The following is a 45,761-nucleotide window of genomic DNA, read 5'->3' on the forward strand; positions in this document are numbered from 1 at the left end:
ATGGGCGCATACGTGGAAGGGATCAACGCCACCGCGGCGGGCGAAGCGACCAACGCGATTGGCGACGGTGCGTCGGCGTACGGCAGCGGCGCGAACGCGGTGGCCGACAACGCCACGGCCGTCGGCTTCAATGCGCTTTCCGTCGGTGCCAACAGCGTGGCGTTCGGCGCCAGCGCCCAGGCGATCGGCGAATACTCGACCGCCGTGGGCGCGGAGAGCGAAGCCAGCGGCGAGCAGAGCACGGCGACGGGCGCTGCCGCGATTGCGTCCGGCGATGGCAGCGTGGCGAACGGCACGCTGAGCGAGGCCAGCGGCATCGAGTCGACGGCGGTCGGCTACTACAGCACCGCGAGCGCGGACGGGGCGACTGCCCTGGGCGCGGAGTCCGCCGCCAGCGGCGAGGATTCGACTGCGGTCGGTTTCGCATCGTCGGCGAGCGAGATCGGATCCAGCGCATTCGGCGACAGCGCTTCGGCCTCGGGTGCGTACAGCACGGCCACCGGTGCCGAGTCGGTGGCCTCGGACACCCAGGCGACGGCGAACGGCTTCCGCAGCGAAGCCTCGGGCACCGGCGCCACCGCGATGGGCAGCTACAGCGCGGCTAGCGGCTACCTGGGTTCGGCGATCGGCTACGGCGCCGACGCCGCCGGCGACTACGCTACCGCGGTGGGCGTGGCGGCGACCGCAAGCGGCACCAGCGGCACGGCCGTGGGCGAATACAGCCAGGCCACGGGCGAGGAGTCGACCGCGGTCGGCGGGACGTCGTTCTTCGGTTTGATTTCCGCCGAAGCATCAGGCGCCAATTCATCGGCGTTCGGCGCGGGTGCAGGCGCGACTGGCGATTACAGCACCGCGATCGGCAGCCTTTCGTGGGCAAGCGCGGGGGATTCCTCGGCAATCGGCTACGGCGCGTATGCGTCGGGCATCAACAGCGTGGCGCTGGGCGCAGGCTCGGAAGCCGACCGTGACAACAGCGTGTCGGTGGGCAGTGCCGGCAACGAGCGCCAGATCACCAACGTCGCGGCGGGCACCGAGGACACCGATGCGGTGAACAAGGCGCAGCTGGACGAAGTGGGCAAGACGGCGAGCAACACCGACCATTTCTTCCAGGCGAGCGACGATCCGGATAACCCGGGCGTGGGCGCATACGTTGACGGGATCAATGCCACCGCGGCAGGCGAGGCGGCCAATGCCCTCGCCGACGGTGCGTCGGCGTTCGGCAGCGGCGCCAATGCGATCGGGCAGAACTCGACGGCGGTGGGCTTCAACGCCCTGGCGACCGGCCAGAACAGCGCGGCCTTCGGGCAGAACGCACAGGCGACCGGCCCGGCCGCGGTGGCGGTGGGTGGCAACGCGGTGGACGAGAACGGCGATCCGCTGATCACCAGTGGCGGCGTGCCGGTGGACACCGGCGCGACCAGCGCGGGCGTGGGCGGCACGGCGCTGGGTGCGAGCGCGAACGCGGATGGTTTCGCAGCGACGGCAGCGGGCGTCGGCGCGTATGCGTCGGGCGCGCAGGCGTCGGCGTTCGGCGCGGTGGCCAATGCGACCGGCGACTACAGCACGGCGGTCGGCACGCAGAGCGCGGCGACCGGCACCAGCACCGTGGCGGTGGGCGATTCGGCAACCGCGAGCGGCCTGTACGGCGTGGGCGTTGGCGCCAACTCGCGCGCAACCGGAGAAGACAGTGTCGCCGTCGGCGGCACCTCATGGGCGACCGGTGCGCAAAGCACTGCGCTGGGCCAGTTCGCCTGGGCGACCAGCGAAGGCGCGACTGCGCTCGGGCAGGATACGTTCGCCTATGCGGAGGGCGCCACGGCGATCGGTGCCAGCGCCTGGGCCAACGGCGACAACAGCGTGGCGCTGGGCGCGGGTTCGCGCGCAAGTGACGACAACGTGGTGTCAGTGGGCAACGGCACCGGCAATGGCGGCTATCCGGCCACGCGCCGCATCACCAACGTCAGCGAAGGTATCGAAGACACCGATGCGGTGAACGTGTCGCAGCTGCAGGAAGTGGCGAAGACGGCAGACAACACCGATCACTTCTTCCAGGCCAGCGACGACCCGGACCAGGAGGGCGTGGGCGCATACGTGGACGGGATCAATGCCACCGCGGCAGGCGAGGCGGCCAATGCCCTCGCGGACGGCGCGTCGGCGTTCGGCAGCGGCGCCAACGCGCTGGCCGATGGCGCGACAGCGGTCGGTTTCAACGCCCTCGCGACGGGCCAGAACAGCGCGGCGTTCGGGCAGAACGCACAGGCGACCGGCCCGGCTGCGGTCGCGGTAGGCGGTAACGCGGTGGACGAGAACGGCGATCCGCTGATCACCAGTGGTGGGGTGCCGGTGGACACCGGCGCAACCAGCGCGGGCGTGGGTGGCACGGCGCTGGGTGCGAGCGCGAATGCGGAAGGCTTTGCGGCGACCGCGGCGGGCGTGGGTGCCTACGCTTCGGGCGCGCAGTCGTCGTCGTTCGGCGCGGTGGCCAACGCGATGGGTGACTACAGCACGGCGGTCGGCACGATGAGCCTGGCCGCAGGCACGAGCAGCACGGCGGTCGGTGAGTCGTCGCAGGCGACGGGCGAAGAGAGCACGGCCGTGGGCGGTGCGACGTTCTTCGGACTGATTCCGACCGAAGCCAGTGGGACCGGTTCGTCCGCGTTCGGCAACGGGGCTTGGGCAACCGGCGAATACGCCACGGCGATCGGCTGGAACAGCTGGTCGAGCGGCGAGAGCAGCACGTCGCTGGGCGAGAGCGCGTTCGCGACCGCGGATGGGGCGACTGCGCTGGGCGCGGGCGCGAATGCCGACGCCCTCAACAGCGTGGCGCTGGGTGCCGGTTCGGTGGCCGACCGCGATTCGTCGGTCTCGGTGGGCAGCGCGGGCAACGAGCGCCAGATCACCAACGTGGCGGCAGGCGCCGAGGACACCGATGCGGTGAACAAGGCGCAGCTCGATGAAGTCGCTGGAAGCGTGGGCGAGCTTGCCGACGGCGCCGTGCAGTACGACGACGACAGCAAGGGCACGATCACGCTGGGTGGCGAGGAAGGCACCACGATTGGCAACGTGGCCGCCGGCTCGGTCAGCGCCAGCAGCATGGACGCAGTCAATGGCAGTCAGATGTACGACGCGCTCGACAGCACCGCGGCGATGCTCGGTGGCGGGGCCGCGGTGACGGCGTTCGGAACGATCTCCGCGCCGACCTATGTCATCCAGGGCGGCAGCTACTTCAATGTCGGCGATGCGCTGGGCGCGCTCGACGGCGCGATCAGTGGCCTGGACAGCCGCGTGAGCCAGCTCGAGTCCTTCCCCGGCAATGGCAACAGCAGCGGCAATGGCAAGGACCAGCCGAACGGGAGTGGCAGCAAGAGCAGCGTCGTCACCGGTCCGACCGGCAATGATGGTGGCATCGGGGGCGGCAATGCCGGCACCGTGACCGCGGACACCAGCAACACCGTGGTCGGCCAGGATGCCTCGGCCACCGGCAGCAACAGCGTCGCGCTGGGCCAGGGTTCGGTGGCCGACCGGGACAACACCGTTTCGGTGGGCAGTGTCGGCAATGAGCGCCAGGTCACCAACGTCGCCGACGGCACCGCGGCCACCGATGCGGTGAACAAGGGCCAGCTCGACAGTGGCGTCGCCGAGGCCAAGACCTACACCGACACCACCGCGACCAAGACCCTGACGTCGGCCAATGCCTATACCGATGCCAAGTTCGCCGCGTGGGACGACACGTTCACCGCGTTCCAGGGCGAGATCGACCACCGCTTCCGCGATCAGGACCGCCGCATCGACCGCCAGGGCGCGATGGGTGCGGCCATGCTCAACATGGCCACGAGTGCCGCCGGCATCCGCACGCAGAACCGGGTCGGCGTCGGTGTCGGTTTCCAGAACGGCGAGAGCGCGCTTTCGGTCGGTTACCAGCGTGCGATCAGCGATCGCGCGGTTATCACGCTCGGTGGCGCGTTCAGCGGTGACGAGACCTCGGTTGGTCTCGGTGCCGGCTTCGGGTGGTAGCAGGGGGACCCGGGTGCCGCTTCTCCGGCGGCGTCACCCGGCATCGCATCACGTTCGACCAGCGGCAAAGGCGTGCAGCAGCACCAGTCACAACAACCAGATGAGGAAGTATTTCCAATGACGAAGATGAGTATTCGCACCAGCGTACTGGCCACGGTGATCGTGGGCCTGCTGTCCGGTTCCGCGATCGCGGCGGACAAGGCGCCCCGCCAGGCCGAGCCGCCGAAGGTCAACGCCGCCGTCATGGGCGACCAGCAGTCCTTCAGCCGTTTCATCGTGACGTATCGCGATGGCGCGACTGCCAGGAACAACCGCAGCGCGATCACGCGCAACATGGCGACCGCGCTGTCGCGCGCAGGCTTGTCGAGCCAGGCCAGGCCGGCCAACGCCAGCTACCTGCGCAAGCTCGCCATCGGTTCCGATCTGGTGAAGACCTCGCGCAAGCTCGATCGCGTCGAAGCCGAGGCATTCATGCGGCAGGTCGCGGCGGACCCCGCGGTCGTGCGTGTCGAAGTCGACCGCATGCGCCGTCCGGTGCGCGACGTGCGCGCCCCGGCCAAGGTGCAGCCGCAGGCGTTCACGCCGGATGACACCTACTACGGCAACTACCAGTGGCACCTGAAGGCGCCTGATGGCACCGCGACCGCCAACGGCGTCGCCAATCTCGGCGGCAGCAACGTCAACAACGCCTGGGACCTGGCCGATGGCAACGGCGTCGTGATCGCCGTGCTCGACACCGGCATCACCCAGCACCCGGACATCGACACCACGCTGGCGGATGCGGGCTACGACTTCATCACCGACTCCTTCGTCTCGGGCCGCGATACGGACGGCCGCGTCGCCGGCGGTTGGGACCTCGGCGACTGGACCACGGAAGAGCCGTGGCTGAGCGAGTGCACCAACGCGCTGAACCCGCCGGATGACAGCTCCTGGCACGGTACCCACGTGGCCGGTACCGCGGGCGCGGAACTGACCAACAACACCAGCGGCATGGCCGGTGTCGCCTACAACGCGAAGATCCTGCCCGTGCGCGTGCTCGGCCACTGCGGCGGCTACACCAGCGACATCACCGACGCCATCATCTGGGCATCGGGTGGCCATGTCGACGGCGTGCCGGACAACACCAACGTCGCGCAGGTCATCAACCTGAGCCTCGGCGGCACGGGTGCCTGCAGCCAAGCCGAAGCGGATGCGATCGCAGGCGCGAACTCGCGCGGCTCGACCGTCGTCATCGCGGCGGGCAACGACGGCGACGATGCCAGCGGCTATTCGCCGGGCAACTGCCCCGGCGTGGTTACGGTGGCGTCGAACGGCATCTATAGCAAGCGCGCGTTCTATTCCAACTACGGCGACAGCGTCGAGATCTCCGCGCCCGGCGGCGGCGTCTATGCGAACGACGGCAGCTCGGGCACGCCGATCAACGATGGCTTCGTCTGGCAGGCGGTCAACGATGGCCTCAAGGCGCCGGAAGCGGCCTATGCCTATCTCGGCATGGCGGGGACCTCGCAGGCCAGCCCGCACGTGGCAGGCGTGGTCGCCCTGATGCAGGGTGCGCGGGCCGATGCCGGCCTGCCCGCACTGACGCCCGACGAGGTGCTGTCGATCCTGCAGTCCACGGCCCACGCACCGAGCGTGCCGCCGACCCAGCCGATCGGCGCGGGCATCGTCGACGCCGCCGCCGCGGTGGCAGCGGCGATCGAGCCGCCGTGCACGGAGGATTGCGGCCCGGTGGCGATCGAGCTCACCAACAAGGTGCCGGTCCCGGGCCTGAGCGGAGCGGCCGGCAGCGAGAAGCTGTACAGCTTCACGGCGCAGGCCGGGGCGACGCTGAGCTTCATGACCTACGGTGGCAGCGGCAATGTCTCCGTGTACGTCAGCTTCGAGGCCGAGCCGAGCACAACGGATTACGACTCGAAATCCACGCGCAGTGGCAACAGCGAGACCGTGCGCTTCAACAAGAACCAGGCCCAGGCCGGCGTCTACTACGTCAAGCTGGTGGGGGCGGGTGCGTACAGCGGCGTGACCCTCGTCGCACGCCAGTAAGCGACCGGTTTTCCGGTCGGCACGACCCTGGACCCCGGCTCCGGCCGGGGTCTTTTTTGCGCGTGAACCGCGACTGGGGCACGGCGCCGCGGATGGCGGCCGGCACGTTTCCCAAGCTGTTAAAGTCGAGCCCCCATGCCGGAGTGGAACGTGAACGCGGCAGCCGACACCATTGCAAACCACCGCGGCCTCGACGCCGGGATGGACGAGCGCATCGTCGCCGCCCTGCTCGCGAAGGGCCGCCTGAAGGAATCCGACCTGGTGCGCGCCAGGCGCCTGCAGGAAGAGACCGGCAGCGACCTGTTGTCCTTGCTGGGTCGTCTGGGCCTGGTCTCCGAGCGCGACCACGCCGAAACCTGCGCCGAGGCCATGCAGCTGCCGTTGCTGGCCGGCAGGGAGGCGCCGGAAACGCCACCCGAGCTGATCTCCGACGCGCAGCCGCTGTCGCTGCGCTTCCTCAAACAATTCCACCTGTGTCCGCTGGGCGAGCACGACGGCCGGCTGCTGCTGTGGATGGCTGATCCCTACGACCGCTATGCCATCGATGCCGTCCGCCTGGCGACAGGGCGCGACCTCGCGCTGTGCGTCGGCCTGCGTTCGGAGATCGACGACCTGGTCGAACGCTGGCACGGTCAGGGCCGCAGCGCGATGGGCACCATCGTCGAGACTGCCGACGGCGAGACTTCGGGCGACATGGACGATGTCGAACACCTGCGCGACCTCGCCTCCGAGGCACCGGTCATCCGCCTGGTGAACCTGGTCATCCAGCGCGCAGTCGAGATGCGCGCATCCGACATCCACATCGAGCCGTTCGAGAACCGCCTGAAGGTGCGCTATCGCATCGACGGCGTGCTCGAGGAAGGCGAAAGCCCGCCGACCAACCTCACCGCCGCGGTGATCAGCCGCATCAAGATCATGGCGCGGCTCAACATCGCCGAGCGCCGGCTGCCGCAGGACGGCCGCATCATGCTGCGCGTGCAGGGCAAGGAACTCGACCTGCGCGTGAGCACGGTGCCGACCGCGCATGGCGAGAGCGTGGTGATGCGCCTGCTCGACCGCGAGACCGTGGTGTTCGATTTCCACCGGCTGGGATTCACCGACCACTTCCTGCCGCAGTTCGAGCACGTGCTGCAGCAGCCGCACGGCATCCTGCTGGTCACCGGCCCCACCGGTTCGGGCAAGACCACCACGCTGTACACCGCACTGAGCAAGCTCAACACCAGCGACGTCAAGATCATCACCGTCGAGGATCCGGTCGAATACCAGATCGAGGGCATCAACCAGATCCAGGCCAAGCCGCAGATCGGGCTGGACTTCGCCAACGCGCTGCGCTCGATCGTGCGCCAGGACCCGGACATCATCATGATCGGCGAAATGCGCGACCTGGAAACCGCGCGCATCGCGATCCAGTCCGCGCTCACCGGCCACCTGGTACTGAGCACGCTGCACACCAACAACGCCGCCGGCGGCATCACCCGCATGCTCGACATGGGCGTCGAGGATTACCTGCTGACCTCAACGATCAACGGCATCCTCGCCCAGCGCCTGGTGCGCCGCCTGGAGCCGACCCATGCCGAGCGCTACCCGGCCTCGCCGGAGGAAATCGACAAGTTCAGCCTGCGTCGCTACCAGCCGGAAGGCGAAATCTTCCTGTACCGCGCCGGCGGCTCGGCGATCGCGCCCACCGGTTATCTCGGTCGCACCACGATCATGGAATTCCTGGTGATGAACGACGAACTGCGCCGCGCGGTGATGCGCCACGCCGGCATGGGCGAACTCGAGCAGATCGCCCGCCAGGCCGGCATGCGCACGATGTACGAGGACGGCATCGCCAAGGCGCTGGCGGGCGAGACGACGATCGAGGAGGTGTTGCGGGTGACGGAGGATGCGTGATGCGTGCTCAATCGCGAGTGCGTTTTGGATCGTCATCCCCACGTAGGCGGGACGAGCGAAGCGAGCAATCCAGAGGATTTGCCTTTCCGTCGTCATTCCCGCGGAGGCGGGAATCCAGTGGCCTTGCCCTTCATGGAAGAAACGGCCTTTGGAAAAGCAGCCAGCGGTCTACATCCTCGCCAGTGATCGGGTTGGAACCCTCTACATTGGCGTCACCAGCGATCTGGCCACAAGATCTGGCAGCACCGCGAACATGTCGTGGAGGGTTTCACGAAGAAGCACGACATTACCAAGCTGGTCTGGTACGAACTCCACGGCGACATGCATTCGGCGATTACAGGAGAGAAGCGGATCAAGAAGTGGAACAGGGCATGGAAGATCCAGCTGATCGAAGAGGGTAATTTGTCATGGAGGGACTTGTGGCTGGAGATCGGCGGCTGACATGACAGCCAAGGTCACTCGATCCCCGCCTTCGCGGGGATGACGATCAAGAGCGATAACCTTCCCGACTCCCGACTCCCGACTCCCGACTCCCGACTCCCGACTCCTGCACTCCCGCACTCAAGAACAACCGATACCCCACACCCGACACTCCGATGCCCCTCTACCACTACAAAGCCCTCAACACCCGCGGCGAGACGCTCGATGGCCAGATGGAGGCCGCGAGCGATGCCGAGGTGGCGTTGCGGCTGCAGGAACAGGGGCACCTGCCGATCGAGGCCAGGCTGGCCAGCGAGGGCGGGGGCGAGCCGGCGTGGCGTGCGCTGTTCAAACCCAAGCCGTTTGCCGGCGAGCGGCTGGTGCAGTTCACCCAGCAGCTGGCGACGCTGCTCGGCGCGGGGCAGCCGCTGGACCGTGCGCTGACGATCCTGCTCGAACTGCCGGAAGACGAAGCCGCGCGGCGCACCGTGACCGACATCCGCGACGCGGTGCGCGGCGGCGCTTCGCTGTCGACGGCGCTGGAGCGCCAGCACGGCGCGTTCTCGCGCCTGTACATCAACATGGTACGCGCGGGCGAGGCGGGGGGCAGCCTGCACGACACGCTGCAACGGCTGGCCGACTACTACGAGCGCAGCAATGCGCTGCGCGGGCGCGTGGTCAATGCGCTGATCTATCCGGCGATCCTGCTGGTGATGGTGGGTGGGTCGCTGCTGTTCCTGCTCGGCTACGTGGTGCCGCAGTTCGCCGGCATGTACGAGAGCCTGGATGCGCAGATGCCATGGTTCACCAAGCTCGTGCTTGGCCTGGGCCTGTTCGTGCGCGACTGGTGGATCGTGGTGCTGGCGGTGCCTGCATTGTTGCTTTGGTGGCTCGACCGCAAGCGTCGCGATCCGGCCTTCCGCGCGCGCCTGGACGAATGGATCCTGGGCCGCAAGCTGGCCGGTTCGCTGGTCGCCAAGCTCGACACCGCGCGGTTGATGCGCACCCTGGGTACGCTGCTGAAGAACGGCGTGCCGCTGCTGACCGCGATCGGCATCGGCAGGAACGTGCTGCTCAATCGTTCCTTGGCCAGCGACATTGCGGCGGCCGCCGAGGACGTGAAGAACGGTGTCGGCCTGTCCGCCGCGCTGGCCAAGGGCAAGCGCTTCCCGCGGCTGGCGCTGCAGATGATCCAGGTGGGCGAGGAGTCGGGCGCGCTCGACACCATGCTGCTCAAGACCGCCGACACCTTCGAGCAGGAAACCGGGCAGGCGCTGGACCGCATGCTCGCCGCGCTGGTGCCGGTGATCACGCTTCTACTCGCGGGGATCGTGGGCGCGGTGATCCTGGCGGTGCTGATCCCGATCTACGACCTGACCAGTTCGATTTCCTAGTGGATGCGAGCGCTGCCCTGCACCGGGACGTGGGGCCGCAGACCTTCCATCCGATCATCCGAATGACTTGAGACGCACTTGAAAAGAGGACTTCCCATCATGCGCAACAACCGTTCCATTACCCGCTCCCCGCGCCCCTCCGCGCAGGCGGGCTTCAGCCTGATCGAGATCATCATCGTCACCGTGCTGATTGGCGGCATCGTGGCGTTCGCGGCCAGCCGGATCCTCGGCGGCGGCGACAAGGCACGCTACAAGCTGGCGCAGTCGACGGTGCAGACCATGGCCGAGAAAATCCAGTCCTACCAGATGGACACCGGCAGCCTGCCCGGTTCGCTGGAGGACCTGGTGCGGCAGCCCGGCAGTGCCAGCGGTTGGCTCGGCCCGTACGCGAAGGAAGGCGATCTGAAGGATCCGTGGGGCACACCGTATGTGTACCGCGTGCCGGGCGAGAACGGCGGCTTCGACCTGGTCAGCCTCGGCGCCGACCGCAAGGATGGCGGCACCAGCGTCGACGCCGATATCAAGTACGAGTGACGGGCAGGCGCTGTGCGAAGACGGAGCATTCACCGCCGCGAGACTGGTCTTCCGAACTCGCGCGACGTTGAAACCGCGATGACGCTTCCGTTTCGCGCTGAGGCATCGTCTGCGGGCCTGCCCGCCGGGGGCCGGCGATTCTTCTGCGCAAGCCGTGGCGACGACATCATTGCCGCCGCACCGGTGCGTTCAGCGCAGCGCGGCTTCACCCTGCTGGAGATGGTGGTGGTGATGGTCATCATCGCCGCCGCGGTGCTGCTCGGCGCGATGGCAACCACCGGCGGCACGCAGCGCATGCAGTTGCAGTCGAGCACCAAGCAGATCGCCGCCAACCTGCGCTACACCCGCGCGCAGGCGATCGCCACCGGCGTGCCGCAGCGCTTCACGATCGACCCGCGCGGGCACGCATGGCAGGCGCCGAACGGACGCCACGGCAAGATCCCCGCCGCGCTGGACGTCAACTTCACCGGCGCGCGCCAGGTGCAGCCGGAAGCGGGGGTGGGCGCGATCCTGTTCTTCGACGACGGCGCGTCCACCGGCGGCCGCGTGCAGTTGGCCAGCGGTCGCGCGGCGTGGAATGTCGACGTGGCCTGGCTGACCGGCGAAGTGACGCTGAAGCGCGCGGAGGCGGGGCAGTGACCGGTTCAAGGATGCCCCGCCCGGTGGCGACGGGGCGCAGTTCTTTCACCAGCCGGCAGCGCGGCTTCACCCTGCTCGAAGTCATCATCGCGTTCGCGGTGCTGGCGCTGGCGCTGACCCTGCTGCTGGGCACGCTGTCGGGTTCGGCGCGCGAGGTGCGCGCGTCCGCCGACGCCGGGCGCGCGGCGATGCATGCGCAATCGCTGCTCGACCAGGTCGGCGTCGGCGAAGCGCTGCGACCGGGCAGCCGCGATGGCGAGTTCGAGGACGGCCGCTATCGCTGGAACCTGAGCATCGATCGCTATGTCGATCCCGCGCGGCGCGCGCGCGACACCATCGAACCGGGCGCGCCGCAGCTGATGCTGCTGGCGTTGCACGTGGAGTGGGGCGAGGGCGGCCCGCGCGAGCGCCTGGACCTGCAGTCGCTGCGGCTGGCGCAGCCGGAGGCGCTGTGAAGACGGCGGGCAGGAGCCGGATGCGGCAGGCCTTGCAGGGGCCATCCTCGCGGGGGGGCGCGCGATCCCATGTCGGAATCCGGCAACAAGCTGAAAAGCCCCGGCGATTCATTGATGCAAGCCGTTCCGACGGCATCGTTGGCGCCGTGCCGGCAAGTTTTCGGGTGCGGGGCTTCACCCTGATCGAGGTGCTGCTGGCCACCGCGCTGCTCGCCGCCGGCCTCGCGCTCGCCTTCGCCACCGTGCGTGCGGCCACCGCCACCGCGCAGCGCGGCGAGCAACTGTCGCAGCGCAGCGAACGCATGCGCGCGGTCGAGGGATTCCTGCGCCGGCGCATCGCCTCGGCGCTGCCGATCGGGTTCGAGACCCTGCCGGATACCGGCGAGCAGATCCGCTTCACCGGCGAATCCACGCGCATGCGCTTCGTCGCCGACCTGCCCGACTACCTCGGCCGCGGCGGCCCGCACCTGCACGACGTGGAATTGTTCGACGATGGCGATGCCAGCCGGCTGGCGGTGTCGTTCACCATGGTCGCCGGCGCGCGGACGTTGCCCGAACGAACGCCGCGGCCGCCGGAGACGCTGGCCTCCGACCTGTCCGAGGTGCGCTTCCGCTATCGCGGGCTCGACCCGGAGAACGCGCTGGGCGAATGGCAGGACGAGTGGGCGTCGCCCGGCCAGCTGCCGCTGCAGGTGTCGATCGACATCGTCGATGCCGATGGCCGCAAGTGGCCGTCGCTGGTGGTGGCGCTGCCGCAGGCCGGCGCCGGCAGCGGGGGGTTGTTCCAGTGAGGCGCGAACGCGGCGTCGCGTTGCTGCTGGTGATGTGGCTGACCATGCTGCTGGCCGGGGTGGTGGGTGCGTTCGCGTTGACTGCGCAGATGGAGAAGCTGCAGGGCCGCACGCTCAGCCGCGGCGTGGTCGCCGACCAGGCCGCGCGCGCCGGCGTCGAGTACGCACTGACCCGGCTCACCGAATCCGATCCGAAGCTGCGCTGGCAACCGGACGGCCGCGGCTACGACTGGGCCTTCGGCGGCGCGCGCGTGCGCATCGAGATCGTCGACGAATCCGGCAAGGTCGACCTGAACGCCGCCGACGTCGACCTGCTGGCGCGGCTGTTCACCGTGGTCGGCGTCGACCAGGCCAATGCGGGTTCGATCGCCGCCGCGATCGCCGACTGGCGCGATGGCGACGACCTCACCCAGCCCCAGGGCGGCGCCGAGGACCCGGCCTACGCCAGCGCCGGCCTGCCGTGGGGCGCCAAGGACGCGCCGTTCGAGACCGTGGCCGAAGTCGAGCAGGTGCTGGGCATGACGCCGGCGATCTACGCCAAGGTGGCGCCGTTGCTGACCGTCTACAGCGGCCAGGGCCGCCCGGATCCGCAGTTCGCCGCGGCCGAGGTGCTGCAGGCGCTGGGCGAGGACCCGGAACCGATCCTCGCCCGGCGCAACGCCCGCACGCCGTCGCCGGAGGACGCGTTCTTGGGTGGTGGCAGCGGCACGTATAGTATCGACAGCCGCGCGCGGCTCCCGAACGGCCGTCAGGCAATCTTGAGGGTCGTCGTGCGCGCGGGGGTCGGAACCGTACCCGGTTCGGCCTACACCGCATTGCGATGGGAACAGGGAGCCACGGCACCACGATGACGGCGGCAGTCGACAACCAGTCTGCGACTCCTTCGCTCCGGCAGCGCCTCGGGCGCGCGGGCGGCCGCCTGCGCCCGGGCATCGGCGGATTCTGGGCCTGGTGGACCCAGGCACTGGCCAGCTGGCTGCCGCCGCGCCTGCGGACCCTACTCGGGCTCGCCCACGAGCGCGTGCTGCTGCAGCTCGCCGGCAGCGAGCTGCGGCTGGCGCTGGAGCGCGGCGACGGCGTGCAGGAGATCGCGCTGCTGCCATGGAGCGCACAGGAAGCCGGGCAGGGCGACGAACTGCTGGCGTCGCTGCTGGCGCCGCGCGTGGCCGACATGCCGCGCTGGCTGCTGCTGCCCGCCGGTGCCGGGCTGCGCCGCCGGCTCGCGTTTCCCGCGGCCGCGGCCGAACGACTGCGTGACGTGGTCGCGTTCGAGATCGACCGCCAGACGCCGTTCGCCGTTGCCGACGTGCACTTTGATGCGCGCGTGGTCGCGCGCAACGGCGACCAGATCGAGGCCGAACTCGTCGCGGTGCCGCGGGCCACGCTCGATGCCGCGCTGGCATCGCTCGGGACGCTGGGCGGCACCGTGGCCGGCGTCGACATGGCGGGCGACGACGGCGCGCCGCTGGGCATCAACCTGCTCGCCGATGCCCGGCGCCATCGCCGCGCGGACCCGTGGCGCGCGTGGAACTGGGCGTTCGCCGCGCTGGCGGTGGTCGCCATCGCGCTGGCGATGTGGCAACTGCTCGCCAATCGCCGCGCCGCCGCCGACGCCTTCGCCGAAAAAGCCGACGCGCGCGCCCGGCAGGCGCGCCAGGTGGCCACCGAGAAGCGCCAGCTGGTCGACCTGGTCGAAGGCATGGCATTCCTGCAGCGCACCCGCGCGGCGCGGCCGACGACGGTGGAGGTGCTCGACGAACTCGGCCGGCGCCTACCCGACTCGACCTATCTCGAAAAACTCTCGATCGAGGGCGACCAGATCCTGCTGATCGGCCAGAGCAGCGAGGCCTCGGCCCTGGTCGGCCAGCTCGAGGGCTCGAAGCTGTGGCGCTCGCCGGCGCTGACCGGCGCGCTGCAGCCCGACCCGCGCACGCACCGCGACCGCTTCACGATGACTGCCCAGCTCGCCGTCGATGCGGCGCCCGCCAACGACAACGGAGGGAAGGCCGATGCGCGCAGCCAGCCCTGACCGCGACCGCTGGCTGGCGCTGGGCATCCTCGCCTTGCTGCTGGGCCTGGCCTACCTGGTGCTGGTGCACCCGTGGTGGACCGCGCCGATGCTGGAAGTCGATGGCCGCATCGGCGACCTCCAGCAGCGCGACCTGCGCGCACGGATGGAACTGCGCCAGGCGCCGGAAGTCGGCAAGCGCCTGCAGGCATTGCGCGCGCAGGCGGCAAGCGTGCCCGGCTTCATGCCCCAGCGCAGTCCCGAACTGGCGACCTCGGCTCTGGTGCAACGGCTGGAAACCGCGGTGCTCGAAGCCAGCCCCGGCAACCGCAGCTGCGCGATCATCAACCGTTCGCCGCTGACCGAAGCGCGCCAGCAGCGCTTCCCGCGCGTCGCGGTGCAGGTGCGGCTGCGCTGCGGCAATCCCGAGCTGGCCGCGGTGCTGCATTCGCTCGAGGGCGGTTCACCGCGCCTGTTCGTCGACAATCTCAACGTGCTGACCCTGGGCAGTTTCCGTTCGCGTGGCGACGGGGATGCGCAGGGCAGCGGCGGGCTCGACGTCAGCTTCGACCTGTACGGCTACTTGCAGCCGCCGCCGGGAGCGCCCGCCGATGCGCGCTGACACCGCCGGCGCGAAAACCTGGCTGCTCGGCGCGGTGGCGGCCTGGGCGCTGTGCGCCTGGCTGCTGGCGCTGCTGGGCATGGGTGGCAGCGTGACGTCGCTGCCCGAGGATCCGGCCTTGCTGCAGCCGCTGCCGCAGGCCGCCAAGCCGCTGCCCGAACGCCTCGGCCCGCTGCCGCAGTACGCCGAGATCGGGCGCCGGCCGCTGTTCTCCGAGAACCGCCGGCCGCAGCCGTTCGTGATCAATCCCGGCGGCGAGGACGACGGCAAGCGCGGCTTCGACTACGTGCTCACCAGCGTGCTGATCGCGCCCGATTTCCGCATGGCCATCCTGCAGCCCAGCGAGGGTGGAGATTCGGTGCGGGTCCGGGTGGGCACGGCGCCGGAATCCGCGCCCGGTTGGCGCCTGGTCACGCTCGAACCGCGCAAGGCCGTGTTCGAAGGCCCCGAGGGCGAACGCAAGCTCGACCTGCGGGTCTTCAACGGCGAGGGCGGCGCGCCGCCGACGCCGGTATCGACACCGGCATCGGCGACCGATGCCGATGCGCCGGCGCCCACGGTCGTCGTGCCGCCGACGCCGGATGACATGGGAACCGCGCCCCCCCAGCCTGCTCCGGGCGCGAACAACACGGCCGGCACCGGCGCGCAGCGGCCCGGAACGCCCGGCACCAGGGGCGAACAGCCGGACAACCGGGCTTCGGCCGAGCAGATCGAAGCCATCCGCAAGCGCATCGAAGCCCGGCGCGCCAAGCTGCGGCAGGACGAGATGAAATCGTCCCCGCCCGGCAACAAACCGTAGAGTGCACGCATGAATCAACGCTCCCTGATCAAGGCGTTCGCCGCCGCCCTCGCCGCCACGTTGGTGGCGGCGTGCTCCACGATGCCTGCCCCGCAGGTGAGTCGCGAGGGCGCGCGCACCGAGGTCCCCAACGCAGGCCAGGCTGGCACCGCTGGCTCCGGGCCGGTGACCGCACAGACACTGCCTGACGCCGAGGCCGGCCTGCCGCAGGCGCAGATCCGCCGCGGTACCGGGCAGACGATCAACAGCGCCGTCGCCGCCTCGGCGCCGCCCAACCTCGTCGGCACCACCGGCGAAACCACGTTCAATTTCGAAGGCGAGTCGCTGCAGGCTGTGGTCAAGGCGATCCTCGGCGACATGCTCGGCCAGAACTACGTCATCGCGCCGGGCGTGCAGGGCACCGTGACGCTGGCGACGCCCAAGTCGGTGAGTCCCGCGCAGGCGCTGAGTCTGCTGGAAATGGTGCTGGGCTGGAACAACGCCCGCATGATCTACAGCGACGGCCGCTACAACATCGTCCCGGCCGACACCGCGATGGCCACCGGCGCGGTGGCGCCGCGCACCGGGTCGCCGGTCAACGCGCGTGGCTTCGAATCGCGGGTCGTGCAGCTCAACTACATCTCCGCCACCGAGATGGAGAAGATCCTCAAGCCGTACGCGCGCCCGAATTCCATCGTCAACGTCGATTCCGGCCGCAACGTCATCACCATCGCCGGCAGCCGTACCGAGCTGGAAAACTACCTGCGCACCATCCGGATCTTCGACGTCGACTGGATGTCGAGCATGTCGGTGGGCGTGTTCCCGCTGCAGAACGGCAAGGCCAGCAAGGTGGTGCAGGACCTGGAGAAGGTGTTCGGCGAGCAGAGCAAGACGCCGGTGGCCGGCATGTTCCGCTTCATGCCGCTGGAGGGCGCCAACGCGGTCCTGGTGATCACGCCGCAGCCGTCGTATCTCGACCAGATCCAGCAGTGGCTCGAACGCATCGACGGCGCCGGCGCCGGCGTGCAGCTGTTCTCGTACGAGCTCAAGTACATCAAGGCCAAGGACCTGGCCGACCGGCTGGCCGAGGTGTTCGGCGGCAGCAGCGGTGGCGGCGGCCGCGCGAACGGCGGCGACGGCAACATGTCGCTGGTGCCGGGCGCGGACCCGTTCTCGATCAGCGGCAGCGGCAGCAAGGGCGACGACGGCTACAGCGACACCGGCGGCGGGCTCGGCAGCGGCATGGACGGCGGGACCGGCAGCGGCGGCGGGATCGGCGATGGCTCGTTGCGACTGAATCCGCGCGAGAACGGCAACGCCAGCGTCACCCTTGAAGTCGAGGGCGACCGCGTCGGCGTGTCGGCCGTCGACGAGACCAATACCCTGCTGGTGCGCACCACCTCGCGCGCGTGGAAGTCGATTCGCGATGTCGTCGAGCGGCTGGATGTGATGCCGATGCAGGTGCACATCGAGGCGCAGATCGCCGAAGTCACCCTCACCGGCGACCTGAAGTACGGCGTCAACTGGTACTTCGAGCGCGCCGTCACCGATGCCGGCCTGCCCAGTGCGGTGGGCCGAACCACCTGGAGCACATTGGCCGGCAGCGTGCTTCCGGGTGCGAGCGATGGCAGCGGCGGCCTGGCCTGGACATTCCTAGGCCGCAATGCGGCGGCGGTCATCAGTGCGCTCGACCAGGTGACCGACGTGCAGGTCCTGCAGTCGCCTTCGGTGCTGGTGCGCAACAACGCCGAGGCGACGTTCAACGTCGGCAGCCGCATTCCGATTTCGTCGGTCTCGTTCGACCCGGGCACCGGCGGTACCGGCACCTACAACAACGTGCAGTACATCGAGACCGGCACCATCCTCAACGTGCGCCCGCGCGTGACCAAGGACGGCATGGTATTCCTCGACATCGTGCAGGAAGTCAGCACGCCCGGACCCGAAGCCACCGCCGACGAGAACGGCAACGTCCGCATCGACACGCGCAAGCTCAAGACCGAAGCGGCGGTCAGCAGCGGCGACACGGTGATGCTGGCCGGTCTGATCAAGGATGAGGTAGGGCGCGGTTCGACCGGCTTCCCGGGCCTGAGCCGGATCCCGATCATCGGCGGCCTGTTCGGCCAGCAGAAATCCAGTACCGGCCGCAGCGAGGTGATCATCCTGCTGACGCCAGTGATCATCCGCAATCCGCAGGAAGCGCGCGACCTGACCGACGAGTACAGCCGTCGCTTCCGCGCCATGGAACCGTTGAACCCGAAACGGAAGAAGTGATGCAAGCGCGGGGCGCCGCATGACGGAATTGCCGGTCGTCCTGCTGCCGGTCGGCGTCGACGACGACGCGCTCGACGCCTGCCTGGCCGCGCTCGACGCCGGCACGCCCGCCGGCACGCGGGTGTGGCTGGCCGACGATGCGCAATCCGGACCGCGCGGCTACGCAATCATCGAGCGCTGGATCGCGCGCACCCCGCTGCGCGCCGACTACACCCGACGCCCGCGTGCGATCGGGCAGGTCGCGCACCTGGACGAAATGCTCAAGGCCTGCGGCGACGCCGACGTGATCGTGCTGGCGCCGGACGCGATCCCGGCGCCGGGTTGGGCGGCGCAGCTGTCCGCCTGCTTCGCCCGCGACGCCTCCATCGCCACTGCCACCCCCTGGTGCAACGCCGGCGAGGCCGCCGCCTGGCCGCGCTGCGGTGAAGTCGCGATGATTCCGGCCGACCTGGAGCGCGTGGCCCAGGCCGCGGCGTCGATGCCGCCGCGACACCCGGAACTCCCGGCCGCGGTCGACCATGCGGTGATGCTGCGCGGCAGCGCCCGTCGCAAGGCCGGCGGCCTTGACGCCGCCAGCTACGCGTCGTGGTACGCGGCACTGATCGACCTGTCGCTGCGGCTCTCCGGACTGGGCTGGCGCAACGCGCTGTGCGAAACCGCATTCGTCGCCCGCCTTGGTGAGGGCGGCCCCGCCGACGGCGACCTCGACGCGCTGGCCGCGCGCTGGCCGGCGTGGCACGCGCGGCTGGCGAATTTCCTGATGCAAGATCCGCTCGCCGAGACGCGTGAAGCGCTGTCGCGGCTCGAGCGAGACGTCGGGGCGCCGCAGGCGCAGCGTGACCTGTTTCAGGCGCATGGCTTGGAGGCGGCGGCCACGGACGAAGAAGACGCCCCGCCACACGCAATCGGAGCGGATTCAGCGGCGGCGGTCCCGACCGGAAGCCCGGCGGGGCAGGACTCGGCCGGCGCGGACATCGCGTCGCTTGCGGGCGAAGGCCAGGTGGAGACGCGTTCGTGACCACGGCATCGGCAGGCGACGGCATTGTCGCGATCGTCGTGACCCATCAGAGCGCCGAAACGATCGACGATTGCCTGTCGCGGCTGCGCGCCGCGGCCGGCGTGTCGCAGGTCCGCGTGGTTGACAACGATTCGCGCGACGACACGCTGGCGATCGTCCAGCGCCACGCCGCGGCCGATTCGCGCGTGCGTTTCATCGGCAACCCCGACAACCCGGGGTTTGCGGTCGCGTGCAACCAGGGCGCGCGCGACAGCGATGCGCCGTGGCTGGCCTTCGTCAATCCCGACTGCCTGGTGGAGCCGGACACGCTGGCACGGCTGCTCGCGCATGCCCGGGCATGCGATGGGCAGGTGCTGCTCGGCGCCGACCTGGTCGATCCGTCAGGCGTGCGCGACGGCGCCGCGCGGCGCAACGACCCCGACTTCGGCGCGATGCTGCGCGGGCCGCTGCGCACTGGCGCCGGCCGGCCGCTGGACGTGCCGGTGGACGAGGTGCGCGTGTTGCAGGAGGTCGACGCGATTTCAGGCGCGCTGATGCTGCTGCCGCGCGCGCTGTTCGTGCGGATCAATGGCTTCGATGAAGGCTACCGCCTGCACGTCGAGGACCTCGACCTGTGCCGGCGCGCGCGGATCGCGGGCGCGACCGTCGCCGTGGCCAACGACGTGCGCGTGGTGCACGTGCGCGGCGTGTCCAGCCGTTCGCGACCCGGTTTTTCGGAGTGGCACAAGCATCGCGGCCTGTGGCGCTATTTCCGAAAGTTCGAGGCGCCGCGCAGGAACATCATCGTTCGTGCCGGCGCCTGGCTGGCGATCTGGCTGCATTGGGCCTTGCGACTCCCGGCCATCGTGTTTGCGCAACGTCCCCGGCATGCGGACTGATCCAGTGGCCGCTCCTGCAGGGGCTTCTGCGCAAGGGGCATGCCATTGATGCTCCAGGCATGGCGCCCTGGGCGAGCGAGCCGGTTTGAATCTGGTCCCGAATCGCTCGCGGTGGCTTGCCTCGGGCGTCAGCCCGACCAGATGCACGGCAACATCTTGCCGAGCAATCCACCCTTGTTCCAGAAGCCGGAATTGCGCAACGGCACGGTTATGGTCTGGCCGTCACGTTTGACCTCAACCAGTCGCTCCAACAGGTCGTTCCTGCCAACCGTGTAGTCCTGGCGGTCGAAATAGGCGGTGGTGCCACCCATGGAGTTGTAGCCGCTGCCGGCATAGACGTCCCGCGACTTGGCCTGGTTGAAGGACATCAGCGCCATCAGGTAATAGCGCCCGGGCTTCATGTTCGGAAACTGGAAATGGCCTCTTTCATCCGTGCTGGTTTCGACCCGTACCTCGAAGGCCTCCTTGAGCAGGCCGGCGACGGGCTTGTTTCGCGACGTCTTGCGCAACTGCAGCCATTCGTCGAGATAGGAAGTGACCGGAAGCAGGTAGACGTGCTTGTTGGCCATCGGGAACTTGTAGTTGTCGTGGTAGGAGCACGCAATTCCGCGAATGGTGGAATTGCCGCGCTCAATCGCCTGCAGGGCGGCAGTTCGATCGAAGGGCGTGGCGGGGGTGGCCGGCTCCGGAGCCGTCGGACGCTGCACTGGCTCGACCCTGACCTGGCCGAAGGTGGCGTGGGGGAACAGGCCGCCGATGGACAAACACACAGCGACAGCCGAAACCGCAGCAAGATTCTTGCGCATGATCTTCATCCTTGAATTGAGAAAGTCCGTGTTACTGACCGGGTTCCAACCCGGTCGACCGCATCCTATCGTGCCACTCTGATGCGTGCAATACGAAGCCAGGATCACCGGTGCCGGTTGATCTCGTCGCGCAGCGACTTCGCGGCTGACATCGCGGCCTCGGCGTAATCGTCGCCACTGGACGCGTATAGGATCGCCCGCGAGGAGCTGACCAGCAGGCCGGCGCCATCGGCGGCGAGGCCGTTGTTCACCACGGCCGCGACGTCACCGCCCTGCGCGCCGACGCCGGGGATCAGCAGCGGCATGTCGCCGACGATCGCGCGTACTTCGCGCAACTGCTCTGGCCAGGTCGCGCCGACGACCAACGCGCAGTTGCCATGGCCGTTCCAGTCGCGGGCGATGCGTTCGGCGACGTGCTGGTAGAGCGGGCGGCCGTCGACCAGCAGGTCCTGGAAATCGCCTGCGCCGGGATTGGAGGTGTGGCACAGGATCACCACGCCCTTGTCGGCGCGGTCGAGGAAGGGCTGCACCGAGTCGCGGCCCAGGTACGGGTTGGCGGTGACCGCGTCGGCGCGATAGCGGTCGAACGCCTCGGCCGCGTAGTGCTGCGCGGTGCTGCCGATGTCGCCGCGCTTGGCGTCGAGGATCACCGGGACGCCGGGGTGTGCGGCATGGATGTGTGCGACGAGCCGTGCGAGCGCGTCTTCCGCGCCGCGCGCGGCGAAGTGCGCGATCTGCGGCTTGAACGCGCAGGCGAACTCCGCGGTGGCGTCGACGATGTCGCGGCAGAAGGCGAATACCGCGTCGGGGTTGTCGGCGAACTTCGCCGGGAACTTTGCCGGCTCGGGATCAAGACCGACGCAGACGAGGGAGTTGGCGGTGGACCAGCGCTGGCTAAGGGCTTGCATGAAGCTCATCGTCACTCCTCGTCGATCAGTTGGCCTTTCCGCAGCCGACGATATTTCCGCTGGAACATCGCCATTCCCACGCAGGCACGGGTTTTCAACAGACAACTGTCTGCTCATCCAGGGGTGTTGGCTTCCTTGTCCGAATGTAATGTCAAAAAGCAACGTCCCTGGATCCCCGACGAGAGCACTCGGGGATGACGATTTGGCAAAGCCGTTGCCGCGATGCGGCCACGGGCCACATCGTCACTTCAGCGCCTTGAACCGCAGCCGGTGCGGACCGGCGTCGTCGCCCAGGCGGCGCTTCTTGTCTTCCTCGTATTCGCGGTAGTTGCCCTGGAAGAACTCCACGTGCGAGTTGCCCTCGAAGGCAAGGATGTGGGTGGCGATGCGATCGAGGAACCAGCGGTCATGCGAGATGACGAACGTGTTGCCGGGGAATTCCAGCAGCGCGTCTTCCAGCGCGCGCAGGGTTTCGATGTCGAGGTCGTTGGACGGTTCGTCGAGCAATAGCACGTTGCCGCCCTGCAGCAGGGTCTTGGCCAGGTGCAGGCGGCCGCGTTCGCCGCCCGACAGCGTGCCCACCATCTTCTGCTGGTCCTGGCCCTTGAAGTTGAAGCGGCCGATGTAGGCGCGCGACTGGATCTCGATGCCGTTGATGTTGAGGATGTCGGCGCCGCCGGAGACTTCCTGGAAGACGTTGTGGTTGCCCTCCAGCTTGTCGCGGCTCTGGTCGACGTAGGCGATGTTGACCGTCGGGCCCATGTCGATGCTGCCCGAGTCCGGCTTTTCCTGCCCGGTGATCATCTTGAACAGGGTCGACTTGCCGGCGCCGTTGGGGCCGATGATGCCCACGATCGCACCCGGCGGCGCGATGAAGCTCAGGTTGTCGATCAGCAGGCGGTCGCCGAAGCTCTTGGAGACGTTCTTGAACTCCATCACCTTGCTGCCCAGGCGCTCACCCGGCGGGATGAAGATCTCGTTGGTCTCGGCGCGGCGCTGGTAGTCGACGGACTGCAATTCCTCGATCCGCGCCAGGCGCGCCTTGCCCTTGCTGCGGCCGCCCTTGGCGTTGCTGCGCGCCCACTCGAGTTCCTTCTGGATCGCCTTCTGGCGCGCCTTCTCGCCGGACTCCTCCTGCTTGAGCCGTGCGTCCTTCTGTACCAGCCACTCGGTGTAGTTGCCCTTCCACGGGATGCCGCGGCCGCGGTCGAGTTCGAGGATCCACTCGGCGGCGTTGTCGAGGAAGTAGCGGTCATGGGTGACGGCCACCACGGTGCCGGTGTAGCGGGCGAGGAACTGTTCCAGCCATTCGACCGATTCGGCGTCGAGGTGGTTGGTCGGTTCGTCGAGCAGCAGCATGTCCGGCTTCTGCAGCAGCAGCCGGCATAGCGCGACGCGGCGCTTCTCGCCACCGGACAGCTTGCCGATCACCGCATCCCACGGCGGCAGGCGCAGCGCGTCGGCGGCCACTTCCAGCTGGTTTTCCAGGGTGTGCGCGTCGCCGGCGGCGAGGATCGCCTCCAGCCGTTCCTGTTCCTTGGCCAGCTTGTCGAAATCGGCGCCTTCCTCGGCGTAGGCGGCGTAGACCTGTTCCAGCGCGGCCTGGGCCTGCAGGACCTCGCCCACGCCTTCCTCGACCGATTCGCGCACGGTCTTTTCCGGATCCAGTTGCGGCTCCTGCGCCAGGTAGCCGACCTTGATCCCCGCCTGCGGCCGCGCCTCGCCCGAGAAATCGGTGTCCACGCCGGCCATGATCTTCAGCACCGTTGACTTGCCCGCGCCGTTCAGGCCCAGCAGGCCGATCTTGGCGCCGGGGAAGAACGACAGCGAGATGTCCTTGATGATCTGGCGCTTCGGCGGCACGGTCTTGCTGACGCCGTTCATGGTGTAGATGTATTGCGACATGGGGACTCCGGGTGAGACAGGCCGCGCCCGCGCGGTTCGCGCTGGCGGGAAGGAAATCGGGGAACCCCGAATTATACCGACTGGCGCCCCTGTCGGGCCGCTTGCCGGTTGCTGAACACGGCTCTGGGGCCATCGCTGCAGGCGGACGGGATTCAGCCTCGATCGTCCATGCTCACACCACGCAAACACGTGGAGATCGCCCGCATGCACGCACCCCTGAAATTCGCAGCCCTGCTGCTCGCCCTGGCCGCCGTTGCGATGCCCGTGTCCGCCGCCGGCCGCGACCATGATCGCGGCCACCGCGACCGCGACAACCACGGCCAGTACGACCGCCATCATGGCGACCGTTACGACCGCGACCGTTACGACCGCCGCGACCATGACCGCCGCGCCGATCGCCGCGGCTACCGGAATGATCGCCGCCACGATCGCCGGGTGGTCTATCGCCCCGCGCCGCGCGTGATCTATCGCGACCGCTACTACGCCCCGCGCCCGGTCGTCGTCCACCGCGGGCCGCCGCGCTGGAGCCGCGGCCATCGCTACTACGACCCCGGCTATGGCCGGACCTACGTGGTCAACGACTACTACGGCTATGGTCTGCGCCAGCCGCCGCGGGGCCATTACTGGCGCCGCAGCGACGCCGGCGACTTCCTGCTGGTGGCCGTGGCGACCGGCATCATCGCCGACCTGATCCTGCAGCACTAAGCCGGGCAGGGCGGATCGAACCGAGGGCGCGCCAGCTGGCGCGCCCTTTTTTTTGGAAGCCTTTTCCGGCGGGGCTTTCGTGGGAGGCCTTTGTGGGGGCGGCCATGGCTGCGATCGGGCGCCGGGCACGCCGTCGCGGCCATGGCCGCTCCCACAGGGGCGCGGGCTACAATTGGCCCATTCCCGCCCTGCCCCGGAGTGACGATGTTTCCGCGCGACGCCCGTATCGAAGGTTACGATCCCGAACTGGCCGCGGCGATCGCGTCCGAAAACCGCCGCCAGGAAGACCACGTCGAGCTGATCGCGAGCGAAAACTACGCCAGCCCGCGGGTGATGGAGGCCCAGGGCAGCCAGCTGACCAACAAGTACGCCGAAGGCTATCCGGGCAAGCGCTACTACGGCGGCTGCGAATACGTGGACATCGCCGAGCAGCTGGCCATCGACCGGATCAAGCAGTTGTTCGGGGCGGACTATGCCAACGTGCAGCCGCACTCCGGCTCGCAGGCCAACCAGGCCGTGTACCTCGCGCTGCTGCAGCCGGGCGACACCATCCTCGGCATGTCGCTGGCCCACGGCGGCCACCTGACCCACGGCGCGAAGCCCAACGTCAGCGGCAAGCTGTTCAACGCCGTGCAGTACGGCGTGAACAACGAAGGCCTGATCGACTACGACGAAGTCGAGCGCCTGGCACTCGAGCACAAGCCGAAGATGGTCGTGGCCGGCTTCTCGGCCTATTCGCAGGTGGTCGACTGGGCGCGCTTCCGCGCCATCGCCGACAAGATCGGCGCGTACCTGTTCGTCGACATGGCCCACGTCGCCGGCCTGATTGCCGCCGGCGTGTATCCGAACCCGGTGCCGCACGCCCACGTCGTCACCTCCACCACCCACAAGACCCTGCGCGGTCCGCGCGGCGGCATCATCGTCGCCAGCCGCGCCGCAATGGGCGATGCGGCCGACGAGATCGAAAAGAAGCTGCAGTCCATCGTGTTCCCCGGTATCCAGGGTGGCCCGCTGATGCACGTGATCGCGGCCAAGGCGGTTGCGTTCAAGGAGGCGCTGGAGCCGGAGTTCAAGGCATACCAGGCGCAGGTGGTGAAGAACGCCCAGGCGATGGCCAAGGTGATCATCGATCGCGGCTACCGGATCGTCTCCGGCGGCACCGAGAACCACCTGATGCTGGTCGACATGATCGGCAAGGGCATCACCGGCAAGGACGCGGAGGCCGCGCTCGGCAAGGCGCACATCACCGTGAACAAGAACGCGGTGCCGAACGACCCGCAGAAGCCGTTCGTGACCTCGGGCCTGCGCATCGGCACCCCGGCCGTGACCACGCGTGGCTACAAGGAACCCGACTGCGTCGCGCTGGCCAACTGGATCTGCGACGTGCTGGACAATCCGAAGGACGAGAAGGTCATCGCCGGGGTGCGCGAGAACGTGACGAAGCAGTGTGCGCAGTTCCCCGTCTACGGATAGAAGGAGACAGCGTCGAATGATCAGGCCATCCATGACCGTCCTGCTTGCCCTGGCGGTGGGTGCATGCGCTAGTCCGCAAGCCCGGGACGGGGACCATGCGTTTGCGAAAGCCGATCTTGAAAGCAGCTCGCATGTCCCTCCTGGAAGCGCGCATTACGATCCAACCACCGGCGAGTGTTCGGGGGATTCGGTGCAGTTGATGAGTCGCGAGGAGTACGAGTCGCTTGTCGCCGGGTGGAAGACGCCAGCGGATTGCGATGACGTTGCGAGGTCGCGCGTTCCGGACAGTACGGGATACCCGGCGTTGTTTGCCAGACTGGGGAAGTCCGGTAGCGCACAGGTGCTCGTTCGGCTCGAAGGAGACGGCACGGTGGAGTCCGCGCGCACCATTTGTGCCAGCGATTCGGGATTCGCCGACGCGGCCGAGGAGACCGCGAAGTCGATCCGCTACCAGCCCGCGATGTGCGATAGAAAGGCTGTGCGAAGCGCATTCCTGCTGCCGCTCTCATACGCCCCCTGAGTCGGTCGACGCATGCATTGCCCCTTCTGCCAGCACGTCGACACCCGCGTCATTGATTCGCGCGTCAGCGACGATGGCGCGACGATCCGGCGCCGGCGCGAGTGCGAAGCCTGCGGCGAACGCTTCAGCACGCTGGAAACGATCGAGCTCAAGCTGCCGGCGATCATCAAGTCCGACGGGCGTCGCGACAGTTTCGACGCGCGCAAGCTGCGCCAGAGCTTCGATCGCGCGCTGCACAAGCGGCCGGTGTCGGAAGAGCAGATCGAGGCCGCGGTGCGCGCGGTGATCCACCAGCTGCGCATGACCACCGAGCGCGAGCTCGCATCGCGCCGGGTGGGTGAATTCGTGATGGCCGAGCTGCGCAAGCTCGACCACGTCGGCTATGTGCGCTTCGCCTCGGTGTATCGCTCGTTCGAGGACGTGGCCGACTTCCGCGAGGAACTCGACCGGCTCGAGCGCGACCTGCCGGGCGAAGGCCAACTGCCGCTGCTCGGCGCCGAGATCGTGCCGTTCGACAGGCAGGCCGACAAGGGCAAGAAGCGCTAGAAGATCCGAACAGTGCCGTCATCCCCGCGCAGGCGGGTTTTCAACAGACGAACGTCTGGTCACCCATGGACGTGAAGTCCTGAACAGCAAGGCCCCTGGAGTCCCGCCTTCGCGGAAACGAGAGCAGGGTGTCCCGAGGTCCCCGCAAAGCATGGCTGCTATCGATCCCCAATCCCCGATCCGGAATCACGGCTTCTCTGCCACCGACCACGCCATGATGGCGCGCGCGCTGCGGCTGGCCGAGCGCGGGGCCTACACCACCCGGCCCAACCCGATGGTCGGTTGCGTGCTGGTGCAGGGCGACGATGTGGTGGGCGAGGGCTGGCACCAGCGCAAGGGCGGGCCGCACGCGGAAGTGTTGGCGCTGCAGCAGGCCGGCGAGCGCGCGAAAGGGGCCACCGCCTACATCACTCTCGAGCCCTGCGCGCACACCGGCAGCACCGGGCCATGCGCCGATGCGCTGGTCGCCGCGGGCGTCGCGCGCGTGGTCGCGGCGATGCGCGACCCGTTCGAGGCGGTCGACGGCAAGGGGTTCGAGCGCCTGCGCGCGGCCGGCGTCGCGGTCGAATCCGGGCTGATGGAAGCGCAGGCCAGGGCGCTCAACCGCGGCTTCCTGTCGCGCCTCCAGCGCGGCCGGCCGTGGCTGCGGATCAAGTTCGGCAGCAGCCTCGATGGGCGCACCGCGATGGCCAATGGCGACTCGAAATGGATCACCGGCCCGGCCGCGCGCGCCGACGTGATGCACTGGCGTGCGCGCAGTGGGGCGGTCCTGACCGGATCGGGCACCGTGCTCGCGGATGACCCGCAGCTCACCGTGCGCTTCCACGACGACACCGAGTTCGTGCCACCGCTGCGCGTGGTGCTCGACACCGGGCTGGCCACCATCGCGCGCGGCAAGGTCCGCGAAGGCGATGCGCCGACGCTGTACCTGCACGCACCCGACGCCAAGCCGCCGCGCGAGTTTTCCGCCGAGCGAGTGGCGGTGCCGCTGCGCGATGGCGAGCTGGACCTGGAGGCGGTGCTGGCATTGCTCGCGGCGCGCGACATCAACGAGGTCCAGGTCGAGACCGGTGCCACCCTGGCCGGGGCGTTCCTGAAGGCCGGGCTGGTCGACGAGCTGCTGGTCTACATGGCGCCGGTGCTGCTGGGCGAACGCGCGCGTCCGCTGTTCGACGGCCTGCGCATCGACCAGATGGCGCAGCGGCTGCAGCTGCAGCTGGTCGAAACCCGGCACGTCGGCGATGACCTGCGCCTGCTGCTGCGCCCGCGCGCCGCGGTTGAATCCGCGTAGCTGGCGGCATCGGGCAGGTTTGTAGGAGCGGCTTCAGCCGCGAGCTTTTGAATTGATGATGCAAAGCCCGCGGCTGAAACCGCTCCTGCAAGAGCTGCAAGCCGCGGGGCACGTAGCCCCGACCTACGGAGAACGCCATGAGTAGTGAAACCTTTGCGTCGTTCAAGGATCACTTCTCCGCCAGCGCGCAGGACTACGCACTGGCGCGCCCCTCGTACCCGCAGGCGCTGTTCGACTGGATCGCATCGATCGCGCCCGCGCGCAACGCCGTGTGGGAAGCCGGTTGCGGCAGCGGCCAGGCCAGTCGCGACCTGGCCACCCGCTTCGCCCGCGTGCACGCCACCGACCCGAGCGCCGCGCAGGTCGCCCAGGCGCCGGTGATCGCGAATGTCACGTTCGCCGTCGAGCCGGGCGAGCGCTGCAGCCTGGGCGACGACAGCGTCGACGCGGTCTGCGTGGCGCAGGCCCTGCACTGGTTCGACCGCGATGCCTTCTTCGCCGAATGCGAGCGCGTGCTGCGACCAGGTGGGGTGCTGGTGGCCTGGGGTTACCAGGACATCGAGGTGCCGGCAGCGATCGCCGCGCAGAACGCGGCCCTGCAGCGCGAGATCGCGCCTTACTGGCCGCCGGAACGCGCGGACGTCGATGCCGCCTACGCCGGCTATGCCTGGCCGTTCGCGCTGCTGGCCGCGCCCGCATTCGAACTGGCCGCCGATTGGCCGCTGCCCCGGCTGCTGGCCTATTTCGCCAGCTATTCGGCGACCAGGCGCTGCCGCGAAGCCACCGGCATCGATCCGGTCGCGGCCGACGAAGCAGATCTAGCAGCGGCCTGGGGCGACCCGGCAGCGACACGCACGGTGCGCTGGCCGCTGTTCGTCCACGCCCGCCGCAAGCCGTAGGTCGGGGCTGCGCCCCCGACGGCGTTGCGGGGGGCGGCTGCGAAGCCTGCGGGATCGCTGGCGGAATACTGTGTCGCGCCGGGTCGTCGCGCCCCGGATGATAGAATCGCCCCGCCGGATTTCCCGGCAAATGCACCAGAACCAGACGTCTTCAGGGCGGGGCGAAATTCCCCACCGGCGGTAGGCGCGGCGCTTCCGAAGGAAGCCACGCGCGAGCCCGCGAGCGCTTCGGCGGCATGCGAGTTGCACCTCACGGTGCAGGCTTCCAGTGCCGCGGAAGGCCAGCAGATCCGGTCCGATGCCGGAGCCGACGGTTGGAAGCCGCAAGCTTCCTCACAGTCCGGATGGAAGAAGACAGCAGCGCGCGGCCCCCCGGGTCGCGTGCCGCCGCATGCCCCGGGACGTTTTTCATTGCCCAGCGCGAGGAAAACGTTTCATGTTCACAGGACTCATCGAAGGTGTCGGCCGGCTGGCCTCGCGCGAACTGCGCGGCGGCGATGCGCGGCTGCGGATCGACGTGGGCACGCTGCCATGGGAAGGACACGCAGCGGGCGTCGCGCTTGGCGAAAGCATCAGCGTCAACGGCGCCTGCCTGACCGTGGTGGCGTTCGACGACGCCCATTTCGAGGTCGACGCCTCGACCGAAACGCTGGCACTGACGACCCTCGGCGACCTGCCGGTGGGCGCGGCCGTGAACCTGGAGCGCGCGATGCGCCCGGACGACCGCCTCGGCGGGCACCTGGTCAGCGGCCACGTCGACGGGGTGGGGCGCGTGCGCAGCATCGTCGACGACGCGCGCGCGCAGCGCTGGGCGTTCGATGCGCCGGCGACGCTGCACAGGTACATCGCGCAGAAGGGCTCGATCTGCGTCGACGGCGTCAGCCTCACCGTCAACGCGATCGACGATGCTGGCTTCGAGGTCGCGCTGATCCCGCACACGGTTGCGCACACCGCGTTCGCTCAAACCCAAGTCGGCGATGCGGTGAACCTGGAGATCGACCTGGTCGCGCGCTACGTCGAGCGGCTGCTGTCGGCGGGGACATATTCAACGGGAGCACGTCCAACAGGAGCCGGCGCATGAGCTTCGCCCCGATCCCGGAATTGCTGGAAGAGCTGCGCGCCGGGCGCATGGTGGTGGTGGTCGACGACGAGGACCGCGAGAACGAGGGCGACCTGATCATGGCCGCCGAGCTGGTCAGGCCCTCCGACATCAATTTCATGGTCACCCATGCGCGTGGCCTGGTGTGCCTGTCGCTCACCCGCGAGCGTTGCGCCCAGCTCGGCCTGCCGCCGATGGTGCGCGACAACACCTCCTCGCACCACACCAACTTCACCGTCAGCATCGAGGCCGCCGAGGGCGTCACCACCGGCATTTCCGCCTACGACCGCGCGCACACCATCCGCACCGCGGTACGGCCCGATGCGCAACCGCGCGACCTTGCCCAGCCCGGCCACATCTTCCCGCTGGCCGCGCAGCCCGGCGGCGTGCTCAGCCGCGCCGGCCACACCGAGGCCGCCGCCGACCTGGCGATGCTCGCCGGCCTGGAGCCGGCCGGCGTGCTGGTCGAGATCCTCAACGCCGACGGCAGCATGGCGCGACGGCCGCAGCTGGAAATATTCGCGCGCGAGCACGGGTTGAAGATCGGCTCGATCGAGGACCTGATCCGCCATCGACTGGAAACCGAGCACACGGTCGAGCGCGTCGACGCGCGCGAGATCGACACCGAGCACGGCGCGTTCCGGCTGCACACCTATCGCGATCGCTTGAGCCACACGCTGCACTTCGCCCTGCTGCGCGGCGAACCGGATCCCGCCACGCCGACCCTGGTGCGCGTGCACATGCAGAACCGGCTCGCCGACGGCCTGCACTGGCGGCGCGCGGATTTCGGCCCGCTGGTCGGCGACGTGCTGGCCACGATCGATCGCGAAGGCCGCGGCGCGCTGGTGCTGCTGGGTGAACCGCATCGCGGCGAGGCCGAACAGGCGGAGGCGCTGCTGGCACGCATCCGCGAGCAGCCGCAGGCGCAGGCCACGCGCGCCGGCGCACTGGCCGAGTGGCGCCGCAACGGTGCCGGCAGCCAGATCCTCGCCGACCTGGGGCTCGGCAAGCTGCGCGTGCTGGGCACGCCGCGCAAGCAGGTCGGCCTGGCGGGCTACGGCCTGGAAGTCGTCGAATACCTCGAATCCCTGTAGGTCGGGGGACCAGCCCCCCGACGTCCCGAGGTGCTTCCGGTGACGGGCGCGATGGCGCCACGGCGCAAACATCGCGCCCATGGGCGCTCCTACGGGCCTGCAGGTGGCGGGGTAAACTGTCCGCCCTTCTTCGCAAGCGCCCCACATGACCCACTACGAAGGCGACCTGCACGCCCCCGACGGCGCGCGGTTCGCGATCATCGCCAGCCGCTGGAACCCGCGCATCAGCGACACGCTGGTCGCCGGCGCGCGCGCGACCTTCGCCGCCCACGGCATCGCCGAGGACGCGGTCGACGTGGTGCGCGTGCCGGGCGCGTGGGAAATTCCCGCGGTCGCCGCGCGCATCGCCGCGGGCGGTGCGCATGCCGGCATCGTCGCGCTGGGCTGCGTGATTCGCGGCGACACCCGCCACTTCGAACACGTGGCCGACCGCTGCGCCGACGGCCTGATGCGCGTGGCGCTGGACCACAACGTGCCGGTCGCCAACGGCGTGCTCGCCGTCGACGAGCAGGAAGACGCCGAACGCCGTGCCGGCGGCAGCCATGGCAACAAGGGCGAGGAATGCGCGCTGGTCGCGATCGAGATGGCCAGCCTGATGGGGAAGCTGCGGTGAGCGGCCACCCGCACCGCCGCCGCGACGGCATCGATCCGGCCCAGCGCTCGCGCTCGCGCCGGCGCGCGCTGCAGGCGGTGTACGCCATGCAGCTCTCGGGTGCGGATGCGAAGAACGCGATCGCGCAGTTCGCACACGAGCAGGTGCACGAAGTCGCCGACCTCGAATACTTCGAGGATCTCGTGCGCGGGGTCGAGCAGCATCGCCGCACGCTCGACGCGTCGTTGCAGCCGTTCCTCGACCGCGGCATCGAGGAGGTCGACCCGATCGAACGCGCCATGCTGCGCATCTCGGCCTACGAACTGCAGCACCGGCTCGACGTGCCGTACCGCGTGATCATCGACGAGGCGCTCAAGGCGGTGAAGCGCTTCGGCTCCGAGCACGGCCATACCTACGTCAACGGCGTGCTCGACCACGCTGCCGCGGAATGGCGCGCGCTGGAGATGCAGGCCGCGCGGGACCGCTGAGCGCTGGTGGCGCGTTGTCGCGAATGCAGGCAGCGTGAAGCGGTGGCCGGCGCCGCCCATCCGCTGCTGATGCTGCCGCTGCGCCTGTTCGGCCTGCGCGGCGACCGCGGCGACTGGTGCAGTGGCTGCGCCCATTCCGTCAATGGCACCGGCATCATGGCCTGGACAGTGCTGGTGGCCGCGATGCTATGGCTCGCGCATTGGGTAGCATGACGCGCATGCCCAGCGAGTTCGCCCTGATCGATGCCATCGCCCGCCGCGCCGCCGTACGCGACGACGTGGTGCTCGGCATCGGCGACGACGCCGCGATCCTTGACGTGCCCGCGGGCCGGCGCCTGGTGGTGGCGATGGACACGCTCAACACCGGCGTGCATTTCCCCGACGACACCGCGCCTGCCGACATCGGCTGGAAGGCGCTGGCGGTGAACCTGTCCGATCTCGCGGCGATGGGTGCGCAGCCAGCGTGGTGCACCTTGTCGCTGTCGCTGCCGGCATCCGACGCGGGCTGGATCGACGGTTTCCTCGATGGCTTCCTCGCGCTCGCCGCGCTGCATGACGTGGCGCTGGTCGGTGGCGACACCACGCGCGGGCCGCTGTCGGTCTGCGTCACCGCGCACGGCTTCGTCGCGCCGGACTGCGCGCTGCGCCGAGACGCTGCCCGCGTCGGCGACGATGTCTGGATCACCGGTGCGCTGGGCGATGCCGCGGGCGCGCTGACGCAGTGGCACGCGGGCGATGAGCGCGATCCGGTGCTGCGCGCGCGGCTGGAACGCCCGACGCCACGCGTCGCCGCGGGGCTCGCGCTGGTCGGGCTCGCGAACGCGGCGGTGGACGTATCCGACGGCCTGCTCGCCGATCTCGGCCACGTCTGCATGGCCAGCGGCGTCGGCGCGGAGATCGAACTCGACGCGTTGCCGGTTTCGCCAGCGCTGGCCACCGCCTTCGATGCCGCCCGGCGCCGCATCCTGCAGTGCACGGGTGGCGACGACTATGAGTTGTGTTTCACCGCCGCGAGGCGGCATCGCGAAGCGCTGACGGCCATCGTGGGCAATGGTGACGTGGTGATGACGCGCATCGGCCGCATCGTGCCCGGCAATGCGGTGGTCGCGTTCGATGGCGATGGCAATCCCTGGCAACCGCCGCGGCGCGGCTTCGATCATTTCGAAGGCTGAAGGTTGACCAGCTTCGCTGCTGAAAGCCGTTGCGCTCTACCCATCCCGCGAGCTGAAGAGCATCTTCCCCGCAAAGCCAGAGAGCCGTAGGTCGGGGCGACGCCCCCGACGCTCGCGGAGGTTGGATGCCCTTCGTCGTCGTAGGAGCGGCGGAAGCCGCGATGTTTTCGCCGGCAAGGCATCGCGGCTTCCGCCGCTCCTACGGCAATGGCGCCCCTGCCAGCACCTCGTGCACCCGCTCGCGCAGCGTCGGCAGCACTTCGCCTTCGAACCACGGATTGGCCTTGAACCAGCCGACGTTGCGCGGGCTCGGGTGCGGCAGCGGCAGCAGCGCCGGCATGTATTCGCGCCAGGCCCGCATCGTTTTGGTGAGGCTGGGCTTGCGCCGCTTGCCGAGGAAGTACGCCTGCGCGTACTGGCCGACCAGCAGCGTCAATTGCACCTCCGGCAGCAGCGGCAGCAGGCGCGGGTGCCAGGTCGCGCGGCACTCGGGACGCGGCGGCGCATCGCCGGAACCGGCCTTGCCGGGATAGCAGAACCCCATCGGCACGATCGCCACCTGGCGCGGGTCGTAGAAGGTGGCGTTGTCGATCTGCAGCCAGTCGCGCAGGCGCCGACCGCTGGCGTCGTTCCATGGGATCCCGGTTTCGTGCACGCGTACGCCGGGCGCCTGCGAGGCGATCAGGATGCGCGCGGTGGCTCCGGCCTGCAGCACCGGATTCGGTCCGAGTGGCAAATGCGCCTCGCAGATGCGGCAGGCGCGGATCTCGCGCAGCAACCCGTCCAGCGCACCGCTCACGGCGGCAGCACCTTCCCGGGATTGAGGATGCCGTCGGGGTCGAAGACGGCCTTCACCGCGCGCATCGCCGCCAGTGTCGGCGCGTCGAACGCCTGCGCCATGAAATCGCGCTTGGCCACGCCGATCCCGTGTTCGCCCGACAGCGTGCCGCCCAGCGACAGCGTCAGCGCGAACAGCCGTGGCAGCGCGGCCTGCGCGCGCGACGACTGCGCGGCATCGTCGGGATCGAACAGGATGTTGGCGTGCAGGTTGCCATTGCCGGCGTGGCCGAAGGCGACGATCGGCAGGTCGAACTCGCGCGCCAGCGATTCGATGCCGGCGACCAGCGCCGGGATCCGCGACACCGGCACCACCACGTCCTCGTTGATCTTGCCGGCGGCAATCGTGCGCAGGGCGGGCGACAACGCCTTGCGCGCGGCCCACAGCGCTTCGTTCATGGCCGGGTCGGTCGCGGCGGCGAGGTCGAGCAGGCCGTCGCCGCGCGCGGCGCGTTCGAGCGAGGCCACGACGTGCGGCAGGGTCTCGTGGTCGCCGTCGGCCTCGATCATCAGCAGCGCGCCGGCGTCGGCGATGTCGGCGCCGCCGACCTCGCGCACCAGCCGGATGCAGGCCGCGTCCATGAACTCGAGCATCGCCGGCGTCGCCGGTTGCGCCATGATCCGCGCCACCGCGGCGCCGGCGCTGGCGACATCGGCGTACGACGCACGCAGGCTGGCGCGTTGCGTCGGCAGGGGCGCCAGCTTCAGGGTGGCCTCGACGATCAGCGCCAGCGTGCCTTCGCTTCCGACCAGCAGCTGCGCGAGGTTGTATCCGGTGGCGTCCTTGGTGGTGTTGCTGCCGACGCGGATGACCTCGCCGCGGCCGGTCACGGCGACCAGCCCGAGCACGTTGTCGCGCGTCGCGCCGTACTTCACCGCGTGCGGACCGCCGGCGTTGCAGGCGAGGTTGCCGCCGATCGTGCACTGGTCGGCGCTGGCTGGGTCGGGTGGCCAGAACAGTCCGTGCGGCGCGAGCGCGCGCTGCAGGTCGCCGTTGAGCACGCCGGGCTCGACCACCGCCTGGCGGTCGTCGGTGCGGATGTCGAGGATGCGCGCCATGCGTTCGAACGACACCACCACGCCGCCCGAGTACGGAATCGCCGCGCCGGTGCTGCTGGTGCCCGCGCCGCGGGCGACGATCGGGACCCGGTGTTCGCGGCAGGTGCGGACGATGGCGACCACGTCTTCGATGCAGCGCGGCAGCGCCACGGCGGCCGGCATGGCCCAGCGTTTCGAGCTGTCTTCGCCGTAAGTCCGCAGGTCGCCGGCGACCTGCCAGCCATCGCCCAGCCGCGCGCGCAGCGCGGCGTCGAGTCGTTCGGGAAGAGGGGCGTCCACGGCGATCATTGTAGGCGCGGGGCAGGGCGGAACCTCCAGGGAGGGCGCCGGCACCCGGATATTCCTTCAGTCGCCGGGACGATCGTTCGCGGATTCCGGCCCGTCGCCTAATCGTCCGCGCGAAACGCGTCCTGCAGCCATGCGAACACCGGCGCATCCGGTTCGCCGCTGGCATCGACCACGTCGAACCGGCACGGCGCATCCGAAAATGCGCGGTGGGAGGCGAGGAAAACCTGCGCCGCCTTCACCAACTTGCGGCGCTTGCCGGCGTCGACCGACGCCGCGCCACCGCCGAAGCGCGCGTCGCGGCGATAGCGCACCTCGACGAAGACCAAGGTGTCGCGGTCGAGCATGACCAGGTCGAGTTCGCCGAAGCGGTAGTTGGCGTTGGCCGCGACCGCGCGCAGCCCCTGGCTGAGCAGGAAATCACGCGCCGCGGCCTCGACTCCGGCCCCGCGCGCGCGGGTGTTGGTCAACCGCCGCTGCCCAGCGAGACCACGTAGCCGTTGCTGAAGGTCGACCACAGCGGCGTGCGCAACACGTTGCCCTCGGGGCTGATGCGCAGCACGCCGGTCGCGCCCTGCACGCTGCCGTCGGCGGTCAGCGCCAGGTGTTCGAGGTAGGCGGTCAGCAGCCAGGCGTCGAAGCCGAAGGCGAACAGCTTCGCCGCCGGGCCGCGCGCGGTGGGCAGAGACTTCTGGGTCTCGGCCACGTTCGGCAGCCCGTTCACCTGCACCAGCCCCCAGCGCTCGGTGGGGAACTTGATGCCGTCGAGGACGCGGTCCTCCTCGGCGTTGCCGGTGCCCGACAGCAGCTGCGAGGTCGCCACGCGCGGCTTGCCGGCCAGCCCGGCGGCGGCCAGCTGCGGCGCGATCGCGCGCGCCTGGTTGCCGCGCAAGGCGATGAAGATCGCATCGACGCCGGGGCCGGCCGCCAGCGATTGCAGCAGCGGCAGCAGGTCGGGCTTCTCGCCCGCCACCGCCATGACCTGCGTCGTGCCGCCCTGGGTCGCCAGCTGGCGGCCGAACGCCTCCGTGCTGCGGCGCGCATGGTCGTCGCCGGCGCTGAGCACCAGCACCCGCTTCGCACCGAGCGACGCGACGTAGTCGGCGGCGCTGCTGCCTTCGTCCTCCGGCGCCAGCGAGAAGCTCGCGCTGTTGACCGGCGGCGCGACGACGCCGTGGTTGAGCGCCAGTACCGGCACGCCGGGCTGGACGCTGCGGAATACCGCGTCCACGCCGTCGCGGCCCAGCGGCCCGAGCACCTGGTCGGCGCCGTCGGCGACGGCCCGGTTGTAGGCGGCCACCGCGCCGCCGCTGCTGTTGGCGGTGTCGTAGAAGCGGATCTCCGGGCGGCTGCGGCGCTCGCCGTAGTAGCCGGCGAGCAGGCCGTCGCGCACCGAGGCCGCGGCGGTGGCCAGGTCGCCGCTCAGCGGCAGCAGCACGGCCAGCTTCAGCGGCGGCCGGTAGCCGTCGCGCTCGGCGGGCGGACGGTTGCTGCCATCGAACTGCCAGTGCGCGTTGCGCTGCTGGGTCTCCTGCGGCGCTTCGGCCTGCGGTGCGGTCGGCGCGACCTGCACCGTGGAACAGCCGGCGACGAGCGCGACGAGCAGCGCGATGGCGAAGATCCGTTTCGATGAATGACGCATATGCCGGCCCGGAAGCGAGAACGGCTAGGATTCTACCGTTCCGTGCGTGTTGCCGGGGCCGGGCGCCGGAGCGGCGTTCGCCGATGCGCCGGCCAGGCCGTCCGCCGCCGTGGCAGCAAGGAGAGAGATGTCCACCCCCGATCGCGTTCAGGCTACGGGCCCTTCCAGCAACGGCGCCGCCGGCACGTTGCACGTCGTGGCCACCCCGATCGGCAACCTCGCCGACCTCTCCCCGCGCGCGCTGGAGACCCTGCGCGCGGTGGCGGCGATCTGCGCCGAGGACACCCGCCATACGCGCCAGCTGCTGGCGCATTTCGGCATCGAGCAGTCGCTGGTGGCGCTGCATGAACACAACGAGGACGAGATCGCCGACCGGCTGGTGGCGCGGCTGCTTGGCGGCGAATCGCTGGCGTTGGTGTCGGATGCCGGCACGCCGCTGGTGAGCGATCCCGGCTTCCGCCTGGTGCGCGCGGCACGCGCGGCCGGCGTGCGCGTCAGCCCGGTGCCCGGTGCCAGCGCGCTGGTGACGGCGTTGAGCGTGGCGGGGCTGCCCAGCGACCGGTTCGTGTTCGAAGGCTTCCTGCCGGCGAAGGCCGGCGCCCGCCGCGCGCGACTGGCCACGCTGGCCGGCGAGCCGCGTACGCTGCTGTTCTACGAGTCCTCGCACCGCATCGAGGAAACGCTGGCCGATTGTGTCGCCGCGTTCGGCGGCGATCGCCCCGCGGTGGTGGCGCGCGAACTGACCAAGCTGTTCGAGACCGTGCTCGACGGCACGCTCGCCGAACTCCACGCACGCGTCGCCGCCGATGCCAACCAGCGCAAGGGCGAATTCGTGTTGCTGGTGCAGGGGGCCGGCGACGACGCAGACGCGCGCATCGTCGAAGGCCGGCGCGTGTATGCGAAGTTGTGCGAGCACCTGCCGCCGTCGACCGCGGCGAAGCTGGCGGCCGAGATTACCGGCGCGCCGCGGAAGGCCTTGTACGGGCACTAAGGTCAAAAGCGTTTCGCGTCGGGACGGCGCCAGCTCCGCCGCTCCTGTCGTGGGCCGCGTCGCACAACACCATGTGACGCCATGGGGAAACAACGCTGCTGCGCGGCGGGTCCGAAGGGCGGGGCGATCGCGACCGGTGTAGAACCGCGCGGCGTGCGACAATCCGCCCCGGCGGAGTCGGCCAGACAGTCGCGTCATTCGAAAGAATGCCGAGGAAAGTCCGGGCTCCACAGGGCACGGTGCCAGGTAACGCCTGGGCGGCGCGAGCCGACGGAAAGTGCAACAGAAAGATACCGCCGAACGGCCCGCAAGGGCGCGTGGCAAGGGTGAAATGGTGCGGTAAGAGCGCACCGCGAGCCTGGTAACAGGCCGGCACGGCAAACCCCACCGGGAGCAAGGCCAAATAGGGACCTCATGACGTGGCCCGCGTCGGGTCCGGGTAGGCTGCTTGAGCGTAGCGGTGACGCTGCGCCTAGAGGAATGACTGTCCAAGACAGGACCCGGCTTATCGGCCGGCTCCGCCACCAGAAAACCGAAATGCCCGAAGCCCGTGAATCATCGGATTGCGTCGTGGCCTTCGAGGCGTTTCCCGCACGGCACGAACGCTCCTCCCCCGCTTGCGGGGGAGGTCGGGTGGGGGCGACGCAGCGACACGGCATCCGAAGCCCACGCCACGACAGCCAGAACTCCCCTGGCATCTCCCGCACGACACGAGCGGGATTCCCGCTCCGCGCACCCTTGTAGGAGCGGCTTCAGCCGCGAGCTTTCCTCCCAAGGCGGACGGCAGGCGCGGGGTGTCGGGGGCATAGTCGCGACCCACGACACCGCGCCGCCCCCGGCTCTTGTACGAGCGGCTTCAGCCGCGAGCTTCTTGCATTGATGCCGCTCCTACGACAGCGGAAAGCAAAAGCTCGCGGCTCAAGCCGCTCCTACAGGAGTTGATGCGCATGCCGAGCAGCCGCAGTGGAACAACCAGGCCTTGCAGGTAATTTTTCTATAAAAAATAGAACAATGCGCACTCGACCATCGCCAGCGACGATCCGGCGTCCGCGTCCTTCAGCAATGTCGAGACCACGTTCAGATTGAGACCGAGCACCCATTTCTCAAAATTTGAGACGAATCAGCTGCTTGTGGATAAAGCTTGAACAAGTCTCTCAAGTGTCTCGCAAGTCATTGACGGCATTGGCGAAAAAGCGCGCTTGGCCTGTTGACAACCCTGTGGGGCAACCATAAGGTGGCGGCTCGTGGGAAAACCGGGAAATTAGTGGTTTTCCTGTGCTGAAGTCCGCCCAAAGACGGACATGACGGGCCAGGGTTGTTGTGTTCCAGGGTGAGACTGCCATCACGATCGACGACAAGGGCCGGCTGGCGATCCCGACCGGTTACCGCGATGTCGTCGCGCGCGAGTGCGGCAACCATCTTGTCATCACCTACAACCCCTTCGAGTCCGGCTGCCTGTACGTCTACCCGAAGCCGGTCTGGGAGGGCGTGCGCGACCAGATCAACAAGCTGCCGCGGACCAAGAAGAACAGCCGCCTGCTGCAGCTGAAGCTGGTCGGCGCGGCGACCTTCGTCGAGCCCGACGGCAATGGCCGCATCAGCCTCCCGGCCAGCCAGCGCAATGCGATCGGCATCGAGAAAAAGGCCGTGCTGGTAGGCATGGGCGACAAGTTCGAGTTGTGGAGCGAGCAAGCGCACCTCGCGCAGATCAGGCAGACGCTGGGCGATGCCGATCTGGGTGAAGAGCTGCTCGATTTGCAGTTGTGACGGGCGGTGGCGCGGACGCCCGGTCCGCCCACCTCCCTGTGTTGTTCACGCAGGTCATGGAAGGGCTGCGGGTGTTGGAAGACGGAACGTATCTGGATGGCACGTTCGGGCGGGGCGGACATGCGCGTGGCGTGCTGCAACGCCTGGGCACCGGAGGCCGGCTGCTGCTGATGGACAAGGATCCCGAAGCGATCGCGGTTGCCGAACACGAGTTCGGCGCTGACCCGCGCGTGGCGATCCATCGCGGCAGCTTCACCGACCTCGCGCATTGGGATGTGGTCCGCCAAGGCCTGGATGGCGTGTTGTTCGACCTCGGCGTCTCCTCGCCGCAACTCGATGTCGCCGGGCGCGGTTTCAGCTTCGGCAAGGACGGCCCCCTCGACATGCGCATGGACCCCGACAGCGGCGAAAGCGCGGCGCAATGGCTGGCGCATGCCGGCGAGGCCGAGATCGCCGACGTGCTGTGGAACCACGGCGAGGAACGCATGAGCCGCCGCATCGCCCGCGCCATCGTCGCGCGCCGTACCGAGCAGCCGCTCACGCGCACCGCGCAGCTGGCCGAACTGATCGCCTCGGTGATGCCGCGCGGCAAGCCGGGGCAGAAGGAAATCCATCCGGCGACGCGCTCGTTCCAGGCGATCCGCATCCACGTCAATCGCGAGCTGTCCGACCTCGAGGCCGGGCTGGACGCCGCGCATGCCGCGCTCAAGCCCGGCGGCCGGCTGGCGGTGATCAGCTTCCACTCGCTGGAAGACCGCATCGTCAAGCGCTTCATCGCCCGCCACGCCAAGGCGCCTGCGGGCAACCGCCGCCTGCCGGTGGCGGAGGAATTCGTGCCGACGCTGCGCGCGATCGGCGACGCCATGAAGGCCGATTCCACGGAGCTGGCCGGCAATCCGCGCGCGCGCAGCGCGGTGCTGCGGGTGGCCGAGAAGCTGGGATCCCCCGTCCATGCAGGGGAGCCGCGGCCATGACCCGCATCATCGTCGCCGTCCTGGTGCTGGCCAACATCGTCACCGCGATCGGCGTGGTCAACGCCCGTCACCAGCACCGGCAGCTGTTCGTGCAGCTCACCCGGCTGGAGCACGCGCGCGACGAACTCAACATCGACTTCGGCCGCCTGCAGCTCGAGCAGGCGACGTGGGCCGAGGCCAATCGCATCGACCAGATCGCGCGCACCCGGCTCGGGATGAAGTTCCCGGAGACGGCCGACATCGTGGTGATCCGGCCATGATGGGTTTCGGCCGCAAGTCCGGCGAGCGCGCCAGGGCGAACAAGCCGCGCAACCGCGCGCAGTTCAACCTGCGCGGACGGCTCAAGCTCGTGGTCGGCACGCTGGCGCTGTGCGCGGTGGCGCTGGTCGGCCGCGCGGTCGACCTGCAGCTGATCGACAACGCCTTCTACCAGAAGAAGGCCGACGCGCGGATCCTGCGCGAGGTCCCGATCCCGACTTCGCGCGGGATGATCACCGATCGCAACGGTGAACCGCTGGCGGTGTCGACGCCGGTTGCGTCGCTGTGGGCCAACCCGCAGGAGCTGAGCAAGTATCCCGACCGCCTGCCGGAACTGGCCAAGGCCACCGACCTGCCGCTGGACTACCTGACGCGCTACGTGTCGCAGCGCGCGGACAAGGAGTTCATGTACATCCCGCGCCATCGCCGGATCAGCCCGGGCGCCGCGCGCAAGGTCCTCGCGCTCAACATCCCGGGCGTGTTCTCGCAGCGCGAATACCGTCGCTTCTACCCGCAGGGCGAAGCGATGGCGCACATCCTCGGGTTCACCAACATCGACGACGAGGGGCAGGAAGGCGTCGAGCTTGCCTTCGACGACTGGCTGCGCGGCAAGCCCGGCGCCGAGAAGGTGATCCGCGATCGCCGCGGCCGCATCGTCGAGAACGTCGACCTGGTGCGCGCCGCGCAGCCGGGCAAGGACCTCACCCTCAGCATCGACCGCCGCATCCAGTACCTGACCTACCGCGAGCTCAAGCGCGCGCTGCTCGAGAGCGGTGCCAGCAGCGCGTCGGCGGTGGTGCTCGACATCAGCACCGGCGAGGTGCTTGCGATGGCGAACCTGCCGTCGTTCAACCCCAACGCGGTCGAGTCGGGGCAGCGCGAGTCGCACCGCAACCGCGCGGTGACCGACCTGATCGAACCCGGTTCGACGATGAAGCCGCTGACCGTGGCCGCCGCGCTGGAAGCCGGCGTGGTGACGCCCAACACCCTGATCGACACCAACCCCGGCTGGATGCCCAACGGCCGCTATCGCACCACCGATACCCGCAACCATGGCGTGCTCACCGTCACCGGCGTGATCACCAAGAGTTCCAACGTTGGCGTGTCCAAGATCGTGGCCAAGCTCGGCGACCAGGACTTCTACGAGTTCCTGCGCCGGTTCGGCTACGGACAAAGCACCGGGAGCGGATTCCCCGGCGAGGCCGCCGGCCTGTTCCCGCCGCCGTCGCGCTGGTTCGGCACCACCAAGCAGACGCTGTCCTATGGCTATGGCATCTCGGTGACGCCGCTGCAGATCGCCCACGCCTACGCCGCGCTCGCCAACGGCGGCAAGATGATCGAGCCGACCTTCGTCAAGGGCCAGCCGCAGGAAACGCGTCAGGTGCTCGATCCGAAGATCGCGCATGAAGTGATGAAGATGATGCAGACGGTGACCGAGCCCGGCGGCACCGCCAAGGACGCGGCGATCCTCGGCTACCACGTCGCCGGCAAGACCGGCACCGCGCGCATCGCCAGCGGCGGCGGCTACTCGCGTCGCTACGCGGCGTTCTTCGCCGGCGTGGTGCCGGTGGACAACCCGCGCTTCTCGATGGCGGTGGTGGTGATGGATCCGGACCCCAGTCGCCGCGGCTACTACGGCGGCCGCGTGGCCGGCCCGGTGTTCCACAACGTCATGGAAGGCTCGCTGCGGCTGATGGACGTGCCGCCGGACGACATCGAGACCTGGCTGGCGGCGCAGGCCAAGGCGCAGGCAAAAACCAAGGCGCAGGCCCCGGCGAAGCCGCCGACCCTTGCCCGCAATGCTGCTTCGCAGGGAGGCGCGCGATGACCCGCGCCATGCTCCTGTCCGAGCTGCTGCCCGACGTGGCCGCAGTGCCGCCGACGCTTGCGATCACCGGCCTGGTGCTCGACAGCCGCGCGATCTCGCCGGGCGATGCCTTCGTCGCGATCGGCGGTTTCGGCACCCATGGACTGCATTTCGTCGACCAGGCGCGCGCGGCCAACGCCGGTGCGATCCTGTTCGAACCGCCGGTGCCCAGCGATGTGCCCACGCCGCCCGACGACGCGATCGCCGTGCCCGGCCTGCGTGCGCGCATGGGCGCGATGGCGGATGTCTTCCACGGCCATCCCTCGCGCGCGATGACGATGGTCGGCGTCACCGGCACCAGCGGCAAGACCTCGACCGTGCAGTTGTTGGCCCAGGCATGGACGCTGCTGGGCACACCCAGCGGCACCGTGGGAACGCTCGGCGCCGGCCTGTATGGCGAGGCGGTGGCGACTGGATTCACCACGCCACTGGTGCTGCAGATGCATGCGCTGCTGGCCGACCTGCGCGATGCCGGCGCGAAGTCAGTGGCGATGGAAGTCAGTTCGCACGCCCTCGACCAGGGACGCGTGGACGCGGTGCATTACGACGTGGCGGTGTTCACCAACCTCACCCGCGACCACCTCGATTACCACGGCGACATGGACACCTATGGCGCGGCCAAGGCGCGGCTGTTCTCGCGCGACGGGCTGCGCGCGGCAGTGGTCAACCTCGACGACGACTATGGTCGTGCGCTGTTCGAACGCATTCCCGCGGGCGTGCAGCGCATCGGCACCAGCGCGCGCGGCAACGCGGCGGCGCAGGTGCGTGCCGAACAGCTCGCGCTCGATGCCTCCGGCATCGCGTTCGAGCTGCACGTCGACGGAACCCGCGTGCCCGTGCGTTCGCCGCTGCTGGGCTCCTTCAACATCGCCAACCTGCTGGTCGTGGCCGGCGTGCTGTCGTTCCAGGGCGTGGCGCCGCAGGCGATCGCCGACGTGCTGTCGCGGCTGCAGCCGATCCCGGGTCGAATGAACCGCCTCGGTGGTTGTACGAGCGACAACGGCCGCGTGCTGCCGCTGGTGGTGGTCGATTACTCGCACAAGCCCGACCCGCTGGAGCAGGCGCTGGCCTCGCTGCGCGGCCACCTGCGCGGCCGGCTGATCTGCGTGTTCGGCTGCGGTGGCGAGCGCGACCGCGGCAAGCGCCCGCAGATGGCGGCGATCGCCGAGGCCAACGCCGACCTGGTGATCGTCACCGACGACAACCCGCGCGGCGAGGACGGCGACGTGATCGTGGCCGACATCGTGGCCGGGTTCTCCAATCCGCAAGCGGTCGTGGTCGAACGCGACCGCAGGAAGGCGATCGCGCGCGCGATCGGCGAAGCCGGCGCGGACGACATCGTGCTGATCGCCGGCAAGGGCCACGAGACGTACCAGGAAGTCGCCGGGGTCAAGCACCCGTTCGACGACGGCCAGGTCGCGCGCGAACTGCTGGAGGCCAGGGCATGAACCCGCTGCCGCTCGCGCGCATCGCACAATGGTCCGGTGGCCACCTGCAGGGTGGCGACGTGCTGATCGACGCGATCGTCACCGACACCCGCGCGCTCGAGGCCGGCGTGCTCGAGGCCGGCGATCACCGCTCGGCGCTGTTCGTCGCGCTCAAGGGCGAGCGCTTCGACGGCCACGAGCACGTCATCCGTGCCGGCGAGCTCGGCGTGCGCGCGGCACTGGTATCCCGGCTGGTCGACAGCCCGCTGCCGCAGGTGCTTGTGGCCGATACCCAGCGCGCGCTTGCCTCGCTCGCCGCGGCGATGCAGCACGCGCGCACCGGCAAGGTCGTCGCCGTCACCGGCAGCAACGGCAAGACCAGCGTCAAGACGCTGCTGCTGTCGATCCTGCAGCGCGCCGGCAAGGCCTATGCGAACCCGGGCAATCGCAACAACGAGATCGGCCTGCCGCTGGCGGTGATCGATGCACCCGACGAGGCCGAGTTCGCGATTTACGAAATGGGCGCCGGCAAGCCGGGCGACATCGCCTACCTCACCGCCGTGGTGCGGCCGGACGTGGCGCTGGTCAACAACGTCGCCCCTGCGCATCTGGAGCGCATGGGCAGCCTGCACGGCGTGGCCGACACCAAGGCCGCGATCTACGACGCGCTGCCCGCCGACGGCGTGGCGGTGATCAACGCCGATGAGGCCTTCGCGCCGTTCTTCGCCGAACGCGCGCACGGCCGGCGCCTGCTGCGCTTCGGCCTGGATGCGGAGGCCGACGTCAGTGCGCGCGAGCTGCACTTCGCCGACGACGGCATGCGCTTCGTCCTCGTCACGCCGGATGGCGAGCGCGAGGCCATGGTGCCGATGCCGGGCCGCCACAGCGTCGCCAATGCATTGGCCGCGGCGACGCTGGCGCTGGCCTGCGGCGTCGGCCTCGACGACATCATTGCCGGCCTGCGCGACGCGCAGCCGGTCGCCGGCCGGCTGGTGCGGCACCGCCTCGGCGGCGGCGTGCTGCTGGTCGACGACAGCTACAACGCCAACCCCGGTTCGCTCAACGCCGCGATCGACACGCTGGCGGCAGCGTCGGGCGAGGCCTGGCTGGTGCTGGGCGACATGCGCGAGCTCGGCGCCGATGCGCAGCCCCTGCATGAGGAGGCGGGACGCCGGGCGAAGGAAGCGGGCATCGCGCGGCTGTATGCGCTGGGCGCGCTGAGCGCGGCCGCGGTGGAGGGGTTCGGTGCAGGCGGGCGGACGTTCGATTCGCATGCCGCGCTCGCCGACGCGCTGCGCGCCGACATCGCCGCTTTTGCAGGAGCTTCTCCTGTAGGAGCGGGGGGGGGGGGGGGGGGGGGGGGGGGGGGGGGGGGGGGGGGGGGGGGGGGGGGGGGGG

41 protein-coding genes, 1 other RNA gene, 1 pseudogene and 1 riboswitch are annotated in these 45,761 nt (G+C 69.4%); of the genes and pseudogenes, 36 read left to right on the top strand and 7 right to left on the bottom strand.

What is annotated here, in order from left to right:
* From ACTJIL_RS00005 to ACTJIL_RS00080, 16 genes and pseudogenes are all read left to right on the top strand, one after another.
* On the top strand, nucleotides 1-4,014 hold a 4,014-nt coding region (locus tag ACTJIL_RS00005; RefSeq protein ID WP_440753584.1), incomplete at its 5' end, for a YadA family autotransporter adhesin.
* 126 nt (nucleotides 4,015-4,140) lie between these two features.
* Nucleotides 4,141-6,057 (top strand): S8 family peptidase, encoded by a 1,917-nt coding sequence (locus ACTJIL_RS00010; RefSeq protein ID WP_440753585.1) that lies wholly within the window; start codon nucleotides 4,141-4,143, stop codon nucleotides 6,055-6,057.
* Between the two features lie 201 nt (nucleotides 6,058-6,258).
* A complete protein-coding gene (gene gspE, locus ACTJIL_RS00015; RefSeq protein ID WP_440755794.1) occupies nucleotides 6,259-7,950 on the top strand; it encodes a type II secretion system ATPase GspE in 1,692 nt (563 codons plus the stop codon).
* A 258-nt stretch (nucleotides 7,951-8,208) separates the two neighbouring features.
* Nucleotides 8,209-8,391 carry a hypothetical protein gene (locus tag ACTJIL_RS00020; protein ID WP_440753586.1) on the top strand — a complete coding sequence of 61 codons (183 nt, stop codon included), beginning with the start codon at nucleotides 8,209-8,211 and terminating at the stop codon, nucleotides 8,389-8,391.
* A gap of 155 nt (nucleotides 8,392-8,546) precedes the next feature.
* A complete protein-coding gene (xpsF, locus tag ACTJIL_RS00025) occupies nucleotides 8,547-9,764 on the top strand; it encodes a type II secretion system protein XpsF (RefSeq protein ID WP_440753587.1) in 1,218 nt (405 codons plus the stop codon).
* A 99-nt stretch (nucleotides 9,765-9,863) separates the two neighbouring features.
* A complete protein-coding gene (gene gspG / locus ACTJIL_RS00030) occupies nucleotides 9,864-10,298 on the top strand; it encodes a type II secretion system major pseudopilin GspG (protein WP_440753588.1) in 435 nt (144 codons plus the stop codon).
* Nucleotides 10,299-10,517: 219 nt separating this feature from the next.
* Complete coding sequence (gene xpsH, locus ACTJIL_RS00035; protein WP_440755795.1) at nucleotides 10,518-10,937, top strand: type II secretion system protein XpsH; 420 nt, start codon at nucleotides 10,518-10,520, stop codon at nucleotides 10,935-10,937.
* An 11-nt stretch (nucleotides 10,938-10,948) separates the two neighbouring features.
* Nucleotides 10,949-11,392, top strand: coding sequence for a type II secretion system protein XpsI (gene xpsI / locus ACTJIL_RS00040; RefSeq protein WP_440755796.1), 444 nt, complete (start codon nucleotides 10,949-10,951; stop codon nucleotides 11,390-11,392).
* A 146-nt stretch (nucleotides 11,393-11,538) separates the two neighbouring features.
* Nucleotides 11,539-12,183 (top strand): prepilin-type N-terminal cleavage/methylation domain-containing protein, encoded by a 645-nt coding sequence (locus tag ACTJIL_RS00045; protein ID WP_440753589.1) that lies wholly within the window; start codon nucleotides 11,539-11,541, stop codon nucleotides 12,181-12,183.
* Nucleotides 12,180-13,034 carry a general secretion pathway protein GspK gene (locus ACTJIL_RS00050; protein WP_440753590.1) on the top strand — a complete coding sequence of 285 codons (855 nt, stop codon included), beginning with the start codon at nucleotides 12,180-12,182 and terminating at the stop codon, nucleotides 13,032-13,034. Before ACTJIL_RS00045 ends, ACTJIL_RS00050 begins: the two co-directional genes overlap by 4 nt.
* Complete coding sequence (locus ACTJIL_RS00055; RefSeq protein WP_440753591.1) at nucleotides 13,031-14,212, top strand: PilN domain-containing protein; 1,182 nt, start codon at nucleotides 13,031-13,033, stop codon at nucleotides 14,210-14,212. Before ACTJIL_RS00050 ends, ACTJIL_RS00055 begins: the two co-directional genes overlap by 4 nt.
* Entirely contained in the window at nucleotides 14,193-14,813 is a 621-nt protein-coding gene (gene gspM / locus ACTJIL_RS00060) for a type II secretion system protein GspM (protein ID WP_440753592.1), read from the top strand. Before ACTJIL_RS00055 ends, gspM begins: the two co-directional genes overlap by 20 nt.
* A complete protein-coding gene (locus tag ACTJIL_RS00065; RefSeq protein ID WP_440753593.1) occupies nucleotides 14,803-15,612 on the top strand; it encodes a type II secretion system protein XpsN in 810 nt (269 codons plus the stop codon). Before gspM ends, ACTJIL_RS00065 begins: the two co-directional genes overlap by 11 nt.
* 9 nt (nucleotides 15,613-15,621) lie before the next feature.
* A complete protein-coding gene (gene gspD, locus ACTJIL_RS00070) occupies nucleotides 15,622-17,862 on the top strand; it encodes a type II secretion system secretin GspD (RefSeq protein WP_440753594.1) in 2,241 nt (746 codons plus the stop codon).
* A 19-nt stretch (nucleotides 17,863-17,881) separates the two neighbouring features.
* Nucleotides 17,882-18,715, top strand: a pseudogene (locus ACTJIL_RS00075) (glycosyltransferase family 2 protein); the annotation flags it as partial.
* A 161-nt stretch (nucleotides 18,716-18,876) separates the two neighbouring features.
* On the top strand, nucleotides 18,877-19,758 hold the full coding sequence (locus tag ACTJIL_RS00080) for a glycosyltransferase family 2 protein (RefSeq protein WP_440753595.1): 882 nt from the start codon (nucleotides 18,877-18,879) through the stop codon (nucleotides 19,756-19,758).
* A gap of 128 nt (nucleotides 19,759-19,886) precedes the next feature.
* Here the strand turns inward: ACTJIL_RS00080 and ACTJIL_RS00085 are convergent, their stop codons facing one another.
* From ACTJIL_RS00085 to ettA, 3 genes are all read right to left on the bottom strand, one after another.
* Entirely contained in the window at nucleotides 19,887-20,564 is a 678-nt protein-coding gene (locus ACTJIL_RS00085; RefSeq protein WP_440753596.1) for a carboxypeptidase-like regulatory domain-containing protein, read from the bottom strand.
* Nucleotides 20,565-20,668: 104 nt separating this feature from the next.
* Nucleotides 20,669-21,481 carry an orotidine-5'-phosphate decarboxylase gene (pyrF, locus tag ACTJIL_RS00090; protein WP_440753597.1) on the bottom strand — a complete coding sequence of 271 codons (813 nt, stop codon included), beginning with the start codon at nucleotides 21,479-21,481 and terminating at the stop codon, nucleotides 20,669-20,671.
* 234 nt (nucleotides 21,482-21,715) lie between these two features.
* Nucleotides 21,716-23,377, bottom strand: a complete 1,662-nt coding sequence (gene ettA, locus ACTJIL_RS00095; RefSeq protein WP_440753598.1) for an energy-dependent translational throttle protein EttA — start codon at nucleotides 23,375-23,377, stop codon at nucleotides 21,716-21,718.
* 204 nt (nucleotides 23,378-23,581) lie between these two features.
* Between ettA and ACTJIL_RS00100 the strand changes: the two genes are divergently transcribed.
* The 12 genes from ACTJIL_RS00100 (at nucleotide 23,582) to thiL (ending at nucleotide 33,256) form a co-directional block, all read left to right on the top strand.
* On the top strand, nucleotides 23,582-24,082 hold the full coding sequence (locus ACTJIL_RS00100) for an RcnB family protein (RefSeq protein WP_440753599.1): 501 nt from the start codon (nucleotides 23,582-23,584) through the stop codon (nucleotides 24,080-24,082).
* Between the two features lie 204 nt (nucleotides 24,083-24,286).
* The gene (gene glyA, locus ACTJIL_RS00105) at nucleotides 24,287-25,555 is read left to right on the top strand and encodes a serine hydroxymethyltransferase (protein WP_440753600.1); all 1,269 of its coding nucleotides are present in this window, start codon (nucleotides 24,287-24,289) and stop codon (nucleotides 25,553-25,555) included.
* Nucleotides 25,556-25,586: 31 nt separating this feature from the next.
* Nucleotides 25,587-26,075, top strand: a complete 489-nt coding sequence (locus ACTJIL_RS00110) for an energy transducer TonB (RefSeq protein ID WP_440753601.1) — start codon at nucleotides 25,587-25,589, stop codon at nucleotides 26,073-26,075.
* A 12-nt stretch (nucleotides 26,076-26,087) separates the two neighbouring features.
* Nucleotides 26,088-26,621 carry a transcriptional regulator NrdR gene (nrdR, locus tag ACTJIL_RS00115; protein WP_440753602.1) on the top strand — a complete coding sequence of 178 codons (534 nt, stop codon included), beginning with the start codon at nucleotides 26,088-26,090 and terminating at the stop codon, nucleotides 26,619-26,621.
* 151 nt (nucleotides 26,622-26,772) lie between these two features.
* Entirely contained in the window at nucleotides 26,773-27,912 is a 1,140-nt protein-coding gene (gene ribD / locus ACTJIL_RS00120) for a bifunctional diaminohydroxyphosphoribosylaminopyrimidine deaminase/5-amino-6-(5-phosphoribosylamino)uracil reductase RibD (RefSeq protein WP_440753603.1), read from the top strand.
* Nucleotides 27,913-28,049: 137 nt separating this feature from the next.
* On the top strand, nucleotides 28,050-28,811 hold the full coding sequence (locus tag ACTJIL_RS00125; RefSeq protein ID WP_440753604.1) for a methyltransferase domain-containing protein: 762 nt from the start codon (nucleotides 28,050-28,052) through the stop codon (nucleotides 28,809-28,811).
* A 143-nt stretch (nucleotides 28,812-28,954) separates the two neighbouring features.
* Nucleotides 28,955-29,171, top strand: a riboswitch (FMN riboswitch).
* Nucleotides 29,172-29,247: 76 nt separating this feature from the next.
* Nucleotides 29,248-29,892, top strand: a complete 645-nt coding sequence (locus ACTJIL_RS00130; RefSeq protein ID WP_440753605.1) for a riboflavin synthase — start codon at nucleotides 29,248-29,250, stop codon at nucleotides 29,890-29,892.
* Nucleotides 29,889-31,004: a 3,4-dihydroxy-2-butanone-4-phosphate synthase gene (gene ribB / locus ACTJIL_RS00135; protein WP_440753606.1), complete on the top strand. Its 1,116-nt coding sequence runs from the start codon at nucleotides 29,889-29,891 to the stop codon at nucleotides 31,002-31,004. Before ACTJIL_RS00130 ends, ribB begins: the two co-directional genes overlap by 4 nt.
* 145 nt (nucleotides 31,005-31,149) lie before the next feature.
* Nucleotides 31,150-31,617, top strand: a complete 468-nt coding sequence (gene ribH, locus ACTJIL_RS00140; RefSeq protein ID WP_440753607.1) for a 6,7-dimethyl-8-ribityllumazine synthase — start codon at nucleotides 31,150-31,152, stop codon at nucleotides 31,615-31,617.
* Complete coding sequence (gene nusB / locus ACTJIL_RS00145) at nucleotides 31,566-32,084, top strand: transcription antitermination factor NusB (RefSeq protein WP_440753608.1); 519 nt, start codon at nucleotides 31,566-31,568, stop codon at nucleotides 32,082-32,084. Before ribH ends, nusB begins: the two co-directional genes overlap by 52 nt.
* 42 nt (nucleotides 32,085-32,126) lie before the next feature.
* A complete protein-coding gene (locus ACTJIL_RS00150) occupies nucleotides 32,127-32,297 on the top strand; it encodes a hypothetical protein (RefSeq protein WP_440753609.1) in 171 nt (56 codons plus the stop codon).
* A 5-nt stretch (nucleotides 32,298-32,302) separates the two neighbouring features.
* Entirely contained in the window at nucleotides 32,303-33,256 is a 954-nt protein-coding gene (thiL, locus tag ACTJIL_RS00155) for a thiamine-phosphate kinase (RefSeq protein WP_440755797.1), read from the top strand.
* Between the two features lie 199 nt (nucleotides 33,257-33,455).
* On the opposite strand, the gene ACTJIL_RS00160 is transcribed toward thiL, so the two are convergent.
* The 4 genes from ACTJIL_RS00160 to ACTJIL_RS00175 form a co-directional block, all read right to left on the bottom strand.
* Nucleotides 33,456-34,055 carry a uracil-DNA glycosylase family protein gene (locus ACTJIL_RS00160; RefSeq protein WP_440753610.1) on the bottom strand — a complete coding sequence of 200 codons (600 nt, stop codon included), beginning with the start codon at nucleotides 34,053-34,055 and terminating at the stop codon, nucleotides 33,456-33,458.
* Nucleotides 34,052-35,431, bottom strand: a complete 1,380-nt coding sequence (locus tag ACTJIL_RS00165) for an FAD-binding oxidoreductase (protein ID WP_440753611.1) — start codon at nucleotides 35,429-35,431, stop codon at nucleotides 34,052-34,054. The genes ACTJIL_RS00160 and ACTJIL_RS00165 overlap by 4 nt, the downstream gene beginning before the upstream one ends.
* 107 nt (nucleotides 35,432-35,538) lie before the next feature.
* On the bottom strand, nucleotides 35,539-35,907 hold the full coding sequence (locus tag ACTJIL_RS00170) for a YraN family protein (protein WP_440753612.1): 369 nt from the start codon (nucleotides 35,905-35,907) through the stop codon (nucleotides 35,539-35,541).
* Nucleotides 35,904-37,079: a penicillin-binding protein activator gene (locus ACTJIL_RS00175; protein ID WP_440753613.1), complete on the bottom strand. Its 1,176-nt coding sequence runs from the start codon at nucleotides 37,077-37,079 to the stop codon at nucleotides 35,904-35,906. Before ACTJIL_RS00175 ends, ACTJIL_RS00170 begins: the two co-directional genes overlap by 4 nt.
* Before the next feature lie 127 nt (nucleotides 37,080-37,206).
* Here ACTJIL_RS00175 and rsmI point away from each other — a divergent pair, with 127 nt between their 5' ends.
* From rsmI to ACTJIL_RS00215, 8 genes are all read left to right on the top strand, one after another.
* Nucleotides 37,207-38,070 carry a 16S rRNA (cytidine(1402)-2'-O)-methyltransferase gene (gene rsmI, locus ACTJIL_RS00180; RefSeq protein ID WP_440753614.1) on the top strand — a complete coding sequence of 288 codons (864 nt, stop codon included), beginning with the start codon at nucleotides 37,207-37,209 and terminating at the stop codon, nucleotides 38,068-38,070.
* Between the two features lie 173 nt (nucleotides 38,071-38,243).
* Nucleotides 38,244-38,594, top strand: an RNA gene (gene rnpB, locus ACTJIL_RS00185) — RNase P RNA component class A.
* 796 nt (nucleotides 38,595-39,390) lie between these two features.
* A complete protein-coding gene (mraZ, locus tag ACTJIL_RS00190; protein WP_440753615.1) occupies nucleotides 39,391-39,837 on the top strand; it encodes a division/cell wall cluster transcriptional repressor MraZ in 447 nt (148 codons plus the stop codon).
* Nucleotides 39,834-40,811: a 16S rRNA (cytosine(1402)-N(4))-methyltransferase RsmH gene (gene rsmH / locus ACTJIL_RS00195; RefSeq protein WP_440753616.1), complete on the top strand. Its 978-nt coding sequence runs from the start codon at nucleotides 39,834-39,836 to the stop codon at nucleotides 40,809-40,811. Before mraZ ends, rsmH begins: the two co-directional genes overlap by 4 nt.
* Complete coding sequence (ftsL, locus tag ACTJIL_RS00200; protein WP_440753617.1) at nucleotides 40,808-41,071, top strand: cell division protein FtsL; 264 nt, start codon at nucleotides 40,808-40,810, stop codon at nucleotides 41,069-41,071. Before rsmH ends, ftsL begins: the two co-directional genes overlap by 4 nt.
* Nucleotides 41,071-42,897, top strand: a complete 1,827-nt coding sequence (locus ACTJIL_RS00205) for a peptidoglycan D,D-transpeptidase FtsI family protein (RefSeq protein ID WP_440755798.1) — start codon at nucleotides 41,071-41,073, stop codon at nucleotides 42,895-42,897. The genes ftsL and ACTJIL_RS00205 overlap by 1 nt, the downstream gene beginning before the upstream one ends.
* On the top strand, nucleotides 42,894-44,384 hold the full coding sequence (locus tag ACTJIL_RS00210) for a UDP-N-acetylmuramoyl-L-alanyl-D-glutamate--2,6-diaminopimelate ligase (RefSeq protein ID WP_440753618.1): 1,491 nt from the start codon (nucleotides 42,894-42,896) through the stop codon (nucleotides 44,382-44,384). Before ACTJIL_RS00205 ends, ACTJIL_RS00210 begins: the two co-directional genes overlap by 4 nt.
* A partial coding sequence (locus tag ACTJIL_RS00215; protein WP_440753619.1) for a UDP-N-acetylmuramoyl-tripeptide--D-alanyl-D-alanine ligase occupies nucleotides 44,381-45,761 on the top strand: 1,381 nt, incomplete at its 3' end. The genes ACTJIL_RS00210 and ACTJIL_RS00215, both read left to right, overlap by 4 nt.

The organism is Luteimonas sp. 22616 (genome assembly GCF_052044325.1).
In the GTDB taxonomy this organism is placed as follows: domain Bacteria; phylum Pseudomonadota; class Gammaproteobacteria; order Xanthomonadales; family Xanthomonadaceae; genus Luteimonas.

Coding starts and splice junctions, on each gene's coding strand:
- ACTJIL_RS00205 (WP_440755798.1), top strand. CDS start 41,071: ATGGGTTTCGGCCGCAAGTCCGGCGAGCGCGCCAGGGCGAACAAGCCG.
- ACTJIL_RS00055 (WP_440753591.1), top strand. CDS start 13,031: ATGACGGCGGCAGTCGACAACCAGTCTGCGACTCCTTCGCTCCGGCAG.
- ribD (WP_440753603.1), top strand. CDS start 26,773: ATGGCTGCTATCGATCCCCAATCCCCGATCCGGAATCACGGCTTCTCT.
- ACTJIL_RS00175 (WP_440753613.1), bottom strand. CDS start 37,079: ATGCGTCATTCATCGAAACGGATCTTCGCCATCGCGCTGCTCGTCGCG.
- ribH (WP_440753607.1), top strand. CDS start 31,150: ATGACCCACTACGAAGGCGACCTGCACGCCCCCGACGGCGCGCGGTTC.
- ACTJIL_RS00110 (WP_440753601.1), top strand. CDS start 25,587: ATGACCGTCCTGCTTGCCCTGGCGGTGGGTGCATGCGCTAGTCCGCAA.
- ettA (WP_440753598.1), bottom strand. CDS start 23,377: ATGTCGCAATACATCTACACCATGAACGGCGTCAGCAAGACCGTGCCG.
- ACTJIL_RS00130 (WP_440753605.1), top strand. CDS start 29,248: ATGTTCACAGGACTCATCGAAGGTGTCGGCCGGCTGGCCTCGCGCGAA.
- xpsF (WP_440753587.1), top strand. CDS start 8,547: ATGCCCCTCTACCACTACAAAGCCCTCAACACCCGCGGCGAGACGCTC.
- ACTJIL_RS00210 (WP_440753618.1), top strand. CDS start 42,894: ATGACCCGCGCCATGCTCCTGTCCGAGCTGCTGCCCGACGTGGCCGCA.
- ACTJIL_RS00085 (WP_440753596.1), bottom strand. CDS start 20,564: ATGCGCAAGAATCTTGCTGCGGTTTCGGCTGTCGCTGTGTGTTTGTCC.
- rsmI (WP_440753614.1), top strand. CDS start 37,207: ATGTCCACCCCCGATCGCGTTCAGGCTACGGGCCCTTCCAGCAACGGC.
- nusB (WP_440753608.1), top strand. CDS start 31,566: ATGCGCGCTGGTCGCGATCGAGATGGCCAGCCTGATGGGGAAGCTGCG.
- thiL (WP_440755797.1), top strand. CDS start 32,303: ATGCCCAGCGAGTTCGCCCTGATCGATGCCATCGCCCGCCGCGCCGCC.
- ACTJIL_RS00125 (WP_440753604.1), top strand. CDS start 28,050: ATGAGTAGTGAAACCTTTGCGTCGTTCAAGGATCACTTCTCCGCCAGC.
- ACTJIL_RS00065 (WP_440753593.1), top strand. CDS start 14,803: ATGCGCGCTGACACCGCCGGCGCGAAAACCTGGCTGCTCGGCGCGGTG.
- pyrF (WP_440753597.1), bottom strand. CDS start 21,481: ATGAGCTTCATGCAAGCCCTTAGCCAGCGCTGGTCCACCGCCAACTCC.
- gspG (WP_440753588.1), top strand. CDS start 9,864: ATGCGCAACAACCGTTCCATTACCCGCTCCCCGCGCCCCTCCGCGCAG.
- xpsH (WP_440755795.1), top strand. CDS start 10,518: ATGGTGGTGGTGATGGTCATCATCGCCGCCGCGGTGCTGCTCGGCGCG.
- ACTJIL_RS00010 (WP_440753585.1), top strand. CDS start 4,141: ATGAGTATTCGCACCAGCGTACTGGCCACGGTGATCGTGGGCCTGCTG.
- gspD (WP_440753594.1), top strand. CDS start 15,622: ATGAATCAACGCTCCCTGATCAAGGCGTTCGCCGCCGCCCTCGCCGCC.
- ACTJIL_RS00100 (WP_440753599.1), top strand. CDS start 23,582: ATGCACGCACCCCTGAAATTCGCAGCCCTGCTGCTCGCCCTGGCCGCC.
- xpsI (WP_440755796.1), top strand. CDS start 10,949: ATGCCCCGCCCGGTGGCGACGGGGCGCAGTTCTTTCACCAGCCGGCAG.
- ribB (WP_440753606.1), top strand. CDS start 29,889: ATGAGCTTCGCCCCGATCCCGGAATTGCTGGAAGAGCTGCGCGCCGGG.
- ftsL (WP_440753617.1), top strand. CDS start 40,808: ATGACCCGCATCATCGTCGCCGTCCTGGTGCTGGCCAACATCGTCACC.
- nrdR (WP_440753602.1), top strand. CDS start 26,088: ATGCATTGCCCCTTCTGCCAGCACGTCGACACCCGCGTCATTGATTCG.
- gspE (WP_440755794.1), top strand. CDS start 6,259: ATGGACGAGCGCATCGTCGCCGCCCTGCTCGCGAAGGGCCGCCTGAAG.
- glyA (WP_440753600.1), top strand. CDS start 24,287: ATGTTTCCGCGCGACGCCCGTATCGAAGGTTACGATCCCGAACTGGCC.
- gspM (WP_440753592.1), top strand. CDS start 14,193: ATGCGCGCAGCCAGCCCTGACCGCGACCGCTGGCTGGCGCTGGGCATC.